This is a genomic window from Catenulispora subtropica (assembly GCF_039531675.1).
GTDB classification, from domain to species: Bacteria; Actinomycetota; Actinomycetes; order Streptomycetales; family Catenulisporaceae; genus Catenulispora; species Catenulispora subtropica.
Genome location: NZ_BAAAQM010000043.1, coordinates 1 through 56,353, shown reverse-complemented (window position 1 = coordinate 56,353; position 56,353 = coordinate 1). Strand labels below are relative to the sequence as shown.

Here is a 56,353-nt window from a genome sequence, read left to right as displayed (position 1 = left end):
CCGGCGGCATGACGACCTCCACCGGCTCGCCGTTCATGTCCGGCAGGACCGCGCCGACCAGCCGCACCTCCTGCGGCTCCTTGGGCCCGCTCTTGGCCCCGGGCCCGTACAGCAGGTTGCTGATCTCCAGCCAGGTCTCCTCGACGTGCGAGATGTAGTCCAGGCCGCGGCGGCCCAGCGGCGCGTCGCCGACCGCCTTGGCGTTGAACCGCCCGTAGCCGAGCAGCCGGCCCAGCAGGTCGCGCTCCACCCGCATGTCGTTGACCTTGCCCAGCGGCAGCGCGTCGTAGGCTCGGGTGATCACACCGTGCGTGTGCAGGATGCGCTTGTTCGTCACGATCAGCAGGTCGCCGTTCCACACGGCCACGTGCCAGGCCGTGTAGAGGAACGCCATCCCGGCCAGCGCCCACGCTCCCAGCCGCAGTTGGCCGGCCTCGGGTGTGGAGAAGATGTCGATGCCCATCGCGGCCAGTATGGCCGCCACGGTGATCAGCACCGGGATGATGATCGCCGCCAGGTGGTGGCGCACGACTATGACCAGCCGCTCGCCGGGCACCAGGAAGCGTTTCGCACGTTCCTCGAGCTCGGGCCGCAGCAGCATGCGGCCATAGAGCGGCGGTGAGGAGTCGGACACGTCAGGTCACCGCCCCGGCGCTCAGCTCGTGACCAGGTTGTGGAAGGTGTCGCCCAGGGTCTTGCCGACGCTGGCCACCCAGTTCAGGGCACCCTGAACCAGGTTGCCCGCCCCGGACGGATTCTGGACGACGAAGTAGACCAGGAAGAGCACGATGCCCCACTGCACGGCCGGCTTGAGTTTCACGTCAGATCCCCTTCATCGTGACGGTCGTGGTGCCGCGCGACCGGTCTCAGCATCATGCGAAGCGCTCCCGGTTCACTCTTGAGAACAGCATCCCCACACAAGTCAAAGCGTAGCCGGGGCAAGGAGATTTGGCGGCTCCGAACCCAACGGCGGGCATAACGACTCAGTGGACATCCGTCTCAGGGGGCACACATACCGAGCATTCCCAGACTAGGTTGATCGCATGCAGATCGGTGTCTTGACCGAGACAGCTCCGTACGAACGCCGCGTCGCGCTGACGCCCGAGTCCGCAGGTCGGCTGATCGCCGCGGGCCACAGTGTCTACGTCCAGTCCGGCGCCGGCCGGGCCGCCGACGAGGACGACGACGCGTTCCGCGAGGCCGGGGCCATGATCGCGCGAACCCCTGAAGAAATCTTAGGAAACATCGACCTGCTGACCGGCGTCGGACAGCTGGACCAGCAGACCGCGGCGAAGCTGACACCCGGCACCGCCGTCGTGGGACTGGCCTCCCCGAAGGAGGGACGCGGCCCGGCGGGCGTCCTGGTGGACCGGCACGCCACGTTCTTCGCCCTGGAGCAGCTGCCCCGGATCACCCGCGCTCAATCGATGGATGCTTTGTCATCGCAGGCGATGGTCGCCGGCTACCGGGCCGGCCTGGTGGCCGCCGAACGGCTGCCGCGCTTCTTCCCGCTGCTGATGACGGCGGCCGGGACCGTGCCGCCGGCAAGGGTGCTGGTGCTGGGCGCCGGCGTGGCCGGATTGCAGGCCATCGCCACCGCCAAACGCCTCGGCGCGGTGGTCGAGGCCCACGACGTGCGCGACTCCGCGCCCGAAGAGGTCCGGTCGCTGGGCGCCAGATTCCTCACATTGGACGTCGAGACTCAGACCTCCGGCAGCGGCGGTTACGCACGTGAGCAGTCGTCCGACGCCTTGTCCCGGCAACGCAAGGCTTTGGCACCATATGTCGCGGCCGCGGACGCGGTCATCACCACGGCCGCGGTGCCGGGCAAGCCCGCGCCGCTTCTGGTGACCGCGGACATGGTGGAGAAGATGCGGCCCGGCTCCGTGGTCGTCGACCTGGCCGCGGACAACCCCCACGGCGGCAACTGCGAGCTGTCCCGGCCCGGTGAGGACGTGCGGCACCACGGCGTGCTGATCCACGGCGGCCGCAACGTCCCCAGTGAGCTGGCCGGACACGCCTCGCGGCTGTACGGGGCGAACATGGCGGCCTTCGTGCTGGCCATGTGCCGGGACGGGGTGCTTCTATCAACTCCCGAAGAAGTCGCCGCCGACGAGATCGCCGCGGCGTGCTGTGTGTTGCTGAAGGGGGAGTTCCGATGAGTTCCACCGCCTGGCTGACGGTGTTCGTCCTGGCCGTCTTCCTGGGCTTCGAGGTCATCTCCAAGGTCTCCTCGATCCTCCACACACCGCTGATGTCCGGGGCGAACGCCGTCCACGGCGTGATCCTGGTCGGCGCGATCATCGCCACCGGGTCCACGGACGACGGCGTCCAGCTCACGATCGGCCTGCTGGCCATCGTGCTGGCGACCGTGAACATGGTCGGCGGGTTCGCGGTCACCGACCGGATGCTCGGGATGTTCGCCAAACCCAGGCGGGCGCCCGGCGCCGAAAAAATCTCCGGATCCTCAAGCGGTTCCTCAACCCGGGAGGCCGGCCAGTGAGCGGCGCGTGGGCCGACACCGCCTATCTCATAGCAGGGGTCTGTTTCATCCTCGCCCTGAAGGGCCTGTCGGCACCGCGCACGGCGCGGCTCGGCACCTTGGTCGGGGCGTCCGGCGCGGCGCTGGCGGTGATCGTCGCGCTCACCACCCCGCATCTGAAGCACCTGGGCCTGATCTTCGGCGCGATCGTCGTCGGCGTGGCCATCGGCCTGCCGACCGCCCGGCAGGTGCGGATGACCGCGATGCCGCAGTTGGTGGCGCTGTTCAACGGCGTCGGCGGAGGGGCGGCGGCGCTGGTGGCGGCCGTGGAGTTCCTGCGGCCGGGCACGGCGATCTCGCACGCGGCCACCGCGGACCTGGCCGCGATCGGCTTCACGATCCTGGTCGGCGGCGTGTCGTTCTCCGGCTCGCTGATCACCTTCGCCAAGCTGCAGGAGCTGATGACCACGCGGCCGGTGGTGCTGCCGGCCGGGCGCTGGCTGACGATCGGGACCGCGTCGGCCGGAGTGCTGTTCGGGGCGTTGCTGGTGCCGTGGCCGAGCACGGCGTTGCTGGCGCTGCTGGCGGTGGTCTCGCTGGTGTTCGGCGTGCTGTTCGTCCTGCCGGTGGGCGGCGCGGACGTGCCGATCGTGATCTCGCTGCTGAACGCCTTCACCGGTCTGACCGTGGCCGCGAGCGGCTACGTGCTGGGCAACACCCTGCTGGTGATCGCCGGCACGCTCGTCGGCGCGTCCGGGACCCTGCTGACACGGATGATGGCGGCGGCGATGGGACGGCCGCTGACCGGCACGCTGTTCGGCGCCTTCACGGCCACGGCGGGCGGGGCGATCGGCGACGGCGGCGGGGCGGCCAAGCCGGTGCGCACCTCCTCCCCCGAGGACGTGGCGATCCTGCTCGGGTACGCGCGCAAGGTGGTGTTCGTGCCCGGATACGGCCTGGCCGTGGCGCAGGCGCAGCACACCGTGCGCGAGGTGGCGGATCTGCTGACGGCGCGGGGCGTGTTGGTGGCGTACGGGATCCACCCGGTCGCCGGGCGCATGCCGGGACACATGAACGTGCTGCTGGCCGAGGCGAACGTGCCGTACGAGTCGCTGCTGGAGCTGGACGCGGCCAACTCGGAGCTGGCGTCGGCCGACGTCGCGGTGGTGATAGGGGCGAACGACGTGGTCAACCCGGCTGCGCGACAGCCGACCGGGTCGCCGATCTCCGGCATGCCGATCCTCGACGTGGACCTGGCGCGGCAGGTGGTGTTCTGCAAGCGGTCGATGCGGCCCGGGTTCGCCGGCGTGGAGAACGAGTTGTTGTACGCGACGAACACGTCACTGTTGTTCGGGGACGCGAAGGAGAGTATGGCGAAGGTGCTGGCGGCGTTGAAGGCGCAGTAGCGCTCTCGGAGTCGGGCCCTCGGAGCGGTCGGGCTCTCAGAGCGGCTGGGGCGGCAGCTGTGATCGCCGCCGCTTCACCCGTTTTCTGCTTCGCCCGTCTTCTGCTTCGCCCGCTTCGCCGCCTCGCGCCACCTCGCCTTAAGTCGACACAAGTTCCGGTCAGGCCGACACGGTGCCGTAAAGCCGGTCGCCGGCGTCGCCCAGACCGGGCACGATGTAACCGTGCTCGTTGAGCCGCTCGTCGATGGCGGCGGTGACGATCGTCACCGGCACCGGGAGGTCCGTCAGGGCCTCCGACACCGCGGCGATGCCCTCGGGCGCGGCGAGCAAGCACACGGCGGTCACCGACGCCGCACCCCGGTCGGCCAGCAGCTTGATCGCGGCGATCAGGGTGCCGCCGGTGGCGAGCATCGGGTCCAGCAGGTAGCACTGACGGCCGGTGAGGTCCTCCGGCAGGCGGGTGGCGTAGGTGGAGGCCTGGAGGGTGTCCTCGTTCCGGACCATGCCCAGGAAGCCGACCTCGGCGGTGGGCAGCAGGCGCACCATCCCGTCCAGCATGCCCAGCCCCGCGCGCAGCACCGGCACCACCAGATGGCGCGGGCCGCTGAACGTGACGCCCTGGGCCTCCGCCACGGGCGTGACCACCGTCACCGGCTCCACCTGCGCGTTGCGGGTGGCCTCGTACGCGAGCAGGGTCACCAGCTCGTCGGCGAGGGCCCGGAAGGTGGGGGTGTCGGTGCGCGCGTCACGCAGCACGGTCAGCTTGTGCGCGACGAGCGGATGGTCGACGGCATGAATGGAGACGGTCGGCATGGGCAAACGGTATCGGACGTGCAGGACCGGTGCACCGGTAAGTACTGGACAAGCACGTACGGTGACAAGGTAACCTCTCAAAAAGGTCAAAACCCCCGTCGGCCCGACGCGGCCGGCGGTCTTACGGAAGGCGGTGACCAGCCGATGCCCGCAGACCAGCCGCCGCCCCAGAGCGAGGTGGCGCGGGAGGCGCGAGACCGCAGACGCCGTCGCGAGAACTTCCTCGCCGACCTGGCCGAAGCCCAGCGCCTGCGTGAGCGCGTAGCCCCCCGACGCGCCCGGATGGCCCGGTTGAGACAGCAGCAACTCCTGCGGACGTTCTTCTACTAGACCTACGACTCGACGACCTTTTCAGCGCCGCCGCCCTCCCACGTGAGGGCGGCGGCGCCGTCGGTTGTGGGGGTGACTGATGACGTCACCGATGGCAGTGGGGTCATTGCGGATGGTGATGCCGCCTGACGAGCTGTGATCTCAACCACTCTCGGCTCACTCCTGCTCCCCTCCGCTCCCGCCCCCATCCATCAGACTGGACACATGACGACGCCCACCACGCGCCCCTACGAACCCTGGATGCGCCTGGCCCTGGCCGAAGCCGAAGAAGCCGCCGCCCACGGCGACGTCCCGATCGGCGCCGTCATCCTCGACCCCAGCGGCACCGTCATCGGCCGCGGCCACAACACCCGCGAATCCGAAGGCGACCCCACCGGCCACGCCGAGATCGTCGCCATCCGAGCGGCCGCCCGAACCCTCCAAGCCCGCACCCCCACCACCCCCAAGGACTGGCGCCTCACCGACTGCACCCTGGTCGTCACCCTCGAACCCTGCACGATGTGCGCGGGCGCCATCGTCCTCTCCCGCCTCACCCGCGTCGTCTTCGGCGCCTGGGACCCCAAAGCCGGCGCCGCGGGCTCCCTCTGGGACGCCCTCCGCGACCCCCGCCTCAACCACCGCCCCGAAGTCGTCCCCGGCGTCCTCGAACCCGCCTGCCACGCCGCCCTCGACCGCTTCTTCGCCCCCCACCGCGAAAAGTGACCGGACCACCCCAGCCGATCGGGTAAGGTGTTCCACGGTGATGTGTCCGAGCGGCCTAAGGAGCACGCCTCGAAAGCGTGTGAGGTGCAAGCCTCCGTGGGTTCAAATCCCACCGTCACCGCTCACTGCGAGCCCCTGACCTGCGGAAACGAAGGGCAGGGGCTCGTTTCTTTGAGCCATCGGGCAAGGTGACCCCTCCGAGGTTGCCTTCCGGGTTGCGTTTGCGCGCTCGGGAGGATCGGAGTCTTGCAGGCCGCGGCGGGCAGCTACACCGCCTACCGCGTCGTCAAGAGCGTGCGTGGTGGAGCCCCCGGGAGGCGTGTGTCGGCCCTGCCGTCCCGCTGGCAGCACCCTTAGTACGGCAGCCGGACTTTGAGATGTGGCCTGTGGCTCATTCCCACGAGATGAGTAGTCGTTCGAGTTCGGCGGCAGCGTGTTCGGGATCTTCGGTAGTGAGGATCATGGCTGGCGCGTCCTTGTAGGGCTTGCCAGACCACACGTTGTAGCTGCTCGGCGATTCGAGGGAGATGAAGGCTGGGGCGTGTCTGACGCCGGGTTCCCAGGAACGTGGCCCGGTACTCAGGCACAGTCGGGCGTGGCTGGTGAACGGGTGCAGCCGGCGTAGCGTGGTGGCGTTGACGGCGGTGACCAGCGCGGTGAGGATCGGCGGCGGCCAGGTGCGGTCGTTGTCGCAGCTGGCGTCGAAGTCGCGGGCGGCTTGAAGTTGCCAGTCCCAGGATTGCTGTAGTACCTCATCCACGGGTTTATCGTCCCTTCAGCGAGCCGGTTCGGGAAGGGTGGCGTGGGCCGGGTGGTGCGGCTGGTGGCCGTGTCTGCTGCCGTCGGTAGTGGCAGTCACGGGCTCGCAGCTGGTGGCGGCGGCGCCATGCGGACCATTCCCAGCGGTGCTGGTTGAGGTGGGTGGGTGTGAACAGCAACGCCGCGAGCAGGTGCGCGGCCTCGTTGCGTGTGAGTGGGATCATCCCGATGTCCTCTGCCGGGGCGGGCTGCTCGGCGGCCAACACTGCCAGGAAGGCGTGGGCGAGCATGGCCAGCACGGTCCAGCGGCACCATGAGGTGTAGATGCGGACCTGGTGCTGGTCCAACGCAGTGAGGCCCTTTCCGGTTTGGAAGGCTTCTTCCACCCGCCACCGGGTCCCGGCTACCCGCACCAGTTCGGCTAGCGCGGCGGGAGTAGGGGTCCAGCAGCGGTAGTACGCCAGCTCACCGGTAGTCCGGTTGCGCCGGATGAGCAGGTAGCGCTCCCCGCCGGCCAACGAGGTCTCTTCCAGACGCAGATATGCCCATTGATACCAGCGTTGTCCCTTCGAGCCGTGCCCTGCCGAGCGCAACTGCCAGGATTCCTCCGGCAGACTGGTGGCCAGCACTGCGGCACCGACCGGGCCGGTGGCCAGTTGGACGGTTGCGGTGCTGGCTACGGCCAGCACGTAGCTGGTGCCGAACTGCTCAAGCCCTGCACGAAGTCGCGGGTCGTTGCCGTAGACCTCATCGCCGGCGACGAAGCCCGGCACCGCCCCAGCGGCCACCGTGCGTTGCACGATACGCAGCGCCAGCGCTGGCTTGGTAGCGAACACCAGGTCGGCTGGCAGCCCCGCGGCGGCGCACCGGGCCGGGTCGGCTGTCCACGACTTCGGGACGTACAGCTCTCGGTCGACGAACGCCGCACCACATCGGCCAGCCCACACCGCATAGACCGCAACTTGCGCGTTCTCGATCCGCCCCGCGGTGCCGGTGTACTGCCGCTGCACACCGACGGTGTGAATACCCTTCTTCACATCTCCGGTCTCATCGAGCACCAGCACCGCGCCATCGCGGCCCAGACGGTCGACCACCAACGTCCGGAGGTCGTCGCGGACACCGTCGTGGTCCCACACCGACTGCGCCCGCAGGTGCTGGAAGGCGTCCGGGCTGCGGTAGCCGGCATGTTCAGCCAGTGTCCAGCAGTTGGCCTGCGGCAGTCCCGCCATCAAGGCGCGAAGGAACGCCGTAGCGTGCCGCCGCGGCTCCACGCGCGGGAACCTCCCGGCGATGGCAGCGCTGAGCTCGGCAAATCGGTCCCGACAGACGTCCAGGTCTATGCTTGCGGCTGCAGCCGTCGTGGGCGAATCAGTCTTCACACAATTGATCATCCACGGCGGCTCACCGCGTCCGGCCAACCACTCCCGTCTCACAGGTAACAACGTCCGGCTGCCGTATTAGGTGCAGGGCCCGCACCTCTTACCATCGTTTGACGACCCTGATATTGCTCGCGCTGTTAGATGAACACCAAGGTTCTACCGCGCTCCCAGAGCAGCGCCGAGCGGAACGCTGTGTCGAATCCTTCTGCGGTCTCTGCTGTCAGATGGATCGCCAGCCGGCGTGGGCTTCTCGGAACCGCGATCACGTATTCGATCGGCCGAGCGGTTGCTGGGTTGCGCTCATTGCGTTGGCCTACCTCCCCAGGCGCGTTTGTCATGTGCCGGATATGCGGGGTTCGGAGGCGGCGAAGGCTGGTAATCCACTGCATCCAGCCGCTGCTGTAGATCTCGGGCGATCGCGGACAACCACTCTTCATGCGACAGTCCGGGTGGCGGGACCACCTCGACGCCGAGCTTTGAGGTCGCCATATCAAGGAACTTTTCGTCGGAGCCCATGGCAAGCAGTTCGTTGATCTCGAACACGGTAGCGGCTGCCTCGTCGTGCGATTTCGTGGCGAAATAGTCCGCGAGGACGGCTTCCTCATCCAGCGTGCCGTCGGGGCCAGGGTGCTCGTAGCTTACGTCTTGGTGGTAGTAGCCTCCGAGTAGTGTGGACAAGTTGGGCAACCGCTCCCGCCATTCCCATGAGGTCTCTGGCTTGCCGACCACGGCCCGTTCGCCAGCTTCGGTAAAGGCGACCAGGTGCGGGATCATCATCCTCAGACAATCCTCCCGGGTTCTGCCGTCCGGAGCGAGTATAGGCATCATCGAGGCCATTTCTGACATGACCTCCGGGTCATCCAAGCCACGCTTCAGCGTATCGAGGATCTCGGCGGTGGCCCTAAAGGCTCGGCCCGGATAGAAGATGGCCATCCGCAAGTATGAGCGCATCGCCTTCGAGGGTGAGTCAGGCGTGTCGGTGAACCGTTCCTGGCGCTGCACGGATGAATAGGCGTCGAGGAGGAGCCTCAGCTCCGGAAGCCTCTCCGCCCACGGGGCGTCGTCATCGAAAATGTCAGGCTGTGTCATCGTCAAGACCTTATATTGTCGCTGCGTGCGTCAAGGTTTTGGGAGCCACGTTGGTGCCAGGTCACCAGAAGGATGGCTAGTGAGTATATAGTACCCATTCGGCGCGTTCGGGTCGGCTTTAATAACCACCTTGGCACCCATCACCGGCTGAGGCGGAAGGCCATTCGCCCAATCGGACCTGGAGAGCGAGCGGCCAGTTACCTGGTCGAGGTTCGTCACTTCGAAGGGCTGTTTATCACCAGGCTTCGCAGTCCGCAGCCACTTGATGATATCCGGACGCCGCTTGTCGACCACCATTTGGGCGAATCTCTCTTCGTCCTCATAAGTCTCGTACGTCGACACAGCGTTCGGTCTCGGATCATTTTTGAGCCGATCGGCAAGTGCATCGTTGCTTTGCCCGACGTGCTTCCCGTAGCTGTGGCCGCCGTACTCTTCATCTCCCCCCGGATCAGCGTTGCGGAGTTTCGGCGGCTGCGGCCCGTTCCGTTTGTTTCGCGGCCAGGAACTGTAGTCGCCGTTGGCCATCGCGGCCATCCAGTCGTGCAAGCCCTTGGCGGCCAGACCACCGCCGGCGACTATGAGCCCACCTGACAGGGCGGCCGCCGGGACACCGAGCAGGGCTCCGACCCCTGTCAGGTCGAGCGCTATGCCGCCGATCTCGCCGCCGGTCCCCGCGACCATCATCAGCAGCCCGGCGACAGTCTCGGCGATGCCGAGAAGGGACTGTGGGCTGAACAGCGACTTGAGGATGTCGTCGAGTTCGTAGGCCATACCTTCGACGAAATGTCCCACCGACGACAGGACATCGTCGGCAGTCGACAGGACGTCGGCGGCGACGTGTTGCCACCAATGCTTGTTGTGGATGCCATCGGACTGTGCGTGGTGCAGGGCCCTCGCGCAGTCCTTGGCCGCGGAGATGCGGTCGTCGTGGGCCTGCTTGGCCTGTGCGCTCAGAGCGTCGAGCTTGCCTTTGGCGGCGTCCAGGTTCTTCTGCGCGGTGTCGTGCGCGGTCTGGGCATCGGTGACGGCCTGCTGGTTCGGGTTCACCACCTGGTTCTGCTGTGCGGTCTTCAGATCGGACGCGGCGCTGTTCGCCGTGATGGTGGCGCGTTGCAGATCGGCGTGGGTGTCTTGTGCCTGACGCAGCGCGCTGTCGGCCTTGTTCTGTGCGGCCAGCAGCTTCGGGGCGTAGGCGGACAGGGCGTCGGAAGCCTCGCTGTAGGACGTGTAGAGCTTCTGCAACCGGCCAGGTAGCGGACCGAAGTTACTCTTGAACGTGTCGGCCGTCTGGCCGACCCACTGCAGAGCCGCCGCATCTCCTCCGAAGGAGTTCAGGCTCCGATACGCCGACTCGACATCGTGGGCGAAGTCCCCGAACTGCTTCGCCAAGGCCTCAACCGACTCCACCACACCGGGCGTCGGATCCCCATCCAGACCCAGAACATCCCAACCTGACGGGCGCCCCATCGCCTGTCCTCCCCGTATATCGACTTCTCGCGCCGACCGGCGGCAAGACCCGCGATCCCCCTGACCGGTTTGTGGAGTCTACCCCAGTAACGCAGTACCCTGATAGCTTTTGAGCGTGCAGCACTGGCTGCGCATGATCTCCGGGAACGGCCTCTGTAGTTGCATTCCGGGTTGCATTCCGCGGTCCACGCGCTCGTCGCGGCTTGTGGGTTACCGGGTCGCTGACGGTGTTCTGTCCGCAGTTCACAAAGGCCTCGCCGACGATGGCGCTGAGTTCGATCTCGCTGAACCCGCCGCACAGATCCAGCGACGTCGCTGCGCCGTCCGCCGCCGCTGGGGACGGTGCCGAAGTGCTCCTGGCCATGCTGGCCGTCGAGGTGGCGGTGCTGGGCGCGGTGGAGGTCGGTGCCCTACTCGCACCGCGTGTGACAGAGCTCGAAGAGGCCATAGCCGGCGGCTGCGAGATCAAGTGCGAACGAAAGGACGGCGAGGGCGGAGGCGGGGCGGCGTGGGTCCATGCGCACCAACGAACCAGCCCCGCCAGCCGTCCCCCCTTGAGTGGCGGCTACTCGAGTCCGCGTCAGTGGCCGTTGACCTGAGACGTCCAGGGTGCGCCGCCGCTGATCGCCGTCCCGGCCTGCTGCACCGCAGCCGGCGGGACCACGCTCGGGCCGCCGAACACCAGGACCGTGTGCACCGAGGCCGCTCGGCGCAGGTAGTCGGCCTCGGCCGCGGGGAAGCCCGGCTCGCCGTCAGCAAGGAGGAGCGGCCCGCCGTACTCGGCGGTCATCGCGCCGCCGGACAGCGCGTCGGGCCAGTTCCAGCCGGTGGCCAGGCCGACGGTGAGCGGCCGGTTGAACAGGTTCGCGACCTTCATAGCGGTGTCGAAGCGGTCGGTCCCGGCCAAGGGCACGACGGCTGCGGCCAGCGTCGGCATCGTGCGTGCGGCCGCGAGGCCCTGTCCGCCGACGCCGTAGACGGTCTGCGCCGACGGGTTGACGCCGGCCAGGTAGTCGCGGGTGGCCTGGGGCAGGGTGCGGTCGTCGGAAAGGATCACGACGCCGTTGCCGTGTGCCACCGCGGCCGGCGCGGCGGCCAGCGCGTCGGGGAAGTTGCGGCCGGTCGCGACCATGACGACGGGCGGATGCGGTGCGGCCTCGCGGGCCACCGCCACCGCTGTGGCGAACCGGTCCGGGCCCTGCAGCCGGTGCGGCACGAATCCGAGGGCTGAGATCTGGCTCTCGTAGTTCGGGCTCAGCGCTGAGACGCCGCCGAGCAGGTACACCGGTGCGCCGGGACGCAGAATCCTGTGAAGCTCGTCACGCACCGCCGGATCGAGCCCCGCCGTCGGCGACAGCAGCAGCGGGCCGGAGCGGGTCGCGGCCAGCGCGGAGCCGCCAAGCGCGTCGGCGAACAGGTCGGAGCGGGACAGCACCGCGGCCAGGGCGACGTGCCGCGAGGCGGGGTCCCCGGCGGCGCCGAACGAGACCTTCGAGGCGGCCACCGAGGTACCGACTCGGTCGTCGCCGTATATGCGGTCGACGACGTAGGGCTGGACCGGCGGGCCCGGCGGGCCGGCCGGCGCTGAGGGCTGCCACGCCGGCGACGCCGACGCGAACAGCGCCGGGGTCCCGGAGACGTCCACCGCCGTGCCGCCGCCGGCCGGGACCACCTCCACCACCGGTACCGCCGCGGCCGTGTGCCACGTGAACGCGATCTTCGTCCCGTCCGGCGACCACTGCGGCGCGCTGTGCGTGCCGGGCCCGCTGGTCGTCCAGCTCGGCCTCAGCGTCGGCGGGTCTGTCACCGGATACACCGCCAGCTGAACGACGCCGCCGATGGTCTCCGTCGTCACGAACTTGCTTCCGTCCGGGCTCAGCGAGACGCCGCCGGCGGTGCCCGAGATGCCGGGCAGCAGCGTGGTCGGCGTCGCCGTCGAGGGTGCGGTGCCAGGCCCGTCGGTCATGACGTCGAAGCGGAGGTTGGGGCTGGTGCCGGACTGGCGCTCGAAGACCAGCCGGCCGTTGCTCGCGATGTCGGGATAGACGTCGTCCGACCCGGCCGGCGGCGCGGGCAGGGCGGCGGGCGCGGCCGAGGCGTCCGCGGGCACTGAGTAGATGCCGTAGTGCCCCGATCTCACGGACCGCGAGAAGTAGATGGTCCGGCCGTCCGGCGTCCAGCACGGCATGATGTCGACGACGCCGGCGGCCTGCGACAGCCGCACCGGCCCGCTGCCGTCTGCGGCGGCCACCCACAGCGACGAGTCCGACGCCGCCGTGTACGCGATGCGCGTCCCGTCCGGCGAATAGCGCAGCAGCGACGTCTCAGCGATCATCGGCGCGGGGTCGAGCGCGAGCGCCGCCCGGCCCGTCCCGTCGGCCGCCGCATGGTAGGCCGAACCGGGCCCGGCGCTGGTCGGCTGGCCGAGGAAGGTGATCCCGGTGACGCCCGGGGCGCTGGTCTGCGCGTGGGCTCCCACGCTGGGGACGAAGAAAGTGGCGCCGAGGGCGAGCGCACCGAGCAGGCGGAGCAGCGGCCGTTCCACGCCGCGTGCGGAGACATTCATGGCGACAGCATCGTGCGCACCGGCGGCCTGGAGCTTGAGTAGCCGCTACTCAAATGTCACCGGCCCTATCCCCAGCGTGCCCGGGGACTCGACGAGACCTCGCCGCCTCCAGCCGAAGCCGGCGTATGAGAGGCCTTGTCCGGAAAGGCGAGGAGGGCGCGGTCGACGACGCGGTGAAGTTCTTCCCGAGAGACGCCGGCCGCAGCCTGGACGGCGAGCCCGGCCGATACGGTGCTCACATATTTGGCCAGGTCGGCAGCGTCCTCAGAGGCCGGCAGGCCGCCGTCCGCGATCGCGCGTGCGAAACGGTCTGCGAACCGCCGTTCGCCATCGGCGCGCCGGTCGGCGAGGTATCGGACGACGCGATCGTCGTCGGGGCCCGCCGAAAGTCCCCCCTGAATCGACAGGCACCCCGCGGGCTTGCCAGGCGTCGTTACGGCGTCCGCGTTGGAGCGAAGATAGCGGCTGACGGTCTCATAGGCCGTCGGCGCCGAGAGTGCGTCGTCCACGTATGCCATGTCGACACGTGCGTACCGTTCGACGGCAGCCTTGAACGTCTGCTCCTTGTTGCCGAACGCGCTGTAGAGGCTCGGCCTGCTGATGCCCATGGCCTCGGTCAAGTCGCTCAGGCTGGTGCCGCCGTATCCCTGCTTCCAGAACACGTCGATCGCCTTGTCGAGTGCGTCGTCCAGGTCGAACTCGCGCGGCCTGCCTCGTTGCGTCATAACCGTCCCTCCTTCCGGAACCCATTTCCTGCCTCTCTATTTTTGCACCGGTCGGTACAGAATTAGAGCGCAATTCACCCGAAACCTCTGGTCAAATTTTTGTACCAACCGGTACATTGTTCGAACGCGATGACCAGGCTTCGGCAGTACACGCGCCCGGAGCGGATGCGCGCGAACTGCCTTGGTGACACCACGGCGATGACGCCGCCCGGCCACCGCTGTGAATGCCACTGCGATGTCCTGCAGCGACTAGGCCAATCGCGCCATCCGCAGGCACGCTGCAAGCAGGGCAAGCAGGGCAAGCAGGGCAAGCAGGCTAATGCAGGCTTGCCTGAACCAGGTTCAACTGTCTTCTGGCGGTTTTGCTACCTGGCGTGACGCGGCTTCCACCGTGCGGGCGCCGCTGCTGCGTGGCGGATGGTGGCCATCAGCCACATCACCACTGTCGCGGCCATGAGAGCGGCAAGAGCCGTGCTGCTCCCGGTCACGATCGCGATGACGCCGCTGACGAGCGCAACCACACCTAGCAGGGATGCCACGGCCAGATAGAGCTTGCTGCCGTGCATCAGGTCCTCGAATCCGGGCACCACCGCCATGGCCGAAGCAGCGAAGCCCACAGCGAGGATGATCGCCGCGGCCGCTCGGGTGCCTCCCGTACCGGGCAGCACCACATCGGTGACCTTCAGCAGATAGATCACACCGCCTGCGGCCACGAGCCCCGTGGCGGCGATGTCCTTCTTCGGCAGGTGCATCGTCTCCTCCTTCCCGCTGATCGCAGCACGGGATCACTGATGCCTGCGCAACTCCCGTTCGACGTCCTCATGGGTCACCTCGCGGCGGAAGAACAGGTCCCAGGCGGACAGGAGCAGGAACACGCCCCACGCCCCCAGGACCCAGCCCGGCCAGAAGTAGCCCCGGCCGGTAATCGCCCAGACCACGATGAGGAAGGCGTTGATCACGACGTACGCCACCAGGTCCGCACGGTATTTCCGTTTCTTCTCGACCCGTGTCTTCGCCCGGTCGTACTCCGTTGACGTTTCGGGTTGGCTCATGTCGTCACCCTCTTCCAGGTGCTACTCCCTTCCATCTTTGTGCCGCCGCGGCAAGCTGCGGAGGGTCATTGGTCCCGGGTTGACTCGCCATCGGTCCTCCACCGGCGGAGCAGGTGTCTTGCCAGACGAGTCGTCGGCCCATGCTTGGCAGCCCATCAGCCGAACTGAGGCGGCAGCTCGCTGAGTGCGGCACTCATCGAAGCGATCGTTCACGCGGCCGACCCCGGCCGGCCCGAAAGCAACGGCAGTCTCCACATCACCCGGGGACACACTGCCCAGCGTGCCTGGCGGTGGGAGCGCTCGTCGCAGCTCACCATCGGTCACCCGGACAGATGCCGATTCATCGCCGGCTCGCGCATGGCGCTGCGACACACAAGACCTCTCATCACCGCGCTACCTCGAAGTGACCGAATCAAAGTGTTCAATGCGATTCGTCATTATTTGCCATCGTTCGCCCTGATTATGCATCCCATCGCGGGGCTGCGGGGCGGCGTGCTGTGAGGAGAGGCGAACTCACGTATGAGTACTCGTACCCGTGGACAAAGTGATCTGTCGTGGCATCGGGTGAGCCATCATCGGCCCGTAGTCGTGTTCAACCAGGGCCAGGCCGGCGGGACGGCCTCGGCTCGTGATGTCGTTGCGCCCGTTCCAGCCGGCTCGGGTGGACGGCGTCGCGGGCGCGCCGCGGGGCTGGTCGCGGTGAGCAGCGTGCTGCTGTCCGGTATGGCGCTGCCGGCTGCCACGGCTCCGCCGGCCGCCGCGCTGGCCAGGGCCGTACCGGTGCCGGCGCAGGGGGCTGATCCGTCGCAGACCTTCACCTTCACCGGAGCTGCGCAGACCCTGACCGTTCCGGCGGGATCGGTGGTCACGATCACCGCAGACGGTGCCGGTGGCGCCGACAATACCGGCACCGCCTGTTCCGCCACGGGGACGGGCGGGGCGGGGGCGCAGGTCGTCACCACTCTGCCGCCGACCACCGCGGCGACGACCTTCACCATCCGCGTCGGAGGGACCGGCGGCAAAGGCTGCACCGGCAACGGGACGGGCGGCGTCGGCGGCTTCAACGGCGGCGCCCCGGGCGGAGGCTTCCCGCTCACCGGCTTCAAGTGGGAAGGCCCGGGCGGGGGCGGGGCCTCGAGCATCAGCACGGGTGGCACCCTCCTGGTGGTCGCCGGCGGCGGTGGCGCCGCCGGCGGCACCGGCGGGAGCTCCGCGGGCGGCAGCGGAGGCCTCGGCGGGACGCCGGACGCCACCGGCGGTACTGCAGGAAGCGCCACCGGCCAAGGATCGCCAGGGCAGGGCGGGGGCGGCGGCAGCACTAGCACCAGCACCGCGGGTGCCGGCGGAGCAGCCGGTTCCGTTGCATCTTGCAGCGTCTCGAACGGCCTGCAGGGCAACGGGTTCTCAGGCGACACAGTCGGTGCCGGTGGCGCCGGGGGCAGCTTCGACGGCGGCTGCGCCGCCACCGCCATTGGTGGTGGTGGCGGCGGCGGAGGTGGGTACTTCGCCGGCGGGGGCGGCGGCAGCGGCGCAGTCAACGCCTCAGGCACCACGGGGAGCGGGGGCGGTGGTGGTGGAGGCAGCAGCTTCGCCACCGCTTCGGGAACCAGCACGACCTTCGCACGCTCGACGATCGGGACGGCGAACCACAACGGCCAGGTGACCATCTCCTACGTGCTCCCGGCCACCAGCACGAGCCTGACTTCCGCCCCGAACCCCTCGTTCTTCGGCCAGGCGGTGACACTGACCGCGACAGTGACAGGCGCCTACAACACCCCGACCGGCACGGTCACGTTCACCAATGGCACCACCACCCTGTGCGCCAACGCGGCGCTCAACAACAGCGGCGTCGCGACCTGCACCACCAGCGCGCTGCCCCTCGGCAGCGACACCGTGACCGCGACGTACAGCGGCGATGCGAACAACGCGCCAAGCTACGGCAGCACACAGCAGACCGTAAACACCACCACCACCGCCCTCACCGCCGCCCCGGCCACCGCCAGCCTCATCCGCGCCGGCATCGGCGGCGTGCAGGTCTCCGGCCTGTCCGCCACCCTGACCAACAAGATCACCGGAGACCCGATCCCCGGACAGACCATCACCTTCGCCAGCCGGGTGGGCAACCAGCCACTGTGCACCGCCGTCACCAACGTCAACGGCACTGCCAGTTGCACCGCCACCTTCAACAACGGTTTCGCCGGCAACATCCTGGCCATCGACAACCTCGTCATCTTCGGCTACACCGCCACCTACACCGCCACCCCCGGCTACACCAGTTCCACTGCCAACGCCCGCATCACACTCCGCACAGCCTGACCGAGCACAACTGCACAACTGCACGACAAGGCGGGGGCGGGCACGGCGGCATCCGCTACGCCCGCCCCGCCGACACCGCACGCCGGTCGGAGCCGATCCCACGACCCAGAGCCCGGTCGGCATCGTCGACGCCAGCGGCAAGGTACAGGGGAACCCGCACCTCGTCTCGCGGTGCACCCGCGCGGTCCGTGAATTCGAACGGGATGTCGAGCGGCGTGAAGCGCACGAATCACACGCCGACTCCGGATGGTCGTCCAGCGGGTGCGCTGGTCCGGCAGGCTTGCTTGGCTGCTTCTATCGCTTGGTGGTCGGCGTTTGTCGGAAGGACTTCTCCGATGCCCGTGGACGACGCAGTCCTCAACTCCCTGACGACGCCGGACGAGGTGTCGGTCGGGGACCGAAGAATGGTGTTCGACGGCGGCATGCCCACTCGGGGAGGTGCTGATGACGCTTACGCCCACATAGACCGCACAGCCGCCTTCGACGCGTTTGTGCAGGGGCTGCCAGCGGTGTCGTTGTGGGCGATCCGCAAGGGGTTCGTCGAGGCCGGGGTTCAGGACGGCGACGTGTTCCTCACCTCCGGGCTGCTGGACTGCCGATCGCTGTTGCTCACCGCGAACTGCGACACGGTCTACTTCATTACGTTTCTGGACCTGTCCGACGGCCCGGTCCTGGTCGATGTGCCATCGGACGTGCTCGGCGCGGCCGACGACATGTGGTGGCGGTGGGTCACCGACTTCGGTGTCCCCGGTCCGGACCGGGGGACAGGTGGGCGGTATCTGTTCGCCGGGCCTGGCTATGAAGGGACCCTGCCGGAAGGCGGGGTGTTCGTCGCGCGGTCCCGCACCAACCGCGTGGCGTTGTTCGGCCGGGCCTTTCTCGAGGACGACGATCCGGCACCGGTCGTGGACCGGATCAAAGACGAGCTGAAGATCACGCCCTACACGCCGGGCGGCCTCGGCAGCTCGATCGCCTCCTTCCTCGACGGCGAGTGCCCGCTCGGTCAGCTCGGGAAGCCGAGTACTCCCCGGTTCGTGGAGGGGACCGGCCTGGCGGTCAACACCTGTCCTCCGTCCGATCCGGACGCCTTCTACCGACTACTCGACGAGGCCGTGCAGGCCGAGCCGGCTTCCGCCCTCGATCCGGAGGTGGCGGCGCCCATCGCCGCCGTGGGGATCGTCAAGGACCGGCCGTTCTCCCCGGACGAGCGCATGGCCGCCATCCTCACCGAGGCCGGCGCGGCGGCGAACGCGTGCGTGCGGGCCGTGGCGATGCGGCCTCGGCCGGCCGAGGGCTTCCACTTCTATCCCGACACCGGCTCGAACTGGATCTCACCGCTGTTCGCCGGCGGCTATTCGTTCCAGACTCCCCCGCCGTCGGTCACCGAAGAGGGCGTCAAGCCGTTCCCCGATCCCGGCGCCAAGAAGACCCTGGCCCGCGCCTCGTTCTTCTACGTGGCAACCGTGGTCAGCCCGGCGATGTGCATGAACCTGTCGGGCATCGGGTCGCAGTACCTCGGGGCGACGATGGATTCGGGTCAGCGGACGCTGCACGGGGGATCCACGTACCGGGTGAGGCTGCCTGCTGGAATCCCGGCCGGGAAGTTCTGGTCGTTGACCGCGTACGACACCCAGACCCGCTCCATGGTCGTCACCGATCAGCTGTTCCCGCGTGCCGGCTCCCAGGCGTACCCGACACCGGCCGCGGTCGCGGACGCCGACGGCTCGATCACTGTGTGGTTCGGGCCGGTCAAACCCGACGGCGTCACGGACGGCAACTGGATCCAGACCGATCCGGACCGCGCGTGGTTCGCGCTCCTGCGGTTCTACAGCCCGCTTCCGGCCTTCTTCGACAAGAGCTGGCGGCCCGGGGAGGTCGAGCTCATCGACGGCGAGGAGGCGTGACATGTCCGAGGCTCTCAGCCCGGGGATCCCGGAATCGGTGCTGAACGCGGTCTCGATGCCGGACAAGGTGTCGTCGCCTTTGGGTGAACTCGTCTTCTTCGACAGGTTGCCGGACGACGCCACCGTCACGACTCGGCGGCCCGGCGAGATCGAACCGCACGCGGGCTGACCCGGCGACGGGACGGAGGCGGGCCGATGGGGGCGCCGCAATCGGTGCGATGCCCGGCTCGGCGGTCTGCGTCGCGAGCAACCCGCTGCCCCTGATCATTCTGGTCCTGATGCCGACGACGCTCGCTGCGCCGACCCTGACCCGAAGCTGACCCATCGCGGCGCCGCTGGAGAGCGAAGCATGCGGTACGTACCGGGTCGCACCCGTCGGCTGATTGCTGCGGTCCGCAGCCAGCCGACGGGCCGCTGATTACAGAGCTAGTCATAGTCTTGATTTAAAAAGACAAGCTCATATTCCTATGATTGACGGCTCTGCGGCGTGTCGCCGAATCCCAACGGGGTTGATCACGAAACTGGGATCGGCCAGCTATCGAAACGGCACCGACCGCATCCATATCCGTCTGGCGTCGGTCGCCCGATGGCCCTCGGTGTAGCCCTATACCTCGAAGGAGCCTCTTAATGATCAGTCGCCGTGACCTCGTCGCGAGCAGCGACAGCCATCGTTGGAGTGTTCGATCGGAGGCGCCGACGTGCACGCCGGCGCCTCCGGGGACTGGCCATCAGCACGAGCATGACGATGAGCCTGCCCTTCGCCCTGGTGCCGTTCCTCGCCGCACCGGCGTCGGCCGCCAGTTCGTGCGTGGTGAGCGGTGCCGTCACGAAGTGCACGTTCACGTACAGCGGGAGCGCGGACAGCTTCACCGTGCCGGCCCGGGTGACCACGCTCTTCCTCGACGTCAAGGCGGCCTCCGGTGGCCGCGGCTGCGCCGGCGGCGACGGCGGGTTGGGTGCGGAGGTCCAGAGCACCCTGAGCGTCACCCCCGGTCAAGCACTGCTGATCAACGTCGGGGGGAAGGGCGGTGACGCGACCTGCGGCGGAATCAACGATGCGGTGGCCGGCGTCGGCGGCTTCAACGGCGGTGCCAATGGCGGCATCGGGGGGTTCGCCCAGGAATACGCCCCCGGCGGTGGTGGCGGTGGCGCCTCCGAAGTCCGCACCGCACCCTACACCCTGAGTGATCGACTGGTGATCGCGGGGGGCGGTGGTGGTGGCGGAGCCATCGGCGGTAACGGCGGCATTCCCGGCGGCGACGGCGGTGGCGGCGGCCAGGCCGGGGTCACCGGACAGGCTGGCGCCGCTGGTACCAATTCCACCGGCGGGCAAGGGGGCGGGGGCGGTACCTCCACCGCCGGTGGCGCCGGCGGCAGCGGCGGGTCCTTCGTCGGCGGGAGCGGCGTCGCGGGTGCCGCCGGGGCCAGGGGCGCGATCGCCACTGGCGGCGTCGGCGGTGCGTCCTCGTTCGAAACCGAGTCCGGCGGCGGCGGTGGCGGCGGCGGCCTCTACGGCGGCGGTGGCGGCGGCGAAGGCGCGATCGCGTTCGGCCAAGGCGGACCGGGACTGGCGGCCGGCGGTGGTGGCGGCGGCGGCTCCAGCGCGGGGCCGGCCGGCAGCATCTTCACCAACAGCACCTTCACGGGCAACGGTGTCGTCACCATCACCTACAGCACTCCGGTGGCGCCGCTGAGCGTGCCGTGGGCGGCGAGCCTGGCGTCGGGCACGGTGGGATCGTCCTACTCGGCGCCCACCACCACCGCGAGTCCGAGCGGCGGCGTTTCGCCGTACACCTTCGGGATCAGCTCCGGCAGCCTCCCGGCGGGGCTGACGATCGATCCGTCGACCGGCGTGATCTCGGGCACCCCGACCAGTGCGGGCAGCTCCACGTTCACCGTGACCGTGACGGACAGCAACAGCCCGGCGGCCTCCCAGTCGCAGGACTTCACCATCAACGTGCAGCAGAGCGCGACCACCACCACGGTGACCAGCTCTCAGAACCCCTCGGCCTACGGGCAGACGGTGACGTTCACGGCGACGGTCACAGGCACGAATCCGACCGGCAGGGTGACCTTCCTCGACGGTGGCCAGCAGATCGGCCTGGCCGACCTGGACGGCAACGGCCAGGCCACCTTCGCCACCAGCACACTGGCCGTCGACCCGCACTCCATCACCGCCTCCTACCGCGGTGACGCCAACAACGCCGCCAGCACCAGTGCGCCGCTCATCCAGACCATCACCCAGGCCGCGACAGCTCTCACCGCACGCAACGCCACGATGACCCGCAGGGGCAACATCCTGGTCATCAACGGCCTGTCCGCGACGTTGACCAGCTACAACACCCCGGTGAGCGGCCGGACCATCACGTTCTACAGCAACGCGGCCATCCCCGCCGTACTGTGCACCGCCACCACCGACGCCACGGGCACGGCTACCTGCAGCCCGACCATCACGGCGCCCTCCAACCAGATCAGCAACCTCGTCAACGTCCTCCGAAAGAGCGGCTACCGCGCCTCCTTCGTCGGGACGACCAACTACGTTTCCTCGTCGGCCGTCGCCACGGTGACCCAGACCAGCTGAGCAGAACCGCACCGAAGGCCCCGGACGAGTCCTCGTCCGGGGCCTTCGGCTGCTGCTAAAGGATCAGCGCACCGAAGCCCGGCGCCCCGTTCGAAGCGCTCGGCGCCCCGCGCCGGCGTCGCCCCGCGGTGGACCGAACTCGACCACGACCGCGGCGCCGCCGGAAGTCGAGGCCGTCACTGTCAGGGTGCCGCCCGAGCGGGTCGCGACGCGAGTGGCGATGTCCAGTCCCAGGCCGGTCGAGCGGAGGCGGGTGCTGGTGCCCCGGACGACGGCGGACGGGTCGGGGAAGCCCGGGCCGGAGTCGGCGATCGTCAGGGTGGCGCCGCCGTCCGTCGCGGCGATGAGGCGCACCGTGAAGGGGGTTCCTTCGTCGGTGTGCGTGAATACGTTGTCCAGCAAGGTGTCGACGCACTCGCTGACGTCTTCGGGGGTCGCCGCCACCCACACCGGCTGTGGGGGGAGGTCCACGTGCATCAGGCGGTCCTGTTCCTCCGCGAGCGCCGACCAGAATGTCGTCCGGTCGCGGACCACCGCGGCGGCGTCCGCGCGGGCCGCTCCCGGGGGTTCGCCCGCGCTGGGGCGGCGGGCGGTGCGGATGATGTCCGTGATCACCCGCTCCAGGTCGTCGAGGCCCTCGCCGATGCGGGCGTGGTCTTCGGGGTCGCGCAGGGATTCGGCGTCGATCCGGAGTGCGGTCAGGGGGGTGCGGAGGCGGTGCGACAGGTCGGCGACGGTTTCGCGCTCGTGCTGGAGCAGGGCGCTGATGCGCTCGGCGAGCCGGTTCAGGGCGCTGCCGACGCGGCGGACTTCCTGGGGGCCGGCTTCGGCGGTGCGGACTGTCAGGTCGCCGGACGCCATCGCGTCCGAGGCGTCGACCAGGGCGGTGAGCGGACGTATGAGGGACCGGGCCAGCATCGCGGCCACTGCGGCGGTGACGGCCAGCAGTCCGAGGGCCACCGCGCCCAGGATCATCCAGGTCCTGGCCACTCCGCGGCGCAGTTCGCTGTCGGGGACGAAGGTCCGCACGACGGCTGTGCCGTCCGGCAGGCCGGCGACGGCCACCAGGACTTCGCGGCCGCCCGGTGCGGCCGTCGTGAGGGACCGGCCGGTCGCCGCCAATCGGATCGCGTCGTCGCGGACCGCCTGCTGGCCGACGACGCCGCCGTCGGGGAGGAAGACCGTCACCGGCCGCACGGACTGGCCGACCACGGCCGGCAGGTCGGTCCGGTCCAGCGTGGCCACCAGTGACGCCGTCGCCTGGGCCTGGGTCGCGGCGTCGTCGACGGCGTGCTCGGCGGCCGCCGAGCGCACCATCAGCGCCAGCGGGATCATGAAGGCGACCAGCACCAGGGAGCTGGTGGCGAGGGTGAGCAGTATCAGGCGGTTCTTCATACGGAGGACGCCAGCCGCACCCCGACCCCGCGAACCGTATGGAGGAAACGAGGATTGGCCGCGTTCTCACCGAGCTTGCGGCGAAGCCATGACAGGTGGACGTCCACCGTTTTGTCGGCGCCGCCGTAGGGGAGCCGCCATACGTGCGTCAACAGGTCGCGTTTGGTGACGACCTCGTCGGCGTGCGCCGCCAGGTAGTGCAGCAGGTCGAACTCGCGAGGCGACAGGTCCAGCGGCACCCCGTCGAGCCGGGCCACGCGTCCGCGGGGGTCCAGTTCCAGACCGCCCACGGACAGCGGCGTCGGTCCGCCGCCGGCCTCTGGTCCGCCGCGTCGCAGCACGGCGCGGATCCTGGCGTCGAGGTGGCCGGGGCTGAACGGTTTGACGACGTAGTCGTCCGCACCCGCGTCGAGCACCTGGATGATCTGCTGTTCGTCGTCCTGCGCGGTGGCCACGACGACCGGCACCCGGCTGACGGCGCGCATCATCCGCAGCACCTCGTAACCGCCGATGTCGGGCAGGCCGAGGTCGAGCACGACGAGATCGGGCCGGGAGTCCACGACCAGGCGCAGCGCCTCGGTCGCGGTACCGACGGAGTCGACCGCATGCCCTCGGTCACCGAGGGCCCGCAGCAAGGCGCGGCGTATGGTGGGATCGTCCTCGACGAGGAGCAGCTGGGCCACCGCGCCACCGTACCCACAGGCGGACTGTCCTGCGAAGGGCTACTGCGGATCCGGGAACTCCTTTTACTCTCGGATAACGCCGTCTTAGGGAAGCACACCGGAGCATGGCTGATGTGAAGGTACGGGTCACCGCGGGCATCGGAGCCTGGTTCATCGGCGCGACGACGGCGACCTGTTTGTCCCTTTTCGCGATCTCCTTCCTCGACACCGACGTGGCCGGCACCCAAGGCACGACGTTGAGCGCGCAGGACGTCACCCGGGCCCTGTCCAGCGCGGCCTCAGTGACGCCGCCCTCCTCGACCCCGTCCGGCCCGGGCGCGGCCGCCCCGGACGCCTCCGGGCCGGCCGCACCTTCTACGTCTTCGCCCCTGAACGGGTCCACGGCGGCTCCGTCCAGCGCCTCGCCCCTGTCCCCCACCGGTCAACCGCCGACATCGGCACCGTCCTCGGCGTCGACTTCGCAGGCCATGGCGTCCGCGAAGCGCCGGATCTCCGGCCACGGCGGTCAGGTGGAGGCGCAGTGCCAGGGATCGCTGGCCTACTTGGTGTCGTGGACTCCGGCGCAGGGCTTCCATGCGGGTCCGGTCCAGCGCGGACCGGCACGCTACGCCGCAGCGGTCTTCGTCGACGACGCTCTGCAGCGGCCGTGGACGCTGCACGTGTCCTGCCTCAACGGAACGCCGACGGCCGTCTCCGGCGACGACGACTGGAACGACCACTGACCGCCGGACAAGGACACACGTCCTACCGCCGTCGCGGGCGATCGCTCTCCTCCACCAGCAGCGCGAGAGTCGGACACGCGGCGGCGGCACGGCGCGCGTGGTCCAGGAGATTCGCCGGGACCTGGCCCCGGGTGAGGATCGGATATCCCCAGGGGTCGAGCTCGACCAGCTCCGGCAGCAGCTCGGCGCACATGCCGTGGGCCTTGCAGGTGATGGGGTTGACCCGGAGGAAGTGACTCATTTGCGGGCCTCTTCGCGTTCGTGCAGCGGGGGGAGGGGCAGGACGGGACGGCGACGCAGACCCTCGCACGGACCGAACCGGTCGTGCTCATAAGCGTCGTCGGCGAAGACCTCCATCGCGCTGCGCACCAGGGCTGCGACCCCGTCCGGATGACGGCAGGCGCCTCGCTGGTCGACCAGGTCGATCTGGCGCCCGACCTGCTGGATGGCCCGGCTCCGGCCTCCGGTGAAGGCCAGCTCGCCGAGAGCGTCGGCGAGCGCCGGGAGCCCGAAGACACAAGGCCCGCACTGGCCGGCGGTCTCCTCGGACAGGTAGCGGACGACGCGCGCAGTCTCCCCCAGGACGCACGCCGAGTCCGGAAGCACGATCAGGACCCCGGCGCCCAGGAACGCTCCGGCGCGTCGCATGTCGGCGTGGGTGAGCCGGACGTTCCACGCCACCTCGGCCGCCATCCAGGTTCCGAAGTACCCCCCGGACAGCACGGCTTTCAGCCGCTCGGCCGGCCCGCCGGCGGCCAGGATCGCCTGCCCGATCGGCAGCCCCATGGGGACCTCGTAGACGCCGGGCCGGTGGACGGCGCCGGTGATCGTCATCAGCATGCTGCCGGGCGCGTGCGGCGCGCCGACGGTGCGGAACCAGCGGTCGCCGTGCCGGGCGATCAGCGCCAGGTGCGCGAGCGTCTCGACGTTGTTCACCAGTGTGGGGCGGCCCCGGACGCCGCGCTCGTGGGGGCGGGGCCCGAAGGTGGGGACGGCCGGTCCGCCGTCGATGAACCGCACGAGTGAGGACTGCTCGCTGGCGACGTACCGGCGCGGGAGTTCGACGATCTCGACCTCCAGCCGGTCGATCCGGGCCCGCCGCCGGTGGCCGACGAGGTCGCGGAGCCAGGCGGTGTATTCGGGCTCGCCGCGGTGCACGCACAGATACGCCCGGTCGGCCCCGACCGCGCGGGCGGCCAGGGCGATGCCGTCCAGCACCAGGTGGGGGACGCGGGTGAGCAGGAACCGGTCCTTGCTGCTAGCCGGCTCGCCCTCCATGCCGTTGGCGACGACGACGGCCGGTCCCCCGGCGGCGTCGGCCACCGAGCGCAGCTTGCGGCCGGTGGGGAAGCCCGCCCCGCCGCGGCCGCTCAGACCCGAGCGTTCGACGACCTCGATCAACGCCTGCCGGCTGACGTCCACCGGTGGCGGGCCGTACTTGCGGAGATGGGCCTGCAGATCGGCGGAGTGGTCGGACCAGGCGCCTTCCAGGAGCCGGGGCAGGCCGGCGGCGGGTGCGGCCCGCAGGAGATCGGTTTCGGCCATCGTCAGGGCACCAGGGTGTCCGCCGGGTCGGGACGCAGACCGATCATCACGCGCCACAGCAGCGTCGCGCCGATGAAGGCGACGCAGCCGTATCCGAGATACCGGCCCCAGGCCACGCCCGGGTCGGATCCGGTGCCCCAGGCGTGCAGCAGGGCGACGGGCCAGCACAGGTACGACGTCCAGTGCAGGAGCCGCCACGTCCGCAGGCCGATCCGCTCCCGCAGCAGCGACGTCACCACCAGCGCCAGGAGCAGGTCGCAGGCGACCGCGCCCAGCCCGAGCCACACGGTCCGGTACTGGGACAGGAACGGCGCGAACGCGTCGAGGAGGGTGATGCTCGTGTAGCTGTCGATCACCGTCGTCGCCACGTGCAGCGCGAGGAAGATCAGGATCATGAGGGAGGCGTTGCGGTGCAGGCCGACCAGGACGAAGCGCGGCAGGCGCCGGCTGGAGCGCCGCGACCGGATGACCACTCCCAGGAAGACCGAGAAGGTGAGCATCAGGAGGCTGACGATTCCGGTGGCCCGTGTGAGGTACCAAAGGCCGGGTCCGTTGAGCGACAGGCTCATTGCAGGCGGTCCTCCTCCGGCCAGCCTCCGAGCAGGGTGATCCGTCCGTCGGGGCCGAGCAGGCGCATCGGGCACCCGGTGCCGTGCAGGAACGGCAGGAGAGCGGGCCCGCGGACCAGTGCGGCGGTGGTCAGGATGTTGGCGTCGACACAGGTCCCGGCGACCGCCGAGACGGTGTGCCAGTGCACCGCGGCGGTATCGCCGGTCACGGGGTCGACGATGTGGTGGACCGCGCGGCCGTCGTGCAGCCAGGTGCGGACGGTCGTTCCGGAGGTGGCGGCCCCGCCGTCGTGCAGGACTATCGTCTGGCCCGGCGCGTCGGCGTCGGTCCGCTCGCCGTCGGCGGCCCGGACCGGCCAGCCGCCGTCCGGGGCGGGCCCGGCGACGGAGAGGTCGCCGGACAGGTTCACCAGGACGCCGCAGCCGAGCTCGGCGGCCAGGCGGCGCGCGGCACGGTCCGCGGCGTGGGCCTTGGCGGTGGCGCCGAAGTCCAGCCGGACACCGCGCGGTATCCGGATCCTGCGATGTCCGGGATCGACCTCCACGCTCTGCCAGCCGGGCACCGGAACGGGGTCGGGGCACGAGCCCGGGCTCTCGGCGCGATGGCGTCCGGGCCCGGCTTTGCGTATTTCGGCGAAGTCGCGGTCGTAGCCGAGTGCCAGGAGAGCCGAGCCGCACGTGGGGTCGACGGCGCCCGCGGTGACCTCCGCCGCTCGCAGTGCGACGCCGAGGAACTCGAGGAACAGCGGGCTGACGGAGACCGCGGCCCCTTGTGCGCTGTTGACCCGCGAAACCTCCGAATCCGGCCGGAAGCGGGAGCACGCGGTATCGATCGCGGCGAGTTCGGCCGCGAGCACCCGCTCACCGACGCCGATAAGTCGGAGGCCAAGCGGTCTTAGGAAGACAAAAGGATCATCCAACTCCTTGGCTCACAGAACGACATGGCTACGATCCGACTTGCGGCCGGGTCTGGATGTGCGTCGTCATGGCGCTCACGGCTTGGACGTGTGGGTGGAGGTCACCGGCGGAGCGCTGGTCGTCGTGGGCTTCGTCGTGGGCGGCTGCACCGGCGCGCTGGTGGACGTCGGCTGCGGCACGGGCGCCTGCGTGGTCGGACGCGGCGCCGGCTGCGTCGAGGTCGTGCCCGGCTTCGGAGCGGCGCTCGTGGAGCGCGCCGACGTCACCCCGGGCTTGCCGGCCGACGAGGAGTCGGGTGCGGGCGCACCCGGGCCGCTCGGCGTACCGGACGGCGACCCGCCGGACGCGTCGGCCACCGGCGCGCTCCCGCCCGGAGCGGATCCGGTGCCCGCCGCGGGCGCCGTGGACGCCGCGTTCGCCCCCTGGGCGTTCGACGGATCCGATCCCGAAGTCGCGGACTTCGCCGAATGGGAGATGACCGTGGTGAGGGCGAACGTCGTCGCCAACCCCACCTGCGCCGTGCGCCACGTCAGCGTCGACAGGCGGCGGAGTTGCGAGTCGCGGAGAGCTTCACGGTGGCCGGATGAAGTCATGCCGGCCAGTACAGCCGCCCGAATGCTAAGGCCCCGCTAAGGGTGGTTCAAGAGACCCTCCAGAATCGGCGGTTCAGGAGGATCAGGAGGATCAGGAGGATCCAAGCACGCCGTTGTCGGCCGTTTCCGCCGCCGTCGGCATCATCGTCGCAGCGCCTCCACCGGTTCGATCCACGCCGCGCGCAGCGCCGGATACAGCCCGGCGAGCAGCCCGACCACCGAGCCGATCAAGGGGGCGGGAAGCACCGCCCATGGTTGGAGCACGGCGGTCCAGTCCCGGGTCAGGGCGACGCCGACGACGAGGCCGACGCCGACCGAGGTGCCCAGGAGGCCGCCCAGGGTGCCGAGGACGGTGGATTCGGCGAGGAACTGGCCCGCGATGTGGCGGGGCCGGGCGCCGAGCGAGCGGCGGAGGCCGATCTCGCCGGTGCGTTCCAGGACCGCGACCAGGGTGGTGTTGGCGATTCCGACCGCGCCGATCACCAGGGACAGCGCCGCCAGGAGGAGGAACAGGGTGTTGAAGTCGCCGGTGACGTCGTTGCGCAGGCTCTTGGGATCCGGCGGCGCGATCGCGGTGAGCAGCGTCGGGTCGTCGGGGCGCAGGACGATCGGGGCCTGGTGGGCGATCAGTTGGGCGGCGCCCAGTTTGGTCTCGATCAGCATCTTGGCACGGGACGGCTCTCCCGGCGGACCGTAGCCGGCCAGGGCGGTGCTGGTCGGGATCATCACCGAGAGCAGCATCTCCTGGTGACGCTGGACGTCGCCGATGATGCCGACCACCGTGTACGCCGTGCCGTCGACGAAGACGGCGGGTTCGGCGTCCAGCCGGGTGATGCCCAGGCGGGAGGCGGCCGCGGCGCCGAGGACCGCCACGCGCTCCTGGCGTCCTTCGTGGAAGGCGTTGTAGAGCGTTCCCGCGGTGAGCGTCGGGTGCATGGCGGCGAGCGCTCCGGGATCGGCCGCGTAGACGGCCAGGCCGGAGCCGTCGCCGGCGGCGCCGGACTGCAGGTCCGGGGCCGCCCCCAGCCGCGGGCTGCGCAAGGGCACCGGCCAGTAGACGCCGGCGTGCACCACCCCGTGCAGCGCTTCCACGCGAGCGCCCGCGTCCGGGGTGAACGAGATCGCGGGATCAGGTTGCTGGCCTTGGCCGTGCGCGGTGCCGGTGTCGTCGACGCCCACCTCGGTGGCCGACAGCACCGTGAACCGCTTGTCGATCTGTCCGGCGGCGGTGGCGGTCAACCCGAGGATCGTGACGAAGGCCCCGATGCCCAGCACCGTTCCGAGCATCGTCAGGACCGAGCGGCCCGGCCGTTGCAGGATGCCGGCCAGGGCCTCCGCGCCCAGATCGCGCAGGCCGAACCGGGAGCGCTCGGCGATCCGGCGGCCACGCCCACGACGATCGCGGCCCGTTCGGAGCGTCGCGGACGGCGAGGAGGTGCTCTCCCCTTCGCCGGACACCGCCGTGCCGGTGGTCACCGTGTCAGCCATCGGAGCTCACCACGCCGTCCCGGATCGTCACCGTCCGCTGCCCCCGCCGCGCGACCGCGGCGTCGTGGGTGATGACCACGATCGTCAGGCCCGCGGCGTGCAGTTCGTCGAGCAGCTCCATGACCCCCGACGCCGTCGCGGTGTCGAGGTTCCCCGTCGGCTCGTCGCACAGCAGCAGCGAGGGCCGGTTGACCAGTGCCCGGGCGATCGCGACCCGTTGCCGCTCACCGCCGGACATGTGGGTGGGCACCGCCTCACGCCGGTGCCCGAGCCCGACACGCGCCAGGGCTTCGAGCGCCGCGGGGCGTCTCAGGCCTTTGCGGGTGCCGTTGTAGAGCTGCGCCAGCATGACGTTCTCCGTCGCGGTCCGGTAAGGCAGCAGGTGGAAGGACTGGAACACGAACCCGATCCGACGGCCGCGCAGCGCGGTGCGCTCGCCTTCGCGCAGCGTGGACACGTCGATGCCGTCCAGCTCGTAGGTGCCCTCGGTGGGCCGGTCGAGCAGTCCGACGACGTTCAGGAACGTCGACTTGCCCGAGCCCGAGGGGCCGACCACGGTGACGTACTCGCCACGGGTCACTTCCAGGTCCGCCGGGCGCAGGGCGCGGATCGGCGGCGGTCCGGGGTAGGTCATGCCCACGCCCCGTAAGGCGATCACCGGGGCCACCGTCATTGGCCGATCACCACGCGGTCGCCCTCGGCCAGCGCCCCGGCGGTCACCGGCTGGACTTCGACGAACCCGCCGCCGGAGATGCCGGCCCGGACCTCCGTGCGCACCGCGTCGTGGCCGTCGGGCCCGATCTTCGACACGACGGTGCGTCCGTCCGCGCCGGCCGAGACCGCGGACTGCGGGACGACGAGCACGGGGCCCGACGTGGCCGCGGACGTGATCGTCACCCGGACGTCCTGGCCCGCCCACGTCGTCGCGTCCAGACTGGTGGCGGGGGTGACGGTCACCGGGACGTAGGGGTTCCCGTCCCCTCCCCCGGCGTTCGCGGCACCGGCCTGGTTGTTCTGCGCCTGGGGGGTGTCGACGGTGACCGACCCCACGGCGGCCACGGTGCCGGAGGCGTTCTTGCCGATCGCCTCGGCGACGATGTCCGCCTTCATCCCGGCCTTCAGCAACCGGGCCTGGTCCGGCGTGACCCGCGCCGTGATCCCGAGCGTGCCGGAGGACAAGGTGATCACCGGACCGGTCACCTTGTCGCCGACCTTCGCGGGGAGTTGCGTCACCTGAGCCGGGAAGCCGGGCAGGAACACGGCCTCGGCCAGTGGAACCATCGGCCCGGTGGTGGCGATCAGCGTGGCGCGCGCGGTCTTGGCCTGGTCGAGGGCCTTCGCCAGGTAACTGCGCTGCACGGCGACCGGCTCCTCGCTGGAGACGGTGCTCAGAGTCCCGGTCGGGGTCGGCCTCGGGGCGTCCGGCGGCGTGGTCGGGCCGGCGGTGCCGCCGCCGGTGGGGGCGACGTTCGCCGGTGACGAGGACGAGGAGGACAGGGCCGCCAGGGAGGAGGAGGACGCCGACGCCGCCGAGGAGATCGAGGAGTTCGCCGAACTCGCCGAGACCTTCCGGTCGAAGTCGTTCAGGTCGCGCTGCGCCGTGTCCACGGCGTTCTGCGCGGCCACGATCTGGGCCTGGTCGGCGGCGTCGTTCGGACCGCCGGTCGTCGGCACGTCGTAGCCGAGGTGCTTGTAGAAGTCCGTGACGGCGGTCTTCGTCCCGGGGCCGAAGTGCCCCTTCTTGTCGCCGCCCGAAGAGTAGCCGAGGCCGGCCAGCGCGGTCTGCAGTTCGGCGACGTCGTCACCGTCGTCGTTCGGCTTCAGGTCGCGGAAGGCCGGGATGGACCCGGGCAGCGCGATCACCGGCCGGCCGGAGACGTCCACCAGCACGTCGCCCGCCTTGACCGTCTTGCCGACGGCGGTGTGCAGAGCGCTGATCACCGAGGTGGCGGCGCCCTGGGCCGAGGACGCGGCCGGGGTGACCTGCAGCTGGGTGGTGGCCGCGACCTGGCCCCGGGTGGTCAGGACGTCGGTCAGGACCCGCCTCTCCACCGGGGCGGACAGCACCGAGGCCTCCGGGGCCTTCGTTTCCGCGGCCAGCTCCGCCGGGGATTTCACGAACGTCGAGGCGGCCAGGCCGCCGCCGGCCACCAGCGTGGCGCCGAGGGTGACCGCGATGAACGTCCGGCGGCGGCGCGCCAGACGGGAGCGGCCGGTGTCGCTCGGGTCGGTTGGGCCGGTCTGATCGGTTGGGCCGGTCTGCGTGGTCGGGCCGGCCTGGTCGGTCACGTTTGCCGGGCCGGTCTGGTCGGCCGGGCCGGTCGCGGCCGCCACGACGGGGATCGTCTCGGTCGGATCGTCGGAGCCCGGGAAGGCGTCCGCGAGAGGGTCGCCGGACATGTCAGGACCCCGATGCGACGATGGCGGCGGCGCGCTTGACCTCGTCCGCGCGCTGCTTCTGGACCTCGTTGAGCGCGGTGGCGTGCTGCTCGATGAACGTGTTCTCCAGGTCGGTCTCGGCCTGGAACCAGATGCCGTTCAGGTTGACCTGCTGCTTGCAGGTGGCGTCGGCGACCGCCGAGGCGATCTCCGGGGCGGAGGGCTGCACCGCCTGGCCGGGGCCCTTCAAGAACTGCTTCGGCCCGTCGAACGGCACCGAATAGTTGAACCCCGCCTTGTTCATGCAGGACTTCCACGCCTTGAGCGCGTCCTGCACCCTGGGGTCATGGCCCGCGGGCCCACCTGGAGTCGTGTCCTTCCCGTCGGCGTTCGGGCCGCTGAGCGCCGTCTCCTGGTCCTTGCTCAGATCCGGGCCGAGCACCTTGCTCTCGGCCTCCCCCTTGCACCCGCCTTCCGGCACGGCCTGCCCTCCGGCGGACTTCACACCGCCGATGAGCACCAGGTGCGAAGGCGAGCTCTTGCCGTCGTCGGGCTCCGCCGGCGCCGGCTGCGTGACCTGCTGCTGCGGGCTGTGGTAGCCCCACAACTGGGCCTGCTTGACGTCGTCGACCCCGAAGCCGTAGTGCTTCGGCGAATCACCCGACGAACTCTGATCCGGCGCCGGCGGCTGGTAGTCGAAGCCGAACCGCTTCATGCAGTCCCGGGTGACGAGGCTCATCGCCTGTTGGACCACGCGCTGGTCCTTGTCGGACAGGAAGATGTAGGCGTCCATCGGCAACGAGCCGGAGTCCTTCGGCGCGGTGCTGCCACCGCTGGTGGGAGCGCCGCCGGCCTTCGCGTTCGCGTTCGGCTTCGCGTTCGCCGCGGCGGGGGCGCCGGCGGGCGCGGAGGCGGAGGAACAGCCGGTCAGGACCATGGCAGTGGCCGCCGCAAGCAAAGTGCATGTCAAAATCCTGGTCTTCAACACGGAGTCCTCCCGAAATCGGTGTCAGAGGGCTCAGCGGGCTCGTCGACCGCCTGCCATCCGATTCGACGCTCGAAGAGGGGCCGGTGTTACGCGCCGCCCGGCTCGTCCCCCGGTAGCAGGAAGTCCCGGATCAACTTGTCCGCCTCGCGGAACAGAGGCCGCACCACCTTGAACCGGCTCAAACCGATGATCCGGGCCACCATGGGCGAGGTCCGGTCGACCAGTTCCCGCGTTCGCCGGGCGCCGGGTGAGCGGTCGTAGACCCAGAACAGCACGATCGCCATGTGGTGCATCCACAGCAGATCCGGCAGGTTCTCGGCGATCCCCGGGTCGTACTTCGCGGTGGACCCCAGGACGGCGCGGCGATGGACGTCGATCACCTTGTCGCGGGTCGGCTTGGACTCCGGGGAGAAGGGGCTGAGGGGAGAGTTGGGATCCACCGCGTTCTTGACGAACTGGGTGGCGAACTCTCGATACGGCTCGGCCACGTCGATCCAGGTATGGAGGTCGGCCGAGAGGCGGGTGGCCAGGTCGCGGTGGGGGCGCATGGCGGCGAGGGCCTGGGCGACGTGGCGTTCGGAGACCTCGTCGTAGAAGGCCTGGATCAGATGGTCTTTGGAGCCGAAGTAGTAGTAGGCGTTGCCTACCGATACTCCGGCTTCCTTCGCGATCGCGCGCATGGTGGTCTTCTCGTAACCGTCGCGCTCGAACAGGCGCAGGGCGGTGTCGAGGATGAGGGCCTTGCGCTCGTCGCCGCGGGCAGTGGTGTTCTCCACGCGGTCGCGGGCCACGCCGGTCTCAGAATCGGTGCGTCCCGGTCGGGGCTCGGGGGGCCCGCTTGGCTCCATGCTCTCGTCGTCCTTCGTACGGTTCCGGCGCCGGGACGTCGCAGGCCCCGTCGGCACAGCCGGTGCCGGGCCCGACGTCGGTCAGCGACGCGCGCAGCTTGGCCGCCACGAGCACCGCGGCGCGGGCGAAGGGCCGGCCGGCCGGGGTGGCGAGGCGATGGGCGAGGCCGCGGTGCTTGGCCAACGCCCACAGGCACGCTATCCAAGCCGCGTCCCCGGAGAAAATCTGGCCGCCGTCGCCGATGACCGTGATGTCCTCCAGGGTGGCCTGGTGGTTCAGGCCGGGGTACCGCATGCGGGCGTTCGTCGAGCCGGCCGGGACGAAGGTCAGCGGCACGAGCTGCTTCTGACGTTCGAGCCAGAAGTGCACGGCGCGGCAGAGCCGGCACTGCGCGTCGTAGAGCACGGTGAGGCCGCGCACGGGCTGCGCGGCCTGCCGGGGAGCCGGCGCCGTCACAGCTCGGCCTCGGCACCGGCCAGGTACCCCGTCGGCGGGATCGGCGGGATGCCGTGGTCCCGGCGGCTGGAGGACCGCAGCTTGTTGAGCACGAAGACGTTGCCCAGATGCATGCCGCCCAGGACCAGCAGCACCACGCCCTCCTTGACCGACAGGCCCTCGAAGACCTGGCGGGCGGTGTCGGTCGTGGACCCGCTCTTCAGATACAGGCTCACGAAGCCCAGGTTCACCAGGTAGAACCCGACGACCAGGAGATGGTTCACCGCCTCCGGGAGCTGTTCCGAGTCCGGGAAGACCTGGGCCAGGAAGACCCGGCCGGCGCGGCTGAGCGTGCGGGCCACCCAGACGGTGAGCACGACGCTGATGAGCAGGTAGATCACGTAGGTGAGGACGGTCAGGTCCACGTTTCCCCTCCGAGTTGAACGTGTTCAACTTCTACTGACACGGGAACCGTAGCACCGGACTTGAACGTGTTCAACTTTGAGTCGCGAAACCGCCTCTGAACTGCGCCATCGCAGATCAGAGGCGGTGCATCCGCTCCCGGAGGGAATCAGGAAGCCGACGGAGTCCAGCCGGCCGGCAGACCGGACTGCGCGAGGACCGAGCTCACGATGTAAAAGTCCTGGTCCGAGGCGACGCGGTGGCCGTGGGTGTCCGGAAGCGTGGCCAGCGGGACGGCGAACGGCCGGGGCGCGCCCTTGATGTGGCCGGTGTAGGTGCCGTCGGCGGTGAACAGCACGCCGAGGGCCCCTTCGGTATCGGGCTGTGCAGTGAGTTCGGATGCTGTGCCGGTTCAGGGAGTCAGGATGATCTTTCCGGCGACCGTCCCCGACTCGGCGAGCCGCAGCGCCTCGCCCGCCCGGGCCAGTGGCAGCCGGGCCGCGATCGGGGCGGTGATGTCGCCGCGCCGCAGCGCCGTGAACACCTCGCCGAGGTCGGCGCGCAGCCGGGCCCGGAAGCGGTCCTGGTTGAGCTTCTTGCCGGCCCAGATGTTGAAGAAGGACGCGCGGCGGCCGTTGGGCAGGATGTCCCACAGCGTGGTGCGGGCCAGGATCTTCAGGACCGGCCACTGCTTGGACCCGGTGTCGTCGCGGGTCGAGGCACTGCCGTAGGCGACGAGGGCCCCGCCGGGGGCGAGCAGGTGCCAGGAGTCGACGACGCTGCGCCCGCCGACGTGGTCGAACACCGCGTCCACACCGCCCGGCGCCAGGCCGCGGACCTGCTCCGGCACGTTCCCGGCGCGGTAGTCGACCGGGATGACGCCCGCCGCCCGCAGGGCGTCGTGGTTCCGGACCGAGGCGGTGCCGATCACGGTCACCCCGGCGGCGAGCGCGAGCTGGGCCAGGACCGAGCCGACCCCGCCGCTGGCGCCGTGCACCAGGATCGTCTGCCCGGCCCGCACGCGGGCCCGGCGGTGCAGCATCTGCCAGGCGGTGATGCCGTTGACCACGACGGTCTCGGCCTGCTCCGCGCTCAGGCCCGAGGGGACTTCCACCGCGTCCCGGGCATCGGCGAGCACGTGGCTGGCCCAGCCGCCGACCTTGGTCAGCACCGCCACCCGCCGCCCGGCCAGCTCCGGGTCGACCCCGGCACCGGTCGCGGACACCCGGCCCACGACGTCGTAACCGGGCACGAAGGGGAACGGGGGCTGGTCGTAGTACCGCCCGCGGCGCATCTGCTGCTCGGCGAACGAGACCCCGGTCGCCTCCATGGCGATCACGATCTGCCCCGGGCCGGGCCGCGGCACGGCCACTCGCTGGACCCGCAGGCCCTCGGGCTCCACAACACCCGGAAGAACCACCTGGACAAGCGTCTGATCGGTCATGGCCGCAGCCCTTCTTGAGAAGCTCTTGTGTTCGTTAGAAGTTATAACACCGAACGTGAGTGAGTGTCAATCACATAAGTGATAGCCTCTAACCAGACGGCGGAGACGGAGGATCAGGTCATGGCGACGGCCCAGACGGAGACCGGGACACCCAGGCAGCGCTATCGCGCCCAGGTGCAGGAGGAGATCAAGAAGCACGCGTGGGAGCAGATCGCCACCGCGGGCGCCTCCGCGCTGTCGCTGAACGCCGTCGCCAAGCAGATGGGGATGAGCGGCCCAGCGCTGTACCGCTACTTCGCCAATCGCGACGAGTTGATCACCGAGCTCATCCGCGACGCCTACCAGAGCCTGGCCGACACGATCCATGCCGCCGCCGCGGACGGCGCCGATCTCCGGGGCCTGGCACAAGCCCTGCGCACGTGGGCGCTCGCAGACCCCCAGCGCTATCTGCTGCTCTACGGCACGCCGGTGCCGGGCTACCACGCGCCCGAGGACACCACGCGGCTCACGAGCGAGGTCATGACCGCACTGCTCGACGCCAGCGACGCCGAAGGGCTCGGCGCCATGCCGCCGTCACCGCTGCAGGAGCACCTGGCCGAGCATCGCGGCTGGGCGGGAGCGCACCCGGCGGATCCGGCGGCGCTGCACCGGGCCGTGATCTTCTGGACCCGGATGCACGGGGTGCTGTCGCTGGAACTGGCCGGCCACTTCGACGGAATGGGTTTCGACCCCGCTCAGCTGTATGCGGCTGAAGTGGAGGCCGTCGTAGGGGGCTGACCCGCTGCGACAGACATCGAGACAGCCGGGTGGCGTACTTCAGCGCCGGCGAGGGCTTCGGTGTCGGAGGGCGCAGCGCGACTGAGTGGACGTCACCTGGGTGAATGATCCGATTCGGCGGAACTTCCCGATCCGTCGTGCTGCCCCACCTAAGCTCGCAGCATGGACCGAGTAGACCTCGAAGCCCTCGTCGTGCGCCTTGTCGATCACGTGCAGTTCAAGGGCTACGCCGTCGAACACGAGGTGGAGGACCCTGCTCTGCTCCGGCAGCTCATCCGGGAGGAGGCTCACACGCGGAGTCTGCGTGTGCGGACCGGTATCGCGAAGGGTGACCGGCAGACCGTGTGGGCTTGCCGGCCGGACGACGTCATCAAGTTCCTGCGGCCGACGACGAAGGAGGACGAAGCGCGGGCGGTCGAGGCCATGGAGCATGCGATACGGCAGGGGAAGGGGCAGGAACCGCCGATGACCCCGGTTTAATCAGCCGTGTCTCATCAGGACGATGGGATGCCCCGCCGGCATCACAGCCTCCGCCACCTCCGTCCAACCCCACCGTCCATACGCGTGGCGCGCTGGAGCCTCGGGGTGCGTAAGGAGCAGTCGCGGGCTCGGGGCGTCGGCGAGGAGGGCGTCGTGCAGTCGCTTGCCCACTCCCAGACCCTGGTAGGACGGCGCGACGGCGAGCTCGATCACTTCGAAGGCCTCGGCAGCCGAGCCGGCTTCGTCTGACCACATGGTCGTCAGGCGGTCGTCGGTGTAACCGTAGGTGAAGCCGATCATGTGGGGGCCGTCGAAGGCGGCGGTCGCGATGAAGTCGGGGCGGGTGGTCACGTCCCACATGCGGTCGACGATGTTGATGGCGTCGGAGGGTTTCTCGTTCCAGGGTGGGATGGCGAAGGCTTGGGCGGCGACGGCTAGGACCGCTTCGCGCAGTGGGGCGAGGGTCGACGGGGTCAAGGTTCTGATGACGATGTCGACGGTCACTGAGCGGCCTTTCGTCCGGAGTCCTCGTTGCCGGTTGCGAATATGGCACGTGGCGCGGGCGGCTCCGCTGTCGACGCGAGCGGCGATATCGGGGTCCGGGGGTGTGGGCCTCGGGGTGAAGCGGGGGCCCGCCGGGGCAGTCGGCTGGCCTTCTGACGACCGTCAGCATCTTCTGGTTCACCGGCGCCGGCGCCTCCGCCGCCCACACGCTCTACGAGCAGTTCCACTCGTCCGACTGGGGCGCGCCGGCCGCGGTGCCGCAGGGGTTCGCCGTGTTCGGGGCCGACGCGACGGTCCGGAAGCTGGTGCCGACCGCGCCGGACGCGCATTGGAGCGAGTTCGAGCGGGGGCAGCACTTCCCGGCGATGGAGTGTCCTGATGTGCTGGTGGGGGATCTGCGGAAGTTCTTCGGGCCTCTGGCCCTGACCTATTCGGCCGCGGTCGCCTGCCCGGGCACCGCGGCCTGCCCCGCCGCCCCCGGGAAGCTGATCGAGTTCACGATCATCGCCATCATCTGGCTGAACTCGACCCACGCCTCCATGTTCGCGCTCTGCATCGTCAGGATCGCGAGCCAGGGGCCGGTCGGGAACGGGACGTAGACCTGGATCTGGCCCTGGACGAGTTCCGCCGCTTCGCCGGTGGCGGAGAGTTCGGGGTCGACGGTGTACTTCGTGACGGTGATGCGGGAGACCGCCGGGCCGCACGGGAGGTTGAGCCATCGGGAGTCGTTGAACTCGTCCCGGACCAGAGCCTCGCGGAGTCCCAGCGCCGCGATCTCCGGGTCCATGTGGTCGGACTCGGTGGCGGCGACGGTGAGGGTGCAGCTGGCCACGCCGCCCTGCTCGTTGTCGAAGACGCCCATGCCGGCCCAGCCGATGCCCGCGCCGGCGTTCATCTCGCCCATGGCGGCGATGGCGGGGGCGGCGTTGCGCCAGAGTTCCTCGTCGCCGTTCTTGTACAGCTCGCGGGCGAAGGCGTAGGCCGCGGCGTCGCGTTCGGCGGGGTCCTCCTGGAGGGGATAGGCCAGGAAGTTCACCGGGACCTCGAAGTGCATGGGCGGGATGTCGACCGCCGCGTTGCGCTGGAAGACCTGGGCTATGCCGGTCTCGTCGAGGTCGCCGACGGTGGTCGGTGCCTGGTTCGTGTCGATGCTCATGGGATTCCCCGCTGTCGGATGTGTCTGGGCCCGAAGGTTCGCGTTCAGCCGATGACCGGCTTGCCCTCGGCGTCCACCGTGAGCGGTCCGGCCTTCAGGAAGTGCTCCGCGTCGCGGTGCACGATGATCTCGATGGACAGTGTCCCGGGCGCCGCGCCGGGGACGGGGGTCGCCACCGGCTCGATCGTGCCGGGCATGCGCTCGGTGTACTTGACCGCCCACGCCTGCTGCGCCGGGGTCAGCTCCACCGGCTGGGTGTTGCCGCTCAGCACCCACACCGTTTTGTCCGCACAGCCCTTGCTGCCGAGGTCGAGGCGGATCCACGAGCCGTCGGTGAAGCCGATGGTGACGTCGGAGCCGGTGGTGGAGAACGCGTGCCGTCGGGCGCCCGCGACCTGGTTCAGCGGGGCCTGCCACAGCACTTCGGCGGGCTGGCCCACCGCGGCGCCGCCCAGGAACAGCAGCCGGCGGTCGGTCAGCTGAAGGCTGGTGCGGTAGTTCTGCGGCCGGCGGTCCGGGTCCAGCAGCCACGGCACGGTGCCGGCCGCGGTGCCGAACGGGGCGAACAACACCGGGAAGTCCTCGACCTCGAGGGCGGGGTCGTCCGGGGTGCTGCCGTCCGGGCCCTTGATGTTGATCATGGAGCCGGCCCCGGCGCCGCCCAGCAACTCCATCGTGCCGCCGACGACGGCCGCCGTCGCCTTGCCGAGGAAGCCGAGCGACTTGCCGGCCTTGACCGCCTTCTCGCCCTTCTTCTCGTGGACCGGTGCCGGCGGCCAGCCGGGCAGCGAGTCCCCGATGTCGTGACCCTGGTCGTCGCGGAACCACCGCTTGCCCGCGACCTTGGGCGCACGGCCGGACGCGAAGGAGGCGCCGCCGCGGAACAGCGGCGTCTCGCCGGATTCGGGATACCAGTCCATCGGGGACTCCAAGCGTTCTGTGCTGAGGTGCGAGCCGGCCTACGTCAACAACGTGTGGAACGTGTGGCCGATGCTGATCTTCTCCATGTCGTCATGGATGCCCTTGGGCAGGAAGTAGATCTTCGGAGCGATCTTGATGCCGGCGTCGATGGTGCGGCCCAGGGCGCCCATCGGGTCGATGGCGACCTTCGGGATCCAGTTCAGGGCCTTGGTGCCGACCAGCTGGCCGGGCCGGTAGGAGGCCTCGATGACGCTCTGCGCGCGGCTGATGAAGCTGCCGTCGTGGGTGACGACGTTGGCCGTCCGCTCGCCCCAGACCGCGACCTGCTTGCCGAAGCCGATCGGGATCTTCAGCGCCGCCTTGCCCTCCTTGGCCAGGCCGACGATGTCGTGCCCGGCCTCGACGCCGGCCTCGAAGGTCTTGCCCAGCTTGGAGGTCAGCGCGCCGGCCCGGGCCACCGCGGTGGCCTCGTCGGCGACCTTCACCGCCTTGCCGAACATGCCGATGCCCGGCAGCACGCCCAGGGCGTCCACGCCGATGCTCAGCCAGCTCACGTCCGCGCCGGCGGCCTTGGCCACCAGGTGCGTCAGCAGCGCGGCGGCGCTGGTGGCGATGGCCGCCACCGCGAAGATCGCGCCCAGCGGCTCGAACGGCGCGCAGATGATGGCCAGGATGCCCAGGACCCCGGAGATGTCGCTGAGGATGTCGCCGATGAACTTGATGACGTCGGCGTGGTCCTCGACCCACTTCCAGGCGTCCTTGAAGGCGTTGCCGATGCCGTCGACGATCGAGTCGAACAGACCGGGCTTGCCGGGCGCCATCTGGCCGGCGTGGTGCAGCTGGTCGGCGATGGTCTTGGCGGCGTCGATGAACCGGTCGTGCAGGTCGTGCGCGCGCCGCATGACGTCGCTCATGGCGTCCTGCGCGTCGTGCAGGGCCTTCTGGTTCTTGGCGTCCTGCGCGGCCTGGTCGCTGCCGGACGGGGCCGGCGTCGGGTGCGGCTGGCCGCCGGGGCCGTAGGCGGTGGTCTTGGCCGCGTCCACCGCACCCTTCTTGGTCTCGGCCTCCTGCTCCAGGCGGTCGGCCTCGGCCTGGAAGCCGTCGAGCTGGTCGGCCCACCGGTAGAGCAGGCTGCTGGCCTGCTGGAACGACTCGTGGCACTTCTGGACGGCCGGCTTGAGGTCGTCGTTCAGGTGGCTCATGAACTGGTCGGCGGACTTGCCTTGCCAGGAGCCGCGGTCGGCGCCGTCGATGTTCGACAGGATGGTGCCGAGCTCGGTGCTCATGTTGCCGAGCGCGCGGCCCAGGTCGCGGGTCGCGAAGACGTTGCCGGGCGTCGGGTCGAAGCCGAGCGCGGGCAGGTTGCGCGTCGTGGTCATGGCGGGTCCCCCTACGCCAGCTGGGTCTTGAGCTTGTTGTCCGCGTCGTCGAACGCCTTGCCGATCTGGTCCAGCATCGACACACAGTCGTCGGCGTGCTTGCCGATCTGGCCGATGCCGTAGTGCCACTCGTCGGCGAAGTCGTGCACGCGGCGCACCAGGGGGTCGGCGCCCACTCCGGTCGCGTCGGCGCTGCGGAGCTGGCGGCACGCGCCGTCCAGATCGGTGCTGATCTTGGTCAGCGTGGAACGGAGTTCGTTCAGCACTTGTGCGCTGATGTGCAGGTCACTCACTGTCTCAGGGCCCTCCCCGTGAATGCGCCGAGCCGCGCACCCCTGACACGATACCTAGGTGGCGGGCGTGAGCCACGCCGGAGCAGACGCGCGGCAGTCTACCCACAATGAACAAGTCCGAGTAGGCGGACAGCTTTTCACGCGCCCGCCGGGACCGGTCCCCGTGGTTTTCGGCGGGCGGCGCGACCTGGGGCGACGACGCTTCGTCAGTGCGGCGTCACCTGATGGCACCAGCCAGGGTGCTGACAGCGCGGTCACGACCCCCGACAGTGCGTGTTCGCCTGCATGACTCAACTTTCGTCCCGCAGAACGGCCTCACGCCAGGGTCACTCCAGGCGGTGTCGCGGTCGCCGCCGACGACACGACCGGCACCGTGATCGCCGTCGACACGATGCGGCGCGCGTTCCGTGCTTTGAGCTCCGCGCCGGACGCCGGACGGACATGCCGAGCGCATCGTCAAAACCCTGATGCACGGCCTGAGCGCCGATCACGTTCGGTAGCCACACGGATCGTCATAGATAAGCAAAGTTTCTCCAGGCCCCTTGTCAGCCAGTTAACCCTTCACTAATTTCAACCGCGCTGCCACCGCGGGGCGGCACCGTGAACCACCCCACCGGATCCGCCGGCCCGGGCGCCCACCACGCCCTGGGACGGTCCCCCGTGCGCACGGGCCCCCACCCCTCGATCAGGAGGCAGTACCTTGCGTTCCATCCTGCGCCCGACCGGCCGTCGCGCCGTGATATCCCTGGCCGGAGCCGTCGCGCTCGGCGTGTCCGCGGCCGCCGTGGCCACCAGCGCCAACGCGGCCGGCTCGAGCAGCGGCGGCGCGAAGGCCCCGTGGACCCGGGCCTGCGACGCGCCGGCGCCGGGCATGGCCGCCTGCCACGCGCTGAAGGTCACCAACGTGTCGCAGAAGGTGAAGGCGCTGGGCGTCACGCCGAACGCGACGCCGTCCGGCCTCGGCCCGGCGGACCTGCTGTCCGCGTACAACCTGCCGGCCGACGGCGGCGCCGGGCAGACCATCGCGATCGTGGACGCGTACAACGACCCGAACGCCGAAGCCGACATGAACACCTACCGGGCCCAGTACGGCCTGCCGGCGTGCACCTCGGCCTCCGGCTGCTTCAAGCAGGTGAACCAGAAGGGCGGCAGCAAGCTGCCGCGCAACAACAGCGGCTGGGCCGGCGAGATCTCACTGGACCTGGACATGGTCTCGGCGATCGCGCCGAAGGCCCACATCATCCTGGTCGAGGCGTCCACCGCGTCCATGACCAACCTGGGCACCGCGGTCAACACCGCGGTCAGCATGGGCGCGAAGTTCGTCTCCAACAGCTACGGCGGCGGCGAGTCCTCCTCCGACACCAGCTACGACTCCACCTACTTCAACCACCCCGGCGTTGCCATCACCGTCTCCTCCGGCGACGGCGCCTACGGCGTGGAATACCCCGCCGCGTCCAAGAATGTCACCGCCGTCGGCGGCACCGCGCTCAAGCGCGACTCCAGCACCCGCGGCTGGAGCGAGTCGGTCTGGTACACCAAGGCCGGCGAAGGCGCGGGCTCGGGCTGCTCGGCGTATGACAGCAAGCCCAGCTGGCAGAAGGACACCGGCTGCTCGAACAGGACCGTCGCCGACGTCTCCGCGGTCGCCGACCCGGCCACCGGCGTCGCGGTCTACCAGACCTACGGCGGCACCGGCTGGGCCGTCTACGGCGGCACCTCGGCCTCCTCCCCGATCATCGCCTCGGTCTACGCCCTGGCCGGCACTCCGAGCGCGGCCGTCCCGGCGGCCGACGCCTACGCGCACACCTCCGCGCTGAACGACGTCACCACCGGCAGCAACGGCACCTGCTCGCCGTCCTACCTCTGCACCGGCGGCACCGGCTACGACGGCCCCACCGGCCTCGGCACACCGAACGGTCTGGCCGCGTTCACCGGCTGAGTCTTCCGCTTGCGCTGATCTGAGAACGCAGGAGCCGGACCCCCGAGGGGATCCGGCTCCTCGCTCTTGGGGCGCTACGGCAGTGAAGGGGCCAGCCGGTCGGTCTTCTGGTCCCACGCCCCCGGGCCGAACGCGAGGTTCGCCGCCGAAGTCAGAGCACTGTCGGAAACGGCCGCCGGTCCACCGAACACGGCCAGGCCCTTCAGACCGCCGGATGTGAGGATCGCCTTCTCGGCGCCGACCACACCGTCGGCGTCCGCGAGCAGCAGCGGGCCGCCCTGCTCACCGATCAGCGCGCCGCCGGAGAGGGCGTCGGGCCAGTTCCGTCCGGTGGCGATGCCGACCATGGTGTAGCGGCCGGGGGCGCCGCCGCCGAAGAGGTCGGAGTTCGCGACCTTGGCGGCGGTCTCGTAGCGGTCTGCGCCGGCCAGCGGAGTGACCGAGGGGGCCAGCGCCGGCAGGGCCTTGGCGACCGCCTTCACCGCCTGGCCGCCGACCGCGTAGACGTGAACCACGTGCGGGTTCACGTGCTCCAGGTACGTGACGGTCTCCGGGGGCATGGACGCGCCGTCCGTCAGCAGCACCACTCCACCCTGCCGGCCGAGGATCCGCAGACGGTTCTGGCCCGCCGCCACCCCCGCGGCGAGGGCGTCGGGGTAGTCGGCTCCGGTGGCGATCATGATCGTGTCGGCCGAATAGCCGTCGATCTCGTCGGCGATCGCGGCCGCCGTCGCGTAGCGGTTCGCGCCACCGAGGCGCCGCACCATGAAGCCCAGGGCCTTGACCTTCGCCTCGACCGCGGGGCTGATGGCGCTGGTGCCGCCGAGGATGTAGACGGTCGTGTGCGGCGGCAGGATGCGGGTCAGCTCCCTGGCGACGTCCGGATCCAGCAAGCCGGTCGGCGTCAGCAGCAGCGGCCCCGCCTTCTGCAGCGCGAGCGCGGTGCCGCCAAGGGCGTCCGCGAAGGTGTCGCTGCGGGCCAGGACCGCGGAGTTCGCCTGGCGGCCGCCGGTGCCGTAGGCGTCGTAGGTCCAGCGGGAGGCGTCGACGGAGGTGGCGACGCGGTCGCCGCCCCCGACCCGGTCGGCGACCGGACGCGCCCCGAACAGCGGTGCGCCGGGCTGGACGTCGATCGACGTCACCGCGCCGACGACCGTGGCGAGCACGTGCGGGGCGGCGCCTTGCTCGTCCGCGACGACCGTGATCGCCGACAGCGAGACCTGCGCGGTGTCACCGGGCGCGGTACCTGTGTACCGGTCGGCGAAGACCACGTCGCCGCTCGGCCGATAGCCCACGGCACCGATGTCGTGGCCCTCGGCGACTGTGGCGATCGGCAGGGTCGTCAGATCGCTGCCCAGGTAGTTGGTCGTGACGCCCTGGACGAAGTGGTTCGGGTTCCCGGGCACCTGGTCCTGTGCCAGCGAGGCGACCCGCGCACCGTCCGGGCTGACCACCGGATTCCAGAAACTCCCGGCCGGCACCGGTACGCGGTCCCCGGGCCGGAGCAGCGCCAGGTCGCCGGGCTGAGTGTTCGTCCCGGGCTTGGCGCCGCAGACGCGCTCGACGAACAGGAAGCCCTGATGCGTCGCCTGCGGCCGGTAGTCGGCGCATCCCGGGTCGGAGAACGCGGGGACGCCGGGAGCTCCGCCGTCGGCCCGGTATCGATAGACGCTCAGCCCTGGGATGCCGTCGCCGAGCGTGCCGTGGCTGGCGTACACCGTAGTGCTGTCGGGCGACCAGGCCGGCTTCTCCGTGAGCCAGTGGTCGTCGAGCCGGTGGGCGTGCGTCCCGTCGGCGTCGGCGACCCAGAGCCCGGAGTTCGCCGCCGTCACCGGACCGGTCGCGCCGGCGACGAAGGCCACCCGCTTTCCGTCGGGGGAGTACGCGACCGAGTCGAACCCGGCCGTTCCGGAAGCGAAGCCGCCGCCGGAAGGTGTGATCCGCCGCGGGTCGGCCCCGTCGGCGTCGAACACGGTCCAGAAGGTCGCACCCTGCGTGGCGACGGCGATCACGCCGTTCTGATACGAGGGCGCAGCATGTGCGGGTGCGCTGACAGTGGCGGCCCCAGCGGCCGTACCGAGCATCAGCCCGGCGGCCGCGGCCAGGCGCCGACGACGAGATGACACGACGAGCCCCTCCCCGTTGTGGACGATCCGGTGAAGAGGTTAGCGAATCAGGGTTCGAACCTCGACTGCGGATCGGCCTCCTGCGCCCAGGCGATGCGCCGGGTCATCCGTCCGGCTACCGCAGAGCCCTGTTTCCCACGCCACCCCTTCACAGCACGGCGTTGTCGGCGCTCCCGGGGAAGTCGGTGCTCAGCGCGACGTCCTTGCCCGCGTCGAACTCGGCGCGCAGCTGATCGAGCTTGGCGCCGATGCGGCGCTGGGCGTCGCTGCCCAGGACCACCCAGTGCCGGGGTTCGGCGGACGTCGCCTCCCGGTAGACGGCTTCGGCCGCCCGGTCCGGATCGCCGGGGAACATCTCCGGGGTGAGCTGGTCCACGATGGCGCGGAAGGCGCCGGCGGTGGCCGCGTAGTCGTCGATCGGGGTGCCGGACGCCTTGGTGCGGTGCTCGATACCGGTCCGGAAGGAGCCGGGCTGGATCACCATCGCGTGCAGGCCCAGGGGTTCGATCTCCTGCCAGAGCGCCTCGGTGAAGCCTTCGAGGGCGAACTTGCTGGCCGAGTAGAAGCCGTTGGCCGGCAGGCTCGCGAGGCCGTCCATCGAGGAGACGTTGACGACGGTGCCGGTGCGGCGGCGGCGCATGCCGGGCAGCACCGCGCGTGTCAGTTCGACCGCGCCGAAGAAGTTGACCTCGAAGAGCCTGCGGTAGTCGGCCTCCTCCTGCTCCTCCAGCGCCCCGATGAAGTCGATCGCGGCGTTGTTCACCAGGATGTCGATGCCACCGAAGCGTTCCTCGGCGGCCCGGACGCCGGCGGCCCGGTCCTCGGCGCTGGTGACGTCGAGCCGGACGGCCAGCGCGGTCCCGGGGTACCGCGAGGCGAGCTCGGTGGTGGCCGCGGTCGAGCTGGCGACCGCCACGACCTGGTCGCCCCGCGCCAGCGCGTACTCGGCCAGCGCCTTGCCCAGTCCGCTGGAGGCGCCGGTGATCAGCCAGGTTCTGCGGTTCTCGGCCATCGTCCTCACTCCCCCGCCGCGAAGTCTGCGGACCGGCTGAAGTCGGCCCACTTGCGGGCCTCCTCCTGGCGGGCCTCACCGGTGTCCAGGGCCAGCTTCAGGGCGTCGCTGCCGAGCAGCAGGCGGCGCGGCGGGTCGTCGTGGGCCACCACGGCGATGATCGCCTGGGCGCCGCGGGCCGGGTCGCCGGGCTGGGTGCCGTCGTTCGCGGCGCGGTAGCGGTTCAGCGCGCCGACGGTCTCGTCGTAGTCGGCGCCGACCTCGTGCAGCACCATGGAGGAGCCCTGCCAGTCGGTGCGGAAGCCGCCGGGCTCGACGATGACGACCTTCACGCCGAACGGCGCGACCTCGTTGGCCAGCACCTCGGAGAAGCCCTCGACCGCGAACTTCGCGCTCTGGTACGCGCCCATGCCCGGCGTCCCGCCGACGCGGCCGCCCACGGACGAGAACTGCACGAACACGCCCGAACGCTGGCGGCGCAGCACGGGCAGGGCGGCGCGGGTGACGTTGTAGACGCCGAAGAAGTTCGCCTCGAACTGCTCGCGGAAGTCCTTCTCCGCCATCTCCTCGATGGGGCCGCTGTTGGCGTAGCCGGCGTTGTTCACCACCACGTCCAGGGTGCCGAAGGCGTCGACCGCGGCCTGGACCGCGGTGCGGGCGGCGGCCGGGTCGGTGACGTCCAGGGCCACGGTGCGGACCCGCTCGCCGTACTGCGCGGCGAGGTCCTGGAGCTGCTCGGGCCGCCGGGCTGTGGCCACCAGCCGGTCCCCGGCCGCCAGGACCGCCTCCGCCAGGCTCCTCCCGAAGCCCCGGGACGCACCGGTGATCAGCCATGTGCGAGACATGTCAATTCCTTTCACTATCTGCACGAGATCTTCCAGCTCCCACTGTCTCCCGGCGCGGAACCTCCCACATCGGTCATATGACGCCGAGAAAATGCCCCGTCGAAATGCGGTTCGTAGGATGGGCGCAGCTCCTCCAGGAGAAGGACACGTGCCGGGGGATCCATGGCTCAGGACGCAAGACATCGGCTGCTAGGGCGGCAGAGGGAGCAGGACCACCTGGACGACCTGCTGCGCGCGGTGCGCGACGGGCGCGGCCGGGCCCTGGTGCTGCGCGGCGACGCCGGCATCGGAAAGACGGCACTGTTGGGTCATATGGCTGCCCAAGCCGGGGAGATGCAGGTCATCCGAGCCGGCGGCGTCGAGGCCGAGTCCGATCTCGCCTATTCGGCCCTGCAGCGCCTCTGCGACCCGCTGCTGCCGCACCTCGATGAGCTGGCCTCGGCCGAACGGGAGGCGTTGAGCGTCGCGTTCGGGCTGAGCGGCGGGAAGGCACCAGAAGAACGGCTGTTGGAGACTGCGCTGCTCGGGCTGTTGACGGCGGCCGCGGCGGATGCCCCGCTGGTGTGCCTGGTCGACGACGCGCAGTGGCTGGACCAGCCGTCGCGGGAGCTGCTGGCGGCGGTCGGGAGACGGCTGGACGCGGCGCCGGTGGCGCTGGTGCTCGCCGCGGAGCGGTGCGACGAGGGCTGGTCCGGGCTCCCGGAACTGCTGGTGAGCGGGCTCGCGGACGGGGATGCCCGGGCCCTGCTCGACGCGACGCCGGCGGCTCCGCTCGCTCCGCGGGTGCGGGACCGGATGGTCGCGGAGGCGGAAGGGAACCCGTTCGCGCTGCTGGACCTGGCGCGCGAGGTGTCGCCTGCGGAGCTGGCCTTCGGGTTCGCAGGCGTGGCGGGTGGCGGGGCCGGTGGACGGCCCGTGACGCGGGTCGAGGCGGAGCTGGCGAGGCAGCTGGCCGAACTGCCGGCCGACGCCCGCACCCTGCTGGTGCTCAGGGCTGTCGAGCCGACCGGAGACACGGAGCTGCTGAAGCGGGCCGCGCACCAGCTGGGGATCTCACCGGACGCCACCGAGCTCCGGCACCCGCTGCTGCGCCGCGTCGTGTGGCGCGAGACGGATGCGGCCACACTTCGGGCCGTGCATCGCGCACTCGCCGACGCGACCGACGCGACCGATGCGACCGACGCGACCGACGCCGACGGGGCAGCTGACCGGCGCGCCTGGCACCTGGCGCAGGCCGCGGTGGGAGCGGACGAACGAGCCGCGGCGGCGCTGCAGCGTTCGGCGTACCGGGCCCTTGGAGCCGGGGGTCACTCGGCCGCGACGTCCGTGAGCCGCCCGATCGCGGCCGTGTTCCTTGAGCGCGCCGTCGCTCTCACCCCCGATCCGGCCGACCGGACCCGCCGTGCCCTCGCCGCCGGCCGGGCCCTGCTCGACGCGGGCGTCCCGGCGCGCGTGCCGGACCTGCTCGACGTCGCCGAGCTGGGACCGATGGATCTCGCGCAGCAGGCCGACGCCGCACGCCTGCGCGCTCAGGCGTCGTACATCCTCCATCCCGGAGCCGACGCGGTCGAGCCGCTGGTGGCCGCCACCAAGCAGCTGGCGGCGCTGGATCCGGCGGCGGCACGGGAGACCCACCTCGCGGCGCTCGGGGCGGGGATCTGGGCCGGTCGGCTGGATACCGGCGAGCTGCGGCGGATCGCGAAGGCGGCCGCCGACCTGCCGGCCGGGGACGAACTGGCGGGGATCCTGTTGCGGGCCTTCGCCGCGTGGGCCACCGACGGGTTCGACGACGCCGTGCCGCTGTTGCGGCAGGCCCTCCACGCGTTCTCCGACGACGACGTCCCCGGCCTGCTGTGGTTCGCCATCAACGCCGCCGTGGTGCTGGGCGACGTGGCGATGTGGTTGGACATCAGCGAGCGCGCGGCACGGTTCGCGGACGCGACCGGCCAGCTGTCGGTCCTCCCCACGGCGCTGACCAACCGGACGGTCGCGCTGGGGCACTCGGGACGGTTCTCCGAGGCCTGGCAAGTGCTGGTCGAGGCCGAGAAGGCGGACGAGCTCACCGGGCAGACCTCCCACATCGTCGCCGCGGTCGTGCTGGAGGCGTACCGCGGCCGCGAGAAGACAGCCCTGGAACTCATCGAGGTCCTGGAGCGCGACGGCCGTCAGCGCGGCCTGGGACGGCTGATCGGCGCGGCCGAGTACGCGCGGGCGGTGGTCTACAACGGCCTGGGCAACTACCCGCTCGCCATGGAGGCCGCGCTACGGGGCATCGCGTATCAGAACATGTCCGTGCACCACTGGACGCTCACCGAGCTGGTCGAAGCCGCAGCCCGCTCCGGGGCCCCGGCCGCGGCGGCGCAGGCCCGCGAGCAGCTGGCCGCGTGGAGCAGCGCCGGCACACCGTGGGCCCTCGGGGCCCACGCGCTCGCCGACGCCCTCGTCGGCGCGTCCGGCGACCAGGCGGACGCCGAACAGACCGAAGCCCGGTTCCGCACCGCGATCGAGCACTTCGCCGGCGGCGCGCTCGGTGCCTTCGAAGCCCGGACCCGTCTGCTGTTCGGCGAGTGGCTCCGCCGCCAGAACCGGCGCGCCCAGGCCCGGGCCGAGCTCCGGTCGGCGCACGAGGCCTTCACCGCCATGGGCATGGAGGCGTTCGCCGAACGCGCCGGCCGCGAACAGCGGGCCACGGGCGAGACCGTCCGCAAGCGCACCGTCGGCGCACCGGTTCTGACTCCGCAGGAGAACCAGATCGCGCGCCTGGCGGTGGCCGGCGACTCCAACGCGGAGATCGGCGCGCAGTTGTTCCTCAGCCCTCGTACCGTCGAGTGGCACCTGCGGAAGATCTTCACCAAGTTGGGGATCGCGTCCCGCCGCGAACTCGCCGACGCCCTCCCCGGGGACGACGCCGCCGAGGACGGTCCGGGCGCCTGACGCCAGGACCCGTCACGGAAGACGGCGTTCGGGCCCGCCCCCGTCCCGGAGCGGGCCCGAACTCACACGCGCCCGGTTCAGACCGGCTGAACCTCACCCCGGCGCGTCTTCCAGGCCAGGAGGCCGGCCTGGACGATGAAGAAGACGCCGCCGCCGGTGGCGTAGACGGACAGGACGTCCAGCGACGGCTTGTCGCCTGCCGCCTGCAGGATGTAGAAGGCTCCGACGATGAAGGACAGTCCGCCGGCGATCAGCATGGGCCACTGCTTGCCGAGCTCCGGGCCACGGCGGCGGAGGCCGACCGTGACCTGAGCCGCGCCGGAGATGATGGCCCACGCGCCGAAGGTGGCGAGGACGGCGCTGACGCTGTCTGCCGCCGCGGTGATCCCGAGGGCGACGGCGGCGAGCGTGCTCAGGACGCCGTTGAAGGCGGTGATGGCGCGCTCGCCGGCGGGGCCGGTGCGGTAGTCGACGGCGGAGGACACCGCGTCGAGGAGGGGGTAGGCGATCAGGAGGATGATCGCCGCGCCGCCGAGGGTGTCGTGGGCGTTGGCGAAGGCGATCGCCCACACCACGGCCAGGATGCCGCGGCTGAGGTAGAGCTTCACCAGGGGGGTGCGAACCGCCCGGTCTGCCGACATGGTCATGGTCCTCTCGCTTTCTTGATGGGGGTGCTCAGATCGGGGCGGTCAGTGCTGGGTCACGCAGCGGAAGCTGGCGGGGTCCGCCGGGTCGCCGTGGCCGGTGTAGCGGGAGACCATCGGGTAGTGGCAGACGTCGCGGGTGACGGTCTTGCCGGTGGTGGTGGGCAGGGTGGCGTGCAGGACGGCGGGCGCCTTGCCCTGCTCGACCCAGGCGGTCAGCGCGGCCATGTCGTCGGACCGGCCGTTGGTGAGGCCGCAGTGGTCGACGCCGGGGGCGAGGAAGACGCGGTAGAAGTCGTCGACCTTCTTGGAGCCGCCCATGCGGGCCTCGACGCGCTCGCGGTAGTCGACGGTGCCCGCGGTGGGGATCAGCTGGTCGGAGTCACCGTGCCAGGTGATCAGCTTGCCGCCGGCGTCGCGGAAGGCGGACAGGTCGGCGTCGCGGGTGCCGATGGTCTGGTCGAACTCGGCGCGGGCCTGCTGGAAGATCTGGTCGAACTGGGCGTAGGTGAGATCGGCGGTGTTGAAGGCGGGCTGCTTCTTCACGAAGGTGGAGACCCAGACCGAGGGGACGAAGAAGGGCGAGCCGACGGGGTTGCCGTCAGCGCCGGTGGTGCTGGCGGCCAGATAGTCGAAGGTGGCGCCGACCGGCAAGCCGTACCAGAGCCGCTTGCCGTGGGTGTCGCGGGGGCCGTCCCAGATCTTCCGGACGACTTCGGCGTCGGCGGCGGTGATCGTGATCTCCTTGCCGTCGCAGACCACCTTGGTGCCGATCAGGCGGCGGGGGTCGAAGTCGCAGCGGTCCGGGTTGCCGATCAGGCCGTCGGTGATGCCGTCCAGCTTGTCGCAGGCCTTGACGGCCGCGGTGTTGAAGGCGTCGAACTCGCAGGTGGTCGGGTAGGTCTTGGTCTCGTTCATGACCACCTGGGGCCAGAGCGTCGCGACCTCGAACTGGTTCCAGTTGATGCCCGGGGCGTCGGCGTTGATGCCGTCGAAGTCGGTGGGATACCGCTGGGCCTCCATGTACCCCTGGCGTCCGCCGGTGGAGCAGCCGTTCCAGTACGAGTAGTCGGCGGGCTTGCCGTAGACGTCGGCGATGACCTGCTTGGCCACCAGGGCCATCTCGTGGGCGGAGCGGGAGGAGAAGTTCTCCAGCAACGCCTTGTTCAGGGTGCCGTCCGCCTGCAGGGCCCAGCTGACGTCCAGGCCGTTGCTGACGCCGGCGTCAGTGGTCGCCACCGCGTAGCCCTGCTTGACCTGCGCGGCCACGGCGCCGAGGTCGCCTGCCTGGTAGGCGGCGCCGCCGACGGCCTGGAAGCGGCCGTTCCAGCCGGCGGACGGGAGCCACACCGAGACCTTGGCGTGGTCGTCGGCGCCGGGGTGGGTCAGGGTGACGGTCACTTCGCAGTGCGCGGGCACGTCCGGCACCGAGTAGCCGCCCAGCGGGGGCGGACCGGGAACCAGGTAGGAGCCGGCCGGGACGTCGACCGCCGTCACCGACTCCACCGCGGTGCCCTCGGGGGCCGGCACGGTGAAGGACGAACAGGTGAAGCCGGTGCCGGTGGCCTTCGAGGCCGCCGAACCGTTCAGGGCGTTGTAGGTGTCCGCTGAGGCGCTCACCGGGAGGTAGGCGGCGGCCGCGACCGGCACGGCGGCCACGACTGTCAGAAGCCGTCGTTTCATGATTCTCCTTTGGGAAGGGGGATGCGGATACAGATGGGGATGGGGATGCACGCCGGACGAGGCGGCGATTTCACTGTGGCCAACGCTCTTACGCGGTCACATCAGTCAGCTGACGCTCAGTAGAGGCCCGAACTGGAGTCCGCCGCGGAATTCGGTGACGAGGGCGGTGCTCCGGTGCCGTCGCCAACTCCGGCATCTGGCGGCCACACCGATCCGCCACGTGGCGTCCGACCGGTTGTAGACGTCGTAGGCGGTGGCCAGGCTCAGCTTCCTGCGAAAACCCGCACCGCACTTGCCGCACGTGTTCTGCGCTGTCGCGAACTCGTACGCCTGGCGCGTGATCCACAGGTCGACTTCGGTCGGGGTGGATTCGGCAGGCGGCTGCGGCTCCGACGAACGGGGCGAGCCGTAGTACATCGCGCAGTAGGCCTCAATGAGCATCCATTCCATGCCGCTACGTTCTCCCGGCGGCCCGGGGGCCCGAGCCCGTGGGAACCCCTGGCCCGGGCACACCAGGGGTGGGCCAGTGGTGGGGCCGACCCGGGCCGCACGTTGAGGTGAGAAGGCGCAGTTCGACGCGCTGTGCGAGACTTTCCCCCTGGTTCGGAACCGGTTCCGGGAGATCAAGATGCTGTTCGGGCGGCGCGCCGAGTGCGCGAGGCTGGATGCGTTGGTGAAGTCGATGCGCGAGGGGCGCAGCGACGTCCTCGTCATGCTCGGCGAGGCGGGCGTCGGGAAGACCGCTCTGCTCGACCACGCGCTGCAGTCCGCGTCGGACGTGCAGATCCTGCGGGTCTCCGGGGTGGAGTCCGAGATGGAGCTGCCCTACGCGGCGCTCAGCCAGCTCGGCCTGCCGCTGCTGGACGGCATCGACCGGCTGCCGGCCCCGCAGGCCGAGGCGCTGGCGACGACGTTCGGGCTGAAGGCCGGCGAGACCCCGGGGCCGTTCCTGGTCGGCCTCGGCATGCTCAACCTGCTCGCGGAGGCGGCGCGGGAGCGTCCGCTGCTGTGCGTGGTGGACGACGCGCACTGGCTCGACGACGCCTCGGCGCAGGTGGTGGCCTTCGTGGCGCGCCGGCTGCGGACCGAGTCGGTGCTGCTGCTGATCGCCAGCCGCCACGCGGTGCCCAGCATGCGCGGACTGACCGAGCTGACGGTCCAGGGCCTCGGGCCCGAGGCCGCGCAGCAGCTGCTGAACTCGGTCGTGCGCTGGCCGCTCGACGACGGCGTGCGCGCCGCGCTGCTGGCCGAGGCCCGGGGGAACCCGTTGGCGCTGCTGGAACTGCCGCTCGCCTCGCCGGACCGGCTGGCTGGCGGTTTCGGTCTGCTGGAGGCGACGGCCTTGTCCGGCCGGATCGAGGAGAGCTTCCGCCGCCGCGTCTCCGAACTGCCTGCCGACTCGCAGGAACTGTTGCTGCTCGCCGCCGCCGACTCGGCCGGCGACCCGGTGCTGATATGGCGGGCCGCCGCCGCACTCGGCTTGAGCCCCGAGGCCGGGAGCGCCGCCGAGGAAGCGGATCTGCTGACCATCGGCGTGCGGATCGCGTTCCGCCACCCGCTGGTGCGCTCCGCCGTCTACCGCTCGGCGGCGGCCGAGGACCGGCGCCGAGTACACCGGGCGCTGGCCGAGGCGACGTCCCAGGAGGCCGATCCGGACCGGCGGGCCTGGCATCTCGCGCACGCCGCCGAGAACCGGGACGAGAAGGTCGCCGCCGAACTGGAGTCCTCGGCCGGCCGGGCCCAGGCCCGCGGCGGACTGGCCGCGGCGGCGGCGTTCCTGGAGCGCGCGGCCTCGTTGACCGCCGACCCCGAGCTGCGCGCCGAACGCGAACTCGCCGCGGCCCGCAACAAGGTCCACGCCGGCGCCCCGGACGGGGCGCGGGTCCTGCTCGACAAGGTGGAGTCCGGTCCGGCCGACGATCTGCGAGCGGCACACGTCGGGCAACTGCGTGGCCATCTCGCGTTCGTCACCGGCGACGTCGCCATGGCGCCGGTGCTGTTGCTGGAGACGGCGCAGCGCTTCGAGCGGCTCGATCCGGTCCTGGCGCGCGAGACGTACCTGGACGCCATCACCTACGCGCTCCTGGCCGGCCGGTTCGCCGACCGCGCCACCGTGACCGAGGTGGCCGCCGCCGCGATGGCGGCGCCCGCGCCGGGCCGGGAGCCGCGGCCGCAGGACCTGCTGCTCGACGCGTTCGCCGTACTGTTCACCGAAGGCCACGCCAAGGGCACGCCGCTGGTGCGCCGGGCCCTGGACGCCTTCCGGCGCGACGAACTGCCGGCCGCCGAGGCGCCGCGCTGGCTGGCGATCGCCGGCCACGGCACGTACGAGATCTGGGACGACGAGGCGTGGGAGGCGGTCGCCGGCCTGAACCTGCGCCACACCCGGGACAGCGGCGCGCTGGTCATGCTGCCGGTCGCGCTCACCCAGCGGATCGCGGCCCACCTGCACGCCGGGCAGTTCAAGGCGGCCGCCGCGCTGCTGGAGGAGTCCGAGGCCGTCGCCGAGGCGACCGGGATCGCCCGGCCCGCCTACGACGCGGCGTCGGTGGCGGCCTGGCGCGGCGACCAGGCCCGGGCGGCGGAGCTGATCCGGGCCGTGGAGACCACGGCGGCCGAGCGCGGCGAGGGCGTCGGCTTCACGCTGGTCCATTACACGAACGCGGTGCTGCAGAACGGCCTCGGCCGCTTCGCGGAGGCCCGGAACGCCGCGGCCCTGGCCACCGCGAACGGCCACGAGACCGCGTTCGCGTCCTGGGCCCAGGCCGAACTGGTCGAAGCGGCGATCCGCAGCGGCGACCGCGCACAGGCGGAGCAGGCGGTCGAGCGGCTGGCACGGACCACGACCCCGAGCGGGACGGAGTGGGCCCTGGGGATCGAGGCGCGCTCGCGGGCCCTGATCAGCGACGGCACCGCCGCCGACGAGCTCTACCGCGAGGCGGTCGACCGGCTCGGGCGCAGCCGCGGCGCGGTCGCGCTGGCCCGGGCGCACCTGGTCTACGGCGAGTGGCTGCGCCGCGAGGACCGGGACCTGGAAGCGCGCGGACAGCTCAGCACGGCGCACGACCTGTTCCAGGAGATCGGCGCCGAGGCGTTCGCCGAGCGGACGAGGCTGGAGCTGGCCGCGTGCGGCGTGGCGGTCGCGCAGCCGGCGACCGAGCGGACCGTCGAGCTCACCGGACAGGAGCGGCAGATCGCGCGGCGGGCCCGGGACGGGCGCTCGAACGCGGAGATCGGGGCCGAGCTGTTCCTCAGCGCCCGCACCGTCGAATGGCATCTGCGGAAGGTGTTCGTGAAGCTGGGGATCAGCTCACGGCGCGAGCTGCGGACGGCGTTGCCGGCGTAGGTGATCGGGCGTCGTCTGATCCGGGCGGTGGCCGCGCTGCTGAGCGCACCTGCCTGGGCTGTTCGAGGTTCGGGTCGGTGGTTTGGTGATGGTGGCTTGGTGTCGTGCCTGGCTTGGTGTGGTGATGGTGGCGGCTTGGTCCGTGGGTTGAAAGTCAAAGGCTTATTACGACCTTCGGCCATGGTGTTGAAAGCTCGCTGGGAATCGCAGTTCGTTGCCGCTTATCCGGGAACGTCGGCGGCTGTCGGCAGCGTGTAGTGGTTGCGTAAAGTCAAAAACAGGCGCCTCCGGCGAGGGCCTCAGCTCTGGGGGATCACAACCCCCCGCGCGGGC

General features: G+C 70.6%; 53 protein-coding genes and 1 tRNA gene (1 of these 54 cut by a window edge). 17 read left to right on the top strand and 37 right to left on the bottom strand.

Annotated features, from left to right (window positions below):
- Together ABD466_RS30610 and ABD466_RS30605 are read right to left on the bottom strand one after the other, a co-directional pair.
- Positions 1–634, bottom strand: the 5' portion of a protein-coding gene (locus ABD466_RS30610) for a PH domain-containing protein (protein ID WP_344660682.1). The gene continues 158 nt to the left of window position 1, outside the view; the window shows 634 of its 792 coding nt (coding positions 1–634); it begins with the start codon at positions 632–634; its stop codon lies off the left edge, out of view.
- Between the two features lie 21 nt (positions 635–655).
- Positions 656–820 (bottom strand): hypothetical protein, encoded by a 165-nt coding sequence (locus ABD466_RS30605; protein WP_344660681.1) that lies wholly within the window; start codon positions 818–820, stop codon positions 656–658.
- 223 nt (positions 821–1,043) lie between these two features.
- Here ABD466_RS30605 and ABD466_RS30600 point away from each other — a divergent pair, with 223 nt between their 5' ends.
- From ABD466_RS30600 to ABD466_RS30590, 3 genes are read left to right on the top strand one after another with little or no spacing between them, the layout of a single operon-like run.
- Positions 1,044–2,162 carry an NAD(P) transhydrogenase subunit alpha gene (locus tag ABD466_RS30600; protein ID WP_344660680.1) on the top strand — a complete coding sequence of 373 codons (1,119 nt, stop codon included), beginning with the start codon at positions 1,044–1,046 and terminating at the stop codon, positions 2,160–2,162.
- On the top strand, positions 2,159–2,503 hold the full coding sequence (locus tag ABD466_RS30595) for an NAD(P) transhydrogenase subunit alpha part 2 (protein WP_344660679.1): 345 nt from the start codon (positions 2,159–2,161) through the stop codon (positions 2,501–2,503). Before ABD466_RS30600 ends, ABD466_RS30595 begins: the two co-directional genes overlap by 4 nt.
- The gene (locus tag ABD466_RS30590; RefSeq protein WP_344660678.1) at positions 2,500–3,888 is read left to right on the top strand and encodes an NAD(P)(+) transhydrogenase (Re/Si-specific) subunit beta; all 1,389 of its coding nucleotides are present in this window, start codon (positions 2,500–2,502) and stop codon (positions 3,886–3,888) included. The genes ABD466_RS30595 and ABD466_RS30590 overlap by 4 nt, the downstream gene beginning before the upstream one ends.
- 159 nt (positions 3,889–4,047) lie before the next feature.
- On the opposite strand, the gene upp is transcribed toward ABD466_RS30590, so the two are convergent.
- Positions 4,048–4,701, bottom strand: a complete 654-nt coding sequence (upp, locus tag ABD466_RS30585) for a uracil phosphoribosyltransferase (RefSeq protein ID WP_344660677.1) — start codon at positions 4,699–4,701, stop codon at positions 4,048–4,050.
- A gap of 144 nt (positions 4,702–4,845) precedes the next feature.
- Here upp and ABD466_RS30580 point away from each other — a divergent pair, with 144 nt between their 5' ends.
- The 3 genes from ABD466_RS30580 to ABD466_RS30570 all read left to right on the top strand — a co-directional run bounded on the left by ABD466_RS30580 (position 4,846) and on the right by ABD466_RS30570 (position 5,854).
- Positions 4,846–5,031: a hypothetical protein gene (locus ABD466_RS30580; RefSeq protein ID WP_344660676.1), complete on the top strand. Its 186-nt coding sequence runs from the start codon at positions 4,846–4,848 to the stop codon at positions 5,029–5,031.
- A gap of 204 nt (positions 5,032–5,235) precedes the next feature.
- Positions 5,236–5,733, top strand: coding sequence for a tRNA adenosine(34) deaminase TadA (gene tadA, locus ABD466_RS30575; protein ID WP_344660675.1), 498 nt, complete (start codon positions 5,236–5,238; stop codon positions 5,731–5,733).
- Positions 5,734–5,769: 36 nt separating this feature from the next.
- Positions 5,770–5,854: transfer RNA gene (locus ABD466_RS30570), tRNA-Ser, on the top strand.
- Positions 5,855–6,124: 270 nt separating this feature from the next.
- Here ABD466_RS30570 and ABD466_RS30565 read toward each other — a convergent pair.
- The 8 genes from ABD466_RS30565 to ABD466_RS30530 form a co-directional block, all read right to left on the bottom strand.
- Positions 6,125–6,493 (bottom strand): DUF6193 family natural product biosynthesis protein, encoded by a 369-nt coding sequence (locus ABD466_RS30565; protein ID WP_344660674.1) that lies wholly within the window; start codon positions 6,491–6,493, stop codon positions 6,125–6,127.
- 4 nt (positions 6,494–6,497) lie between these two features.
- On the bottom strand, positions 6,498–7,826 hold the full coding sequence (locus ABD466_RS30560) for an IS701 family transposase (RefSeq protein ID WP_344660720.1): 1,329 nt from the start codon (positions 7,824–7,826) through the stop codon (positions 6,498–6,500).
- Between the two features lie 345 nt (positions 7,827–8,171).
- Positions 8,172–8,960: a contact-dependent growth inhibition system immunity protein gene (locus tag ABD466_RS30555; protein ID WP_344660673.1), complete on the bottom strand. Its 789-nt coding sequence runs from the start codon at positions 8,958–8,960 to the stop codon at positions 8,172–8,174.
- 30 nt (positions 8,961–8,990) lie between these two features.
- Positions 8,991–10,427: an RNase A-like domain-containing protein gene (locus ABD466_RS30550; protein WP_344660672.1), complete on the bottom strand. Its 1,437-nt coding sequence runs from the start codon at positions 10,425–10,427 to the stop codon at positions 8,991–8,993.
- Between the two features lie 580 nt (positions 10,428–11,007).
- Complete coding sequence (locus tag ABD466_RS30545; RefSeq protein WP_344660671.1) at positions 11,008–12,993, bottom strand: cell wall-binding repeat-containing protein; 1,986 nt, start codon at positions 12,991–12,993, stop codon at positions 11,008–11,010.
- Between the two features lie 65 nt (positions 12,994–13,058).
- On the bottom strand, positions 13,059–13,718 hold the full coding sequence (locus ABD466_RS30540) for a TetR/AcrR family transcriptional regulator (RefSeq protein ID WP_344660670.1): 660 nt from the start codon (positions 13,716–13,718) through the stop codon (positions 13,059–13,061).
- Positions 13,719–14,083: 365 nt separating this feature from the next.
- Positions 14,084–14,470 carry a hypothetical protein gene (locus tag ABD466_RS30535; RefSeq protein WP_344660669.1) on the bottom strand — a complete coding sequence of 129 codons (387 nt, stop codon included), beginning with the start codon at positions 14,468–14,470 and terminating at the stop codon, positions 14,084–14,086.
- A 33-nt stretch (positions 14,471–14,503) separates the two neighbouring features.
- Entirely contained in the window at positions 14,504–14,770 is a 267-nt protein-coding gene (locus ABD466_RS30530; protein WP_344660668.1) for a 2TM domain-containing protein, read from the bottom strand.
- A gap of 699 nt (positions 14,771–15,469) precedes the next feature.
- Between ABD466_RS30530 and ABD466_RS30525 the strand changes: the two genes are divergently transcribed.
- From ABD466_RS30525 to ABD466_RS30505, 4 genes are all read left to right on the top strand, one after another.
- Entirely contained in the window at positions 15,470–17,086 is a 1,617-nt protein-coding gene (locus tag ABD466_RS30525; protein ID WP_344660667.1) for an Ig-like domain-containing protein, read from the top strand.
- 335 nt (positions 17,087–17,421) lie between these two features.
- On the top strand, positions 17,422–18,990 hold the full coding sequence (locus ABD466_RS44510) for a DUF1254 domain-containing protein (RefSeq protein ID WP_425558789.1): 1,569 nt from the start codon (positions 17,422–17,424) through the stop codon (positions 18,988–18,990).
- Between the two features lies 1 nt (position 18,991).
- Positions 18,992–19,159, top strand: coding sequence for a hypothetical protein (locus tag ABD466_RS30510; RefSeq protein WP_344660666.1), 168 nt, complete (start codon positions 18,992–18,994; stop codon positions 19,157–19,159).
- Between the two features lie 570 nt (positions 19,160–19,729).
- Positions 19,730–21,571, top strand: a complete 1,842-nt coding sequence (locus ABD466_RS30505) for an Ig-like domain repeat protein (protein ID WP_344660665.1) — start codon at positions 19,730–19,732, stop codon at positions 21,569–21,571.
- A 63-nt stretch (positions 21,572–21,634) separates the two neighbouring features.
- Here the strand turns inward: ABD466_RS30505 and ABD466_RS30500 are convergent, their stop codons facing one another.
- Together ABD466_RS30500 and ABD466_RS30495 are read right to left on the bottom strand one after the other, a co-directional pair.
- Positions 21,635–22,966, bottom strand: a complete 1,332-nt coding sequence (locus ABD466_RS30500) for a HAMP domain-containing sensor histidine kinase (RefSeq protein ID WP_344660664.1) — start codon at positions 22,964–22,966, stop codon at positions 21,635–21,637.
- A complete protein-coding gene (locus ABD466_RS30495; protein WP_344660663.1) occupies positions 22,963–23,649 on the bottom strand; it encodes a response regulator transcription factor in 687 nt (228 codons plus the stop codon). The genes ABD466_RS30500 and ABD466_RS30495 overlap by 4 nt, the downstream gene beginning before the upstream one ends.
- Before the next feature lie 104 nt (positions 23,650–23,753).
- Between ABD466_RS30495 and ABD466_RS30490 the strand changes: the two genes are divergently transcribed.
- Positions 23,754–24,371 carry a superantigen-like protein SSL4 gene (locus ABD466_RS30490; RefSeq protein ID WP_344660662.1) on the top strand — a complete coding sequence of 206 codons (618 nt, stop codon included), beginning with the start codon at positions 23,754–23,756 and terminating at the stop codon, positions 24,369–24,371.
- A gap of 22 nt (positions 24,372–24,393) precedes the next feature.
- On the opposite strand, the gene ABD466_RS30485 is transcribed toward ABD466_RS30490, so the two are convergent.
- Genes ABD466_RS30485 through ABD466_RS30470 form a run of 4 tightly spaced genes read right to left on the bottom strand, consistent with a single transcriptional unit; the run spans position 24,394 to position 27,342 of the window.
- A complete protein-coding gene (locus ABD466_RS30485) occupies positions 24,394–24,612 on the bottom strand; it encodes a ferredoxin (protein ID WP_344660661.1) in 219 nt (72 codons plus the stop codon).
- Positions 24,609–25,916 (bottom strand): NADH-ubiquinone oxidoreductase-F iron-sulfur binding region domain-containing protein, encoded by a 1,308-nt coding sequence (locus ABD466_RS30480; protein WP_344660660.1) that lies wholly within the window; start codon positions 25,914–25,916, stop codon positions 24,609–24,611. Before ABD466_RS30480 ends, ABD466_RS30485 begins: the two co-directional genes overlap by 4 nt.
- Before the next feature lie 2 nt (positions 25,917–25,918).
- On the bottom strand, positions 25,919–26,485 hold the full coding sequence (locus tag ABD466_RS30475; protein WP_344660659.1) for a ferric reductase-like transmembrane domain-containing protein: 567 nt from the start codon (positions 26,483–26,485) through the stop codon (positions 25,919–25,921).
- Entirely contained in the window at positions 26,482–27,342 is an 861-nt protein-coding gene (locus ABD466_RS30470; protein ID WP_344660658.1) for an FAD:protein FMN transferase, read from the bottom strand. Before ABD466_RS30470 ends, ABD466_RS30475 begins: the two co-directional genes overlap by 4 nt.
- Before the next feature lie 142 nt (positions 27,343–27,484).
- Between ABD466_RS30470 and ABD466_RS30465 the strand changes: the two genes are divergently transcribed.
- Positions 27,485–28,036, top strand: coding sequence for a hypothetical protein (locus tag ABD466_RS30465; protein WP_344660657.1), 552 nt, complete (start codon positions 27,485–27,487; stop codon positions 28,034–28,036).
- A gap of 101 nt (positions 28,037–28,137) precedes the next feature.
- Here ABD466_RS30465 and ABD466_RS30460 read toward each other — a convergent pair whose 3' ends face one another.
- The 9 genes from ABD466_RS30460 to ABD466_RS30420 form a co-directional block, all read right to left on the bottom strand.
- Positions 28,138–29,484: an ABC transporter permease gene (locus ABD466_RS30460; RefSeq protein ID WP_344660656.1), complete on the bottom strand. Its 1,347-nt coding sequence runs from the start codon at positions 29,482–29,484 to the stop codon at positions 28,138–28,140.
- Positions 29,477–30,157 (bottom strand): ABC transporter ATP-binding protein, encoded by a 681-nt coding sequence (locus ABD466_RS30455; protein WP_344660655.1) that lies wholly within the window; start codon positions 30,155–30,157, stop codon positions 29,477–29,479. The genes ABD466_RS30460 and ABD466_RS30455 overlap by 8 nt, the downstream gene beginning before the upstream one ends.
- Positions 30,154–31,884 carry a peptidoglycan-binding protein gene (locus ABD466_RS30450; RefSeq protein ID WP_344660654.1) on the bottom strand — a complete coding sequence of 577 codons (1,731 nt, stop codon included), beginning with the start codon at positions 31,882–31,884 and terminating at the stop codon, positions 30,154–30,156. Before ABD466_RS30450 ends, ABD466_RS30455 begins: the two co-directional genes overlap by 4 nt.
- Position 31,885: 1 nt before the next feature.
- Entirely contained in the window at positions 31,886–32,800 is a 915-nt protein-coding gene (locus ABD466_RS30445; RefSeq protein WP_344660653.1) for a hypothetical protein, read from the bottom strand.
- 137 nt (positions 32,801–32,937) lie between these two features.
- Positions 32,938–33,642, bottom strand: coding sequence for a TetR/AcrR family transcriptional regulator (locus tag ABD466_RS30440; RefSeq protein WP_344660652.1), 705 nt, complete (start codon positions 33,640–33,642; stop codon positions 32,938–32,940).
- 7 nt (positions 33,643–33,649) lie between these two features.
- Positions 33,650–34,156 (bottom strand): thiol-disulfide oxidoreductase DCC family protein, encoded by a 507-nt coding sequence (locus tag ABD466_RS30435; RefSeq protein WP_344660651.1) that lies wholly within the window; start codon positions 34,154–34,156, stop codon positions 33,650–33,652.
- Positions 34,153–34,560 carry a hypothetical protein gene (locus ABD466_RS30430; RefSeq protein WP_344660650.1) on the bottom strand — a complete coding sequence of 136 codons (408 nt, stop codon included), beginning with the start codon at positions 34,558–34,560 and terminating at the stop codon, positions 34,153–34,155. The genes ABD466_RS30435 and ABD466_RS30430 overlap by 4 nt, the downstream gene beginning before the upstream one ends.
- Positions 34,561–34,706: 146 nt before the next feature.
- A complete protein-coding gene (locus ABD466_RS30425) occupies positions 34,707–34,895 on the bottom strand; it encodes a hypothetical protein (protein WP_344660649.1) in 189 nt (62 codons plus the stop codon).
- A gap of 54 nt (positions 34,896–34,949) precedes the next feature.
- Entirely contained in the window at positions 34,950–35,981 is a 1,032-nt protein-coding gene (locus ABD466_RS30420; protein WP_344660648.1) for a medium chain dehydrogenase/reductase family protein, read from the bottom strand.
- 120 nt (positions 35,982–36,101) lie between these two features.
- Between ABD466_RS30420 and ABD466_RS30415 the strand changes: the two genes are divergently transcribed.
- Positions 36,102–36,758 (top strand): TetR/AcrR family transcriptional regulator, encoded by a 657-nt coding sequence (locus ABD466_RS30415; RefSeq protein ID WP_344660647.1) that lies wholly within the window; start codon positions 36,102–36,104, stop codon positions 36,756–36,758.
- A 162-nt stretch (positions 36,759–36,920) separates the two neighbouring features.
- On the top strand, positions 36,921–37,238 hold the full coding sequence (locus ABD466_RS30410) for a hypothetical protein (protein ID WP_344660646.1): 318 nt from the start codon (positions 36,921–36,923) through the stop codon (positions 37,236–37,238).
- On the opposite strand, the gene ABD466_RS30405 is transcribed toward ABD466_RS30410, so the two are convergent.
- From ABD466_RS30405 to ABD466_RS30385, 5 genes are all read right to left on the bottom strand, one after another.
- Positions 37,239–37,742: a GNAT family N-acetyltransferase gene (locus ABD466_RS30405; protein WP_344660645.1), complete on the bottom strand. Its 504-nt coding sequence runs from the start codon at positions 37,740–37,742 to the stop codon at positions 37,239–37,241. It lies immediately after the preceding gene.
- A 427-nt stretch (positions 37,743–38,169) separates the two neighbouring features.
- Positions 38,170–38,898, bottom strand: coding sequence for a hypothetical protein (locus tag ABD466_RS30400; RefSeq protein ID WP_344660644.1), 729 nt, complete (start codon positions 38,896–38,898; stop codon positions 38,170–38,172).
- A gap of 44 nt (positions 38,899–38,942) precedes the next feature.
- Positions 38,943–39,818, bottom strand: coding sequence for a hypothetical protein (locus ABD466_RS30395; protein WP_344660643.1), 876 nt, complete (start codon positions 39,816–39,818; stop codon positions 38,943–38,945).
- 39 nt (positions 39,819–39,857) lie between these two features.
- Positions 39,858–41,198, bottom strand: a complete 1,341-nt coding sequence (locus tag ABD466_RS30390) for an enoyl-CoA hydratase/isomerase family protein (protein ID WP_344660642.1) — start codon at positions 41,196–41,198, stop codon at positions 39,858–39,860.
- A gap of 11 nt (positions 41,199–41,209) precedes the next feature.
- Positions 41,210–41,491 carry a hypothetical protein gene (locus ABD466_RS30385; RefSeq protein ID WP_344660641.1) on the bottom strand — a complete coding sequence of 94 codons (282 nt, stop codon included), beginning with the start codon at positions 41,489–41,491 and terminating at the stop codon, positions 41,210–41,212.
- A gap of 700 nt (positions 41,492–42,191) precedes the next feature.
- Here ABD466_RS30385 and ABD466_RS30380 point away from each other — a divergent pair.
- Complete coding sequence (locus ABD466_RS30380) at positions 42,192–43,430, top strand: S53 family peptidase (RefSeq protein WP_425558786.1); 1,239 nt, start codon at positions 42,192–42,194, stop codon at positions 43,428–43,430.
- A gap of 74 nt (positions 43,431–43,504) precedes the next feature.
- Here ABD466_RS30380 and ABD466_RS30375 read toward each other — a convergent pair whose 3' ends face one another.
- From ABD466_RS30375 to ABD466_RS30365, 3 genes are all read right to left on the bottom strand, one after another.
- Positions 43,505–45,556, bottom strand: a complete 2,052-nt coding sequence (locus ABD466_RS30375; protein WP_344660640.1) for an LpqB family beta-propeller domain-containing protein — start codon at positions 45,554–45,556, stop codon at positions 43,505–43,507.
- Positions 45,557–45,704: 148 nt separating this feature from the next.
- A complete protein-coding gene (locus ABD466_RS30370; RefSeq protein ID WP_344660639.1) occupies positions 45,705–46,568 on the bottom strand; it encodes an SDR family NAD(P)-dependent oxidoreductase in 864 nt (287 codons plus the stop codon).
- Positions 46,569–46,573: 5 nt separating this feature from the next.
- Complete coding sequence (locus ABD466_RS30365; protein ID WP_344660638.1) at positions 46,574–47,413, bottom strand: oxidoreductase; 840 nt, start codon at positions 47,411–47,413, stop codon at positions 46,574–46,576.
- A 162-nt stretch (positions 47,414–47,575) separates the two neighbouring features.
- Between ABD466_RS30365 and ABD466_RS30360 the strand changes: the two genes are divergently transcribed.
- Positions 47,576–50,347 carry an AAA family ATPase gene (locus ABD466_RS30360; protein WP_344660637.1) on the top strand — a complete coding sequence of 924 codons (2,772 nt, stop codon included), beginning with the start codon at positions 47,576–47,578 and terminating at the stop codon, positions 50,345–50,347.
- A gap of 77 nt (positions 50,348–50,424) precedes the next feature.
- Here the strand turns inward: ABD466_RS30360 and ABD466_RS30355 are convergent, their stop codons facing one another.
- From ABD466_RS30355 to ABD466_RS30345, 3 genes are all read right to left on the bottom strand, one after another.
- Complete coding sequence (locus ABD466_RS30355; protein WP_425558791.1) at positions 50,425–50,988, bottom strand: DUF308 domain-containing protein; 564 nt, start codon at positions 50,986–50,988, stop codon at positions 50,425–50,427.
- Between the two features lie 48 nt (positions 50,989–51,036).
- Positions 51,037–52,674 (bottom strand): DUF6351 family protein, encoded by a 1,638-nt coding sequence (locus tag ABD466_RS30350; protein ID WP_344660635.1) that lies wholly within the window; start codon positions 52,672–52,674, stop codon positions 51,037–51,039.
- Positions 52,675–52,779: 105 nt separating this feature from the next.
- Positions 52,780–53,124, bottom strand: coding sequence for a hypothetical protein (locus ABD466_RS30345; protein ID WP_344660634.1), 345 nt, complete (start codon positions 53,122–53,124; stop codon positions 52,780–52,782).
- Positions 53,125–53,302: 178 nt separating this feature from the next.
- Here ABD466_RS30345 and ABD466_RS30340 point away from each other — a divergent pair, with 178 nt between their 5' ends.
- Positions 53,303–56,020, top strand: a complete 2,718-nt coding sequence (locus tag ABD466_RS30340) for an ATP-binding protein (protein ID WP_344660633.1) — start codon at positions 53,303–53,305, stop codon at positions 56,018–56,020.
- Positions 56,021–56,353 lie beyond the last annotated feature (333 nt).

Bases quoted from the DNA above. Each gene is read 5' to 3' on its own strand.
- ABD466_RS30505 (WP_344660665.1), top strand. From the start codon at position 19,730: ATGACGATGAGCCTGCCCTTCGCCCTGGTGCCGTTCCTCGCCGCACCG.
- ABD466_RS30550 (WP_344660672.1), bottom strand. From the start codon at position 10,427: ATGGGGCGCCCGTCAGGTTGGGATGTTCTGGGTCTGGATGGGGATCCG.
- ABD466_RS30415 (WP_344660647.1), top strand. From the start codon at position 36,102: ATGGCGACGGCCCAGACGGAGACCGGGACACCCAGGCAGCGCTATCGC.
- ABD466_RS30390 (WP_344660642.1), bottom strand. From the start codon at position 41,198: ATGACCACGACGCGCAACCTGCCCGCGCTCGGCTTCGACCCGACGCCC.
- ABD466_RS30580 (WP_344660676.1), top strand. From the start codon at position 4,846: ATGCCCGCAGACCAGCCGCCGCCCCAGAGCGAGGTGGCGCGGGAGGCG.
- ABD466_RS30445 (WP_344660653.1), bottom strand. From the start codon at position 32,800: ATGGTCCTGACCGGCTGTTCCTCCGCCTCCGCGCCCGCCGGCGCCCCC.
- ABD466_RS30530 (WP_344660668.1), bottom strand. From the start codon at position 14,770: ATGAGCCAACCCGAAACGTCAACGGAGTACGACCGGGCGAAGACACGG.
- ABD466_RS30450 (WP_344660654.1), bottom strand. From the start codon at position 31,884: ATGTCCGGCGACCCTCTCGCGGACGCCTTCCCGGGCTCCGACGATCCG.
- upp (WP_344660677.1), bottom strand. From the start codon at position 4,701: ATGCCGACCGTCTCCATTCATGCCGTCGACCATCCGCTCGTCGCGCAC.
- ABD466_RS30595 (WP_344660679.1), top strand. From the start codon at position 2,159: ATGAGTTCCACCGCCTGGCTGACGGTGTTCGTCCTGGCCGTCTTCCTG.
- tadA (WP_344660675.1), top strand. From the start codon at position 5,236: ATGACGACGCCCACCACGCGCCCCTACGAACCCTGGATGCGCCTGGCC.
- ABD466_RS30345 (WP_344660634.1), bottom strand. From the start codon at position 53,124: ATGGAATGGATGCTCATTGAGGCCTACTGCGCGATGTACTACGGCTCG.
- ABD466_RS30540 (WP_344660670.1), bottom strand. From the start codon at position 13,718: ATGACGCAACGAGGCAGGCCGCGCGAGTTCGACCTGGACGACGCACTC.
- ABD466_RS30420 (WP_344660648.1), bottom strand. From the start codon at position 35,981: ATGACCGATCAGACGCTTGTCCAGGTGGTTCTTCCGGGTGTTGTGGAG.
- ABD466_RS30485 (WP_344660661.1), bottom strand. From the start codon at position 24,612: ATGAGTCACTTCCTCCGGGTCAACCCCATCACCTGCAAGGCCCACGGC.
- ABD466_RS30410 (WP_344660646.1), top strand. From the start codon at position 36,921: ATGGACCGAGTAGACCTCGAAGCCCTCGTCGTGCGCCTTGTCGATCAC.
- ABD466_RS30350 (WP_344660635.1), bottom strand. From the start codon at position 52,674: ATGAAACGACGGCTTCTGACAGTCGTGGCCGCCGTGCCGGTCGCGGCC.
- ABD466_RS30500 (WP_344660664.1), bottom strand. From the start codon at position 22,966: ATGAAGAACCGCCTGATACTGCTCACCCTCGCCACCAGCTCCCTGGTG.
- ABD466_RS30555 (WP_344660673.1), bottom strand. From the start codon at position 8,960: ATGACACAGCCTGACATTTTCGATGACGACGCCCCGTGGGCGGAGAGG.
- ABD466_RS30535 (WP_344660669.1), bottom strand. From the start codon at position 14,470: ATGCACCTGCCGAAGAAGGACATCGCCGCCACGGGGCTCGTGGCCGCA.
- ABD466_RS30510 (WP_344660666.1), top strand. From the start codon at position 18,992: ATGTCCGAGGCTCTCAGCCCGGGGATCCCGGAATCGGTGCTGAACGCG.
- ABD466_RS30460 (WP_344660656.1), bottom strand. From the start codon at position 29,484: ATGGCTGACACGGTGACCACCGGCACGGCGGTGTCCGGCGAAGGGGAG.
- ABD466_RS30360 (WP_344660637.1), top strand. From the start codon at position 47,576: ATGGCTCAGGACGCAAGACATCGGCTGCTAGGGCGGCAGAGGGAGCAG.
- ABD466_RS44510 (WP_425558789.1), top strand. From the start codon at position 17,422: ATGCCCGTGGACGACGCAGTCCTCAACTCCCTGACGACGCCGGACGAG.
- ABD466_RS30480 (WP_344660660.1), bottom strand. From the start codon at position 25,916: ATGGCCGAAACCGATCTCCTGCGGGCCGCACCCGCCGCCGGCCTGCCC.
- ABD466_RS30365 (WP_344660638.1), bottom strand. From the start codon at position 47,413: ATGTCTCGCACATGGCTGATCACCGGTGCGTCCCGGGGCTTCGGGAGG.
- ABD466_RS30600 (WP_344660680.1), top strand. From the start codon at position 1,044: ATGCAGATCGGTGTCTTGACCGAGACAGCTCCGTACGAACGCCGCGTC.
- ABD466_RS30400 (WP_344660644.1), bottom strand. From the start codon at position 38,898: ATGAGCATCGACACGAACCAGGCACCGACCACCGTCGGCGACCTCGAC.
- ABD466_RS30455 (WP_344660655.1), bottom strand. From the start codon at position 30,157: ATGACGGTGGCCCCGGTGATCGCCTTACGGGGCGTGGGCATGACCTAC.
- ABD466_RS30490 (WP_344660662.1), top strand. From the start codon at position 23,754: ATGGCTGATGTGAAGGTACGGGTCACCGCGGGCATCGGAGCCTGGTTC.
- ABD466_RS30370 (WP_344660639.1), bottom strand. From the start codon at position 46,568: ATGGCCGAGAACCGCAGAACCTGGCTGATCACCGGCGCCTCCAGCGGA.
- ABD466_RS30395 (WP_344660643.1), bottom strand. From the start codon at position 39,818: ATGGACTGGTATCCCGAATCCGGCGAGACGCCGCTGTTCCGCGGCGGC.
- ABD466_RS30545 (WP_344660671.1), bottom strand. From the start codon at position 12,993: ATGAATGTCTCCGCACGCGGCGTGGAACGGCCGCTGCTCCGCCTGCTC.
- ABD466_RS30475 (WP_344660659.1), bottom strand. From the start codon at position 26,485: ATGAGCCTGTCGCTCAACGGACCCGGCCTTTGGTACCTCACACGGGCC.
- ABD466_RS30340 (WP_344660633.1), top strand. From the start codon at position 53,303: ATGCTGTTCGGGCGGCGCGCCGAGTGCGCGAGGCTGGATGCGTTGGTG.
- ABD466_RS30355 (WP_425558791.1), bottom strand. From the start codon at position 50,988: ATGTCGGCAGACCGGGCGGTTCGCACCCCCCTGGTGAAGCTCTACCTC.